This window comes from Pseudomonas sp. ACN8 (genome assembly GCF_002303925.1).
Taxonomy (GTDB): Bacteria; Pseudomonadota; Gammaproteobacteria; order Pseudomonadales; family Pseudomonadaceae; genus Aquipseudomonas.
Genome location: NZ_MRCS01000042.1, coordinates 1 through 56,205, shown reverse-complemented (window position 1 = coordinate 56,205; position 56,205 = coordinate 1). Strand labels below are relative to the sequence as shown.

Genomic DNA, 56,205 nt, shown 5'->3' with positions numbered 1-56,205 from the left:
CCTCGCCTTCAACGTTCAGGATCGTCATTGGCTGGTGTATTGCGCACTCGGTGGCCACCAGCATGCGGATTTGCCAGAGGCGGATTTGCTGACGGGCGTGAGCGTGCTGGACTTTTACTCGCAAGCCGCCTGACACCCCAGATCTCCTGTAGGAGCGAGTCTGCTCGCGATGGACTTGAAGACGCCGCGGGGTATCAGATTCCCGCGTAATCGTTAACGACCATCGCGAGCAGACTCGCTCCTACAGGGGCTCGCATTACTCGCCGAGCACCTGACCCACGGTCGGGTCCTTGAACAGGCGGGTCAATGCATCACTGAGCACATCGCTGACCAGCTTGGTGTTGGTTTCCTGGTTCGGCGCCATACCGAAGCGCTGGTCCAGGGACGCACCATAACGGCCGCTGTAGCGACGGTTGGCGTTCTGCACATCGGAGCGGAAGGTCGCGCCGATGGTCGCTTCGGTCACGTACATGCCTTCTTTAGGCGACTGATACTTCAGCTCGGCCAGGGTCACGGTGATTTGCGGTGCGTTCGCCGCATTGGCGGTCGGGGTGAAACCCAACAGGCGCACGGCAGCTTCGGCCTGAGCCTGCAGTTTCGGCAGGATCTGCGCGCCTTGTACGGTAATCGCGCTGGTCTCCGGGTACAGGCCACCACGGGTGCCGAGCGTTGGCGATGGACGTCCGTCCACCACACGCACCACTACAGGCTGACCGTGGCCGACGGGCGCCAGTTGAGCCGTCAGCTTGGGTTCCGGGCTCAGTTGTTGCGGGCTGTGGGCGCAGCCAACCAGGGTCAAACTGGTCACAGTGATCAAACCGAACAACAGGCGTTGCAACATGCTCTTCTCTCCAGAATCAGGCACAAACAGGCCGGCAGTATAGCGGTGCGCCACTGCGGGGAACCAGCACCGCACAGTGTTTGATGAAATCTCTGACAAACCCTTTGACCATGCGGTTCCTGTCACACAGATGTCACCCCCCTTACACTTGCACGTAATGGCCTACAGGCAACCTTCTGGGCAGTCACCCAAACGGTACTTCGCCATGCGCCATCTGATCTCTCTGTTCGCGCCACGCCCACTGCATCGCTGCTTCGCCCTGCTCGACCGCAACGGCCACTGCCAGGCCTTCAAGCAATGCAGTCTCCAGCCCATGGGCGACGGCTGGGTTGAAATCGAAGAGATCCGCCTGAACTGGCTGAATCAGCCGCTGCCCGCCGGTGTCCGTGTCGTTTCGCAGCAGCACCGACCACGGTCTCGCGCACAGCAACTGCTGACGACCTGACCAAACACCTAATAAAAGTCATTAAACACGACCATTTCCCTGCGTTTCTTAGATACAATCTCCCCCCGATTATAAGGACGTCTCCTGATCGGGCCTCGCAGCATCGTCAATGCGCTTGTATTGACACCCCGCACCGCCCACAGAGAGCCGCCCACACAGATCGAGTGAAGCTGGCGCGCTTGCTGTTTTGTTGAGCAAAACCTCCACTTTTCGCGAATCTGCAGAGCTGTCATTACGCTCGGTCACTGAGCTGTTTGCCCGTTTTGCCTGCCCTGTATCCCACGGCGGCAATCCACCCGGGCACGGTGCCAGGCTGGGACAGCCCTTTTTGAGGTTCACGTCTTCAAAAGAGCGTGAAAAAAACGGGTTTTCACAACTTCACAAGAGTGTGGCGAGCAAATGAATAGTTTTGCGTCTGAACATGCACCATTAGCGTCTACAACAGCCCAACGACACAGGACCGAGTATTCCTCGAACACCGGAGCCTGAAGCCTGTCCGCTACGGATTTGGTTGCACAAACGGATGTATCGACCATAAGTCGAATTGCCTCCCGCGCGCTGAAATGAGTTCATATGGCTCATAGGCCCGGCAGGTAGCGTCCGTCGAAGTTGCGATAAATTGCGAAGATTCGGACATGGCGATCCTGCCATGAGTTCGAGGGGCATCACTGACTCGCCCCGGAACGCCTGGCAGCCATGCCGACAATTTGGTGCTGCAGATTTTGGAGACGCGTTAAATGGCGCATAACGAAGCAGTCGACGTAGTACTGGTTGGGGCCGGCATCATGAGTGCCACCCTTGCAGTACTGCTCAAAGAGCTCGACCCCGCGATCAAGCTGGAAGTCGTCGAGCTGATGGATTCCGGTGCCGCGGAGAGTTCCAACCCGTGGAACAACGCCGGTACCGGTCACGCCGGGCTGTGTGAACTCAACTACACGCCACAGGCCGCCGATGGCACCGTCGACATCAAGAAAGCCGTGCACATCAACACCCAGTTCGAGGTGTCGAAGCAGTTCTGGTCGTATTTGACCAGGAAAGGCACGTTCGGCTCGTGCAAATCGTTTATCAGCCCGGTGCCACACCTGAGTTTCGTACAGGGCGACAGCGGCGTGTCCTTCCTCAAGGAACGCTTCAAGGTGCTGAGCAAGCACCACGCCTTCGCCGACATGGAATACACCGAAGACAAGGCCAAAATGGCCGAGTGGATGCCGCTGATGATGCCTGGCCGCGATCCGGGCGAAACCCTCGCCGCGACCCGCGTGATCAATGGTACCGACGTCAACTTCGGCGCCCTGACCAACCAGTTGCTCAAGCACCTGACCAGCGCACCCGATGCCCAGGTCAAGTACTGCAAGCGCGTGACCGGCCTCAAGCGCAACAACGGCGGCTGGACCGTCAGCATCAAGGACGTCAACAGCGGCAACACCCGTGAAGTCGACGCCAAATTCGTCTTCCTCGGCGCTGGCGGTGCGGCACTGCCGTTGCTGCAGGCTTCGGGCATCGAAGAAAGCAAAGGCTTCGGCGGCTTCCCGATCAGCGGCCAGTGGCTGCGTTGCGACAACCCGGAAGTGGTCAAGCACCACCAGGCCAAGGTCTACAGCCAGGCTGCCGTAGGTTCGCCGCCCATGTCCGTGCCGCACCTGGACACCCGCGTGGTCGAAGGCAAGAAGTCCCTGCTGTTCGGACCTTATGCCGGCTTCACCACCAAGTTCCTCAAGCACGGTTCCTTCATGGACCTGCCAATGTCGGTTCGCGCCGGCAACATCGGCCCGATGCTGTCCGTGGCGAAAAACAACATGGACCTGACCAAGTACCTGGTCAGCGAAGTGATGCAATCGATGGAGCAGCGCCTGGAATCCCTGCGCCGCTTCTACCCTGAGGCGAAAGCCGAAGACTGGCGCCTGGAAGTGGCCGGCCAACGGGTGCAGATCATCAAGAAAGACCCGAAGAAAGGCGGCATCCTGCAATTCGGTACCGAACTGGTCGCGGCCAAGGACGGTTCCCTGGCGGCACTGCTCGGCGCTTCGCCAGGTGCCTCGGTGACCGTTTCGATCATGCTTGAGCTGATCGAAAAATGCTTCCCGGGCAAAACCAAGGGCGAATGGGCCAGCAAACTGGCAGAGATCTTCCCTGCCAGGGAAAAGGTCCTGGAAACCGACGCTGCGCTGTATCGCAAGATCAACACGCAGAACAACGTTGCCCTGGAACTGGTTGAAGCCAGCAGCGAGACCGAAAGCTACGCTTGATTCGGCCTTATGAAAAACGCCCCGTTCTCACTGAGAGCGGGGCGTTTTTTTATGGCTGAAATTTACTCAGCCGCGAGCTTTTTCGATCAGCTCGATGTAATCCGGCGCGTTGCGCTGATCCTGGATCAGTTCAACGAAGGTTTTGCCGTGTTCATCCTTGCCATCAACGTCGTAACCCGCTTCGACGAAGAACGTCAGGAAACGCGCGAAATCGTCAATGCGCAGGCCACGGTAGGCCTTGACCAGTTTGTGCAGGGACGGAGAAGTCGCGTCGACCGGTTCGAAATCGAGGAACAACTTGATCTGCTCATCACCGATCTCGTCACCAATCACTTGTTTTTTATCTTTACGCATTGCCGACTCCAGCTTGCAGACATATCACGGGGCGGGCAGTTTACCCCTGCGCGGGCTCAAGGCTCAACGCGGACGAGTGCTGCCGGTGTGCAGATCGGCCCAGACATGGCCATTGGCGTAGCTGAGAAACTGGCAATACACCGTGTCGTTGCGCAACAAATCGATCACCACCCGGTATTGCGCCAGCGGGTAATAAAGGGTCAGGGTCTTGCTTTTATCGTCGAAGACCGGCTTCTTCAGGCTTTTGCTTTCACCATCGAAGTTGACCAGCACCTGACTGATGGTGGCACCCTTGTTCAGGGATTTGCCCTTGAGCCGAATCATCAGCGGTGAAGTGACCGGAATCGGCTGTTGACTGGATTGACGCTGGCTGCCTACCACCACCGAGTAATCGGTGACCTGCATCAGTTGCTGCTGCTCAGGCTCGCTGTCACGCAGGGTCAGGTCATCGGGCGGCAGGAACTGCGCATGCATGGGCGCCGGCGCGGCGGCCAGGGGCAGGCTGAGGGTCAGCAACAGGGCGGCGCAGCAGCGGATCAAATGGCTCATGACAGGCTCCAGGGGTGAACGCGTCCCCCTGTAGGAGCGAGCATGCTCGCGATGGTCGTCAACGTTAACGCGGAAAACCAGATGCCCCGCGGTGTCCTTGGGCTCATCGCGAGCAAGCTCGCTCCTACAGGGGGGTAGAAGATCAATCGAACTGCGCGCGCATCCACGCCTGATACTCGGCAACACCGGGCTCGCCCTCGCGCGGCGCCCAATGCGCCAGCTCACCCTCACCGACCGGGCGGTAAGGACCGGCCTTGCATTCGAACATCAGGCTGTCGGCCTCCAGCACCACCAAACCGTGGAACACACCGGTTGGCAGGTCCACGCCAACACAGTCGCCACCGGCCTGCAGCACGGTCTTGCTCAGCACCGCACCGGTCTCGTCAAAGATCAACACGCCCAGCCGCCCCTTGAGGACCAACAGGGTTTCGGCCTTGTTGTCGCCCAGATGCCGGTGAGGCGGGACATAGGTGGACGGCTGCAACCCCACTGCCATGCGATGGCAAGCGTCTTCCATCTGATGGAAATTGTGATGCTGGCGCCCACGAGGATTGGCCGCGGCTTTCCCGGCCAGCTCGGCAAACAAGGTCTGATCCAGAAAGCTCGGCACGCTCATGTTCTTACATTCCTTTAACCGCAAAGATCCCGTTAGCATTACGCCAGTAACCTTTGTAGTCCATGCCGTAACCGAAGATGTAGCGGTCGATGCACGGCAGACCGACGAAATCGGCCTTGAGGTCTGGACGGGCCTTGCGATCGTGGTCTTTGTCGATCAGCACGGCAGTGTGCACTTTGCGGGCACCGGCGTGTTTGCAGAAGTCGATGATCGCGCCCAGGGTGTGACCTTCATCAAGGATGTCGTCGATGATCAGCACGTCACGGTCGATGAAGGAAACTTCCGGCTTGGCTTTCCAGAACAGCTCGCCGCCGCTGGTTTCGTTGCGATAACGGGTGGCGTGCAGGTAGGACGCCTCCAGCGGGAACTGCAAATGGGTCAGCAGTTTGCCGGCGAAAATCAGCCCGCCGTTCATCACGCAGAACACCACCGGGTTGCTGTCCGCCAGTTCTTCATTGATGTGTGCACCGACGCGGGCGATGGCCGCCTCGACTTCAGCTTCGGTGTACAGGCAGTCAGCCTCTCGCATGATTTGACGGATATGCTCGAGATCAGCGGACATGGCGCTCTCCAAGGGGGGACGGATTCGGAAAAGCGGGCAAAGGTACGCATCAAGCGAGGCCAGATCAAGCGTTTGTGGACTAACGTACTGTATGTCTATAGGACAACACCCTCGGATAGATTAATCTAGGCCGGTTTTTTTGCCCGCCGCCGGAGCCTTTCCCATGCCCATCCTCGAGATCCGCCACCCGCTGATCCGTCATAAACTTGGCCTGATGCGCCGCGCAGACATCAGCACCAAGAATTTCCGTGAGCTCGCTCAGGAAGTCGGCGCCCTGCTGACCTATGAAGCCACCAAAGACCTGCCGCTGGAATCCTACGATATCGAAGGCTGGTGCGGCACTGTGTCGGTGGAGAAAATCGCCGGCAAGAAGATTACTGTCGTGCCTATCCTGCGTGCCGGCATCGGCATGCTCGAGGGCGTGCTCAGCCTGATCCCGGGCGCCAAAGTCAGCGCCGTGGGCGTGGCCCGCAACGAGGAAACCCTCGAAGCCCACACCTACCTGGAAAAACTGGTCCCGGAGATCGACGAACGCCTGGCCATGATCATCGACCCGATGCTCGCCACCGGCGGCTCGATGGTCGCCACTATCGACCTGCTGAAAAAGGCCGGTTGCAAGGACATCCGCGCCATGGTGCTGGTTGCCGCGCCGGAAGGCATTGCCGTGGTCGAGAAAGCTCACCCGGACGTGACCATCTACACCGCGTCCATTGATCAAAAACTGAACGAACACGGTTACATCATCCCGGGCCTGGGCGATGCTGGCGACAAGATCTTCGGCACCAAGCAGAAGGACGCGTGAGCATGCAGCAAGAGTTCAACGATCCGCTCTGGCGCACGGTGCTGTCCGGCGCACAGATGCTGTTCGTGGCTTTCGGCGCCCTGGTGTTGATGCCGCTGATTACCGGCCTCGACCCGAACGTGGCACTGTTTACCGCAGGCCTGGGGACGATCCTGTTCCAGATCGTCACCGGACGTCAGGTGCCGGTGTTCCTGGCATCGAGCTTTGCCTTTATCACCCCGATCATTCTCGCCAAAGGTCAGTTCGGCCTGGCCGCGACCATGGGCGGCGTGATGGCGGCAGGTTTCGTCTACACCTTCCTCGGCCTCGCGGTGAAGATCAAAGGCACCGGCTTCATCGATCGCCTGCTGCCTCCGGTGGTGATTGGTCCGGTGATCATCTCCATTGGCCTGGCCATGGCGCCGATTGCCGCCAACATGGCCATGGGCAAGGCCGGCGACGGCAGTGAATTGATTCATTACCAGACGGCGATGATGATCTCGATGCCCGCGCTGCTGACCACACTGATCGTCGCGGTATTCGGCAAGGGCATCTTCCGCCTGGTGCCGATCATCTCCGGCGTGCTGGTGGGCTTTGGCATGGCGTTCTACTTCGGCGTGGTCGATACCGCGAAGATTGCGGCGGCGCCGTGGTTCGCCATCCCGCACTTCACCGCGCCGGAATTCAACTGGCAGGCGATTCTGTTCATCGTTCCGGTAGCCCTGGCCCCGGCCATCGAGCACATCGGCGGCGTGATTGCCGTGGGTAGCGTGACCGGTCGCGATTACCTGAAGAAGCCCGGCCTGCACCGTACCCTGCTCGGCGATGGCATTGCCACCACGGCGGCCGGTCTGTTCGGCGGCCCGCCCAACACCACCTACGCCGAAGTGACCGGTGCGGTCATGCTGACCAAGAACTACAACCCGAAGATCATGACCTGGGCAGCGATCTTCGCCATCAGCCTGGCGTTCATCGGCAAGTTCGGCGCACTGCTGCAAAGCATTCCGGTGCCAGTGATGGGCGGGATTCTGTGCCTGTTGTTCGGTTCGATTGCGGCGGTGGGGATGAACACGCTGATCCGCCACAAGATCGATCTGGGCGAGGCGCGCAATCTGGTGATTGTGTCGGTGACTCTGGTATTCGGGATCGGCGGCGTGCTGATCGGCACCGGCACCGGGCCGGACGATTTCGGCCTCAAGGGCATCGCGCTGTGCGCGGTGGTGGCGATTGGCTTGAACCTGATCCTGCCGGGCAATGACAGCTGGAAGCACAAGAAGGCGCAGGAGCCGCTGATCTAACTGCTTGAGATACTTATAGCGCCAGATAGCTATCGCGAGCAGGCTCGCTCCCACAGGGGAATGCATTCCAACCGTGGGAGCGAGCCTGCTCGCGAAGCTTTTAAAGCACCACCGGTGCTCGCTCGCACAACGCACTCAACGCCCGCGCCCAATGCGGGTCATCGTTGAGGCACGGCACCAGCACCAGGTCTTCTCCCCCCGCTGCGCGGAATTGCTCCTTACCGCGATCACCGATTTCTTCCAGTGTTTCGATGCAATCGGCAACGAACGCCGGGCACATCACCAGAACCTTTTTCACGCCGCTCTTGGCCAACTCATCGAGGCGCGCTTCGGTGTAGGGTTCGATCCATTTGGCGCGCCCCAGACGCGACTGGAACGACACCGACCACTTGCCCTCCGGCAGCCCCATGCGCTTGGCAAACTCTGCCGCCGTACGCAGGCACTGGCCGCGATAACAGGTAGCGAGCACCTCCGGCGGTGCCCCGGCGCAGCAATCACCGCCACCCTCGAAGCTGTGACCGGGATTGAGCTTCTTCAGATGCCGTTCCGGCAACCCGTGAAAACTCATCAGCAAGTGATCGAAATCCTGCTGCAAATGCGGCCGGGTCGTGGCCACCAGCGCATCGAGGTATTCCGGTTGGTCGTAGAACGGCTGGAGTACCGCCAACTGCACGTCGAGATTTTTCTCGCGCACCACGCGCCTGGCCTCTTCGATGACCGTAGTCGTGGTGCTGTCGGCGAACTGTGGATATAACGGCGCCAGGGTGATTCGCTTGTGCCCCGCCGCGACCAGGCGCACCAGCATCGACTCAATCGACGGCTCGCCATAACGCATCGCCAGTTCGACCGGGCCGTGCTGCCATTGACGGATCATCGCTTGTTGCAAGCGACGACTGAGCACCACCAGCGGCGAGCCTTCGTCCCACCAGATCGAGGCATAGGCATGGGCCGACTGCTCGGGACGCTTGATCAGGATCAGCGACACCAGCAGCCGTCGAACCGGCCATGGCAGGTCGATCACGTACGGGTCCATCAGAAATTGATTGAGGTAACTGCGCACATCCGCCACCGAGGTGGAGGCAGGTGAACCCAGGTTGACCAGAAGCAACGCGTGATCGGTCATGCAACGTCCTATTTCAAAGGCGACCGGACAGATCGTCCAGAGCCGCGCGCAAATCCGTGAACTTAAAAGTGAAACCAGCCTGTAACAAGCGCACCGGAGTGGCGCGCTGACCGCCCAGCAACAACAGCGACAACTCGCCCAGCCCCACCTTCAATGCGAAGGCCGGCATCGGCATGAACGTCGGGCGATTCAGTACGCTGCCCAGCGCCTCGGCAAACTCGCGGTTGCGCACCGGCTTCGGCGCGCACGCATTATAGGGACCGCCGGCCTCGTTGCGATGCAGAAGAAAATCAATCAGGGCGATTTGATCGTCGATATGAATCCATGGCATCCACTGCCGGCCGTTGCCGATCGGGCCTCCCAGGCCCAGCTTGAACGGCAGTAACAGCCGCGACAAAAAGCCGCCCTCGGCCGATAGAACCAACCCGGTACGGACAAGGATGACGCGAATGCCCAGCGCTTCAGCCCGCTGGGCGGTCTCTTCCCAAGCGATGCATAACTGACTGGCGAAATCATCGATGACCGGTGGCGACTCTTCGGTCAACTCACGTTCGCCACCGTCGCCATACCAACCGACAGCGGAACCGGAGATCAGCACCCGGGGTTTCTGATCGCGGCTTTCCAGCCACGCCAGCAGGGTTTCAGTCAGCGAGATGCGACTGCTCCACAACAGGGCTTTACGTTTGTGCGTCCAGGGCCGGGCGGCAATCGGCGCACCGGCAAGATTGATAATTGCATCGACAGGCTCCTGCCCGAGATCCTCCAGCCGGGCAATTCCACGCACTTGGGCACCACATATTTTCGCGACATTTTCAGGTTGGCGGCTCCAGACTGTCAGACGATGACCCTGGCCCAACCAGTGCCGGCAGAGCTGACGTCCTATCAAACCAGTACCGCCGGTCAGCAATATGTGCATGACTTCTTCCTCGCGTGGCGTTTTACCTTGTCCATTAGTCTATTTTTATAAGCAGGGATCTTTGGTATCGAGCAGGCTCTATGTTTAACAATAGGCCAAGCTATCAAATCAAGAACGCTAAAAGTTATACCATCAAACAATATTGTACAGGTTTTAACCCCGGCGTAGTCTGTACAGAAAGGTAAACGAGGCCCCTATGACTGTACCTATCGCAATCATCGGCACCGGCATTGCCGGACTCTCCGCCGCCCAGGCCCTGACGGCCCTTGGGTATGTGGTTCAACTTTTCGATAAAAGTCGCGGCAGCGGCGGGCGCATGTCGAGCAAGCGCAGCGATGCGGGTGCCCTGGACATGGGCGCGCAATACTTCACCGCCCGCGACCGCCGCTTTGTCACGGAAGTTCAGCGTTGGCAGGCCGAAGGCTGGGTCGCCGAATGGGCGCCGCAGCTGTACACCTACCATGGCGGCCAGCTCAACCTGTCGCCGGACGAGCAGACTCGCTGGGTCGGCACGCCCCGCATGAGCGCCATCACCCGCGCCCTGCTCGGTGACCTCGAAGTGCATTTCGCCTGTCGGATCACCGAGGTCTATCGCGGTGAAGAACACTGGCACCTGCAGGACGCCGAAGGCTTCACCCACGGTCCGTTCAGCCACGTGGTCATCGCCACGCCGGCCCCACAGGCCACGGCTCTGCTGGCATCGGCGCCGAAACTCGCCGGGGCCGCCGCCGGGGTGAAAATGGACCCGACCTGGGCCATCGCTCTGGCGTTCGAAACGCCGCTGGATACGCCCATGGAAGGCTGCTTCGTCCAGGACAGCCCACTCGACTGGCTGGCCCGCAACCGCAGCAAACCCGGGCGCGACAACACCCTCGACACTTGGGTGCTGCACGCCACCAGCGCCTGGAGTCGCCAGCACATCGATTTGTCCAAGGAAGCGGTGATCGAACAGTTACACGGCGCGTTTGCCGAACTGCTGCACGATTCCATGCCCGCGCCGAGCTTCAGCCTCGCCCACCGCTGGCTCTACGCCCGCCCCGCCAGCAGTCACGAATGGGGCACCCTGGCCGATGCCGACCTGGGGCTGTACGCCTGTGGCGACTGGTGCCTGTCCGGACGCGTCGAAGGAGCCTGGCTCAGCGGTCAGGAAGCCGCCCGCCGTTTGCATGCGCACCTGCAGTAAAGAGCATCGATCCGAGTAAATCGCTGCTGTCGTCCTGGCAGCAGCCCGCCAGAAAAGCTATACAAAAATATTGACTTGTATAACTTCGAATCTATGATGAAGTTATCTTGTACAGATCCTAATTTTTGTACAAGTTTAGATTCGAGGTGCTCTGATGCTCCACTCTTCCGCCAAACCGAAAATCGCCATCAGTGCCTGCCTGATGGGGCTCGACGTGCGCTACAACGGTGGGCACAAGGAGTCGCGGCTGTGCAGCCGCACCCTCACTGATTACTTCGATTTCATCCCGGTCTGCCCGGAAGTGGCCATCGGCCTGGGCGTACCCCGTCAACCGATTCGGCTGGTGGGCAGTGCGGATCAACCCGAAGCCGTGGGCAGCCTCGACCACGGGCTAAACGTGACGCAACCGCTGGCCGCCTACGGCCGGGACATGGCAGCGCAACTGGGGGATATTTGCGGCTACATCTTCATGCAAAACTCCCCGTCCTGCGGGCTGGAGCGGGTCAAGGTCTACCACGTCAGCGGCGCACGGGCCGACAGAGACGGGCGCGGGATCTACGCCAGGGCCTTCTGCCTGCGGCACCCGGACCTGCCGGTGGAGGAAGACGGTCGGCTCAACGATCCGGTGCTGCGGGAAAACTTCCTCACCCGTGTGTTCGCCTACAGCGCCTGGCAGCAGCTGCGCCAGGAGGGCATGACCCGGCGCGGTCTCACGGACTTTCACTCGCGCTACAAATACCTGCTGATGGCCCATAACCCGGTGCAATACAAAACGCTGGGTCACCTGTTGGGCAACATGGGTAAAAACGATCCGCGGGAGGTGGGCCCCCGCTATTTCAGCGAACTGATGGTGGCACTGAAAAAATGCGCCACCCGCCGTACTCACGCCAACGTCCTGCAACACCTCAGTGGCTACTTGAAACAGGCCATCAACAGCGAAGACAAGCAGGAAGTGCAGCTCGTGATCAGCCAGTACCGCCTGGGCATCGTGCCGCTGGTGGTGCCGCTGACACTGCTCAAGCATCACTTTCGCCAACACCCCGACCCGTACATCGCACAGCAGATTTACCTGCAACCGCACCCGGAAAACCTCAGCCTGCGAAACGCCATCTGATGAAAAAAGCACTCGACACCAGCGCCCGCGAAGACCTCGGCGATGACTTTAAAAAGGCGTTGGACGAAGGCTGGCTGCCGATCCGTGAAGTGGCGCGGCAAACCGGGGTCAATGCCGTGACCTTGCGCGCCTGGGAGCGACGCTACGGCCTGATCGTGCCGCTACGCACACCCAAGGGCCACCGGTTGTTCTCGGCCGACCACGTACAACGCATCCAGACCATCCTCACCTGGCTCAACCGTGGCGTTGCCGTCAGCCAGGTCAAACCATTGCTCGACACGCCGCAAGCCTTCAGCGAGTCCGTCGACAACGATTGGCACGCCTTGCTGCAAACGTTGCAGCAGGCGGTCAGCCGATTGCAGGAGCGCGCCCTGGATGACGGCGTCAATCAGGCCATGGCGCTATATCCGCCGCGAACCCTGTGCGAGCACTTGCTGATGCCCTTGCTGGCCGCTCTGGAGCAACGCTGGCAAGGCCAGTTCGGAGCGCAGATGGAGCGAGGCTTTTTTTGTGCCTGGTTGCGCAGCAAGTTCGGTGCGCGCATCTACCACAACAATCGTCAGTTGCGCACCGCGCCGATGCTGCTGGTCAACCACTCGGACCGGCCCATGGAGCCGCATCTGTGGCTCACGGCCTGGCTGATCAGCAGCGCGGATTGCCCGGTGGAGGTCTTCGACGGACCGCTGCCTGTCGGAGAATTGGCATTGGCGGTCGAACTTCTGCAACCCCGTGGGGTTCTGCTGTACTCAAGCAAAGCCTTGAACCTGATGCAACTGCCGAAACTATTGAAAGGAATCAGTTGCCCAAAAATGATTGCCGGACCAACGGTATGCATCCACCACGCCGAGTTGTCCGTCAATGTTGCCGAGATCGCTGACTTGTACCTGGCCGAAGATCCGTTGTCGGCACATCAGGCACTCGTTCAGCACCGGCTGATTTAAATGAATAGCGTGGACACCAAAATGCAATTGATCTGGCTGCGCAGTGACTTGCGCCTGCATGACAACACCGCCCTCTCGGCTGCCGCGGCTCGCGGCCCGTGCGTGGCGGTGTATCTGCTGAGTCCGGAACATTGGCTGGAACACGACGATGCGCCCTGCAAAGTGGACTTCTGGCTGCGTAACCTGCGCGAGTTGAGCCGCGAACTGGGTGAACTGAACATTCCCCTGCTGATCCGCCAGGCATCGCGTTGGGATGACGCACCCAGCGTATTGCTGAACCTGTGCCGAGAGTGGCAGGTCGACGCGTTGCACCTTAACGAGGAATACGGCATCCATGAGTCCCGTCGTGATGCAGCGGTTGCCCGGACGCTACAGGCCGAAGGCATCGAAGTTCGCCGCTACCTCGATCAATTGCTGTTCAAGCCCGGGAGCGTGCTGACCCGGACCGGCACTTACTTTCAGGTCTTCAGCCAGTTCCGAAAAGTCTGCTACGAACGACTGCATCACTCGCTGCCCAACCTGGTCCGCGCACCGCACAAACAAGCGCCGCTGAACATTGCCGGCGATACGATCCCCGCAAGTATCGAGGGTTTCGCAACGCCCGATGACAACCTGCGCAGCCTGTGGCCGGCTGGCGAGACCGAAGCCCGGCATCGCCTCGACCATTTTGCCGATGCGCAGATCGATCACTATCAAAGCGAACGCGATTTCCCGGCAAAAACCGGCACCAGTCAGCTTTCGGCCTATCTGGCCGCCGGAGTGATTTCTCCCCGCCAATGCCTGCACGCCGCCTTGAACAACAATCAGGGTGAATTCGAAAGCGGCAAGACCGGCGCCGTCACCTGGATCAACGAACTGCTATGGCGCGAGTTCTACAAACATATCCTGGTGGGCTACCCACGGGTTTCCCGGCACCGCGCGTTTCGTCTGGAAACCGAAGCGCTGGCCTGGCGCAACGCCCCCGAAGAACTGGCCGCCTGGCAACAGGCGCGTACAGGCTTGCCGATCATCGACGCCGCCATGCGCCAACTGCTGGCAACCGGCTGGATGCACAACCGCCTGCGCATGGTGGTGGCGATGTTCCTGACCAAGAACCTGCTGATCGACTGGCGCGAAGGCGAACGCTTTTTCATGCGTCACCTGATCGATGGAGACCTGGCGGCGAACAATGGTGGCTGGCAGTGGAGTTCCTCCACCGGCACCGACTCGGCGCCTTACTTCCGGATTTTCAACCCGCTGAGCCAGTCGGAAAAATTCGACCCCGAAGGCGTATTCATCAAGCAATGGCTGCCGGAACTGGCCGGCTTGAATAAAAAAGACGTGCACAACCCCGCCAATCTCGGCGGCCTTTTCGGTGTTGTGGATTACCCTTCACCGATCGTCGACTTGAGTACTTCCCGTACGCGTGCGTTGATGGCATTCAAAAACCTGCCCTCGCGGCAATACGCCGCCGTTGGGTCATAAATTACCGCCACCGGGATGACTTCGATGCCGGGGCTTTGCATTATGAACATTTACCCGAATTGGGCCGGGCAATTACCCGGCTGAAAAGGAGATTGGGATGAGTCGTACACTCGCACGACGATACTGGCTGACCGGTGCAAGCAGCGGCATCGGTGCTGCCCTGGCCGAAGAAATCCTGAAAACCGGTGCGCACCTGGCCGTCAGTTCGCGCAACGTGGCCCCCCTGAAAGACTTGTCGCTCCGTTACCCGGGGCAAGTGCTTGTGGTTGCCGGAGACCTGACCAACAGCCAGACCGTACGCGAGATCGGCGAGCGGATTGCCGAAGACTGGGGCTCGCTGGACACCGTGATACTCAACGCCGGCACCTGCGAGTACGTGGATGCCAAACAGTTCGATGCGTCGATTGTGGAGCATGTGGTGCGTACCAACCTGCTGGCCAGCAGCTATTGTATCGACGCCGCTGTACCTTTGCTGCGGGCCGGCACCGCACCGCATATGATCGCCATGGCCAGTACGGTGACTTACCTGCCGCTGCCCAAGACAGAAGCCTATGGCACCTCAAAGGCCGGACTGCGTTACCTGTTGGAATCCCTGCGCATCGACCTGGCCCCTGAAGGCATAGAGCTCACAGTGATCAACCCCGGGTTTGTCGAAACGACGCTGACGGCGAAGAACGAGTTTTCCATGCCCTTGAGCTGGCCGGTGGAGAAAGCTGCTCGGCACATCTTCGAAAAACTCAAGGAGCGCCCGCTGGAAATCGCTTTCCCGGCAGCGTTCATGGCCACCCTCTGGCCACTCGCCAAATGGCCGGACCAAGTGAAACTGGAGATCGGCAAACCCATGGTGCGCGGCCAGCCACCGATCAAGGATCAACCCTGAAAATCTCCATTATCGGTAGCGGCATCCGGGACGTTCCGATACTTGAGCGTCCGTCAGACCTTTCACACAGCACCCGGTGACTGCCTTACACTGCGCGCCATGAAAACCATCCCCCATACGCAAATCGCGGAACCCGCGGTCACCTGCTCGACCTGCGCAGCCTGCTGCTGCCAGCTCGAAGTCATGCTGATCACCGATACGGGTGTGCCTGAACGGTTCATCGATACCGATGACTGGGGCGGGGAAGTGATGCTGCGCCTGGATGACGGCTGGTGTGCCGCACTGGATCGCAACACGATGATGTGCACCATCTACGAAAAACGCCCACTGATCTGCCGGGAGTTCGAAATGGGCGCACCGGAGTGCATCGACGAACGCCAGGGGATTTCGACGGCGTATCGCTGAACGGGAAAACAACACAGCTCCTGTAGGAGCGAGCCTGCTCGCGATTGCGGACTGTCAGCCAACTAAGCTGGCAACTGACACACCGTCATCGCGAGCAGGCTCGCTCCTACAGGGGGATGCAATTACAACGGCAACGTGTAATGCAGCGAATAGCTTTCTACACCGTCGTTGGAACTGGCGAGCCCGGCGTTGGAATAGTGCGTCGCGCGGACCCCGACTTCGTGGCCGCCATTGAAGCGCAGACCAAAACCGAACCGGTCTTCAAACTGGAAAGAACTGCCCAGGTTGTTGTCTTCGATTCGCGTATTGGAGAACGCCGCCACACCAATGCCTGCTTCAACGTAGGGCTTGACGTTCTGGCCGGCAAACTCGTAAACGAATACCGGGGAGAAAGACAGGCTGTTATTGCTGGAGGTCTTGTCGCCTTCCCAGTAGGTGTAGGCGCCGCTCCAGTAACCGGTCAGACGACCCACGTCACTCTGCCACCAGCTCTGGTCCCAATCGAATTGCATGCCCAGTCGATACGTCATGGTCGAATCGCTGGTCTGACCAACCGCGAACTCCACACCTGCCGCCTGCGCGGTAAACGTGTGCCCCATCAGTGCGGCCGCAATCGCGGCCAAGCAGAATAGTCGCTTCACTTGAAACTTCCTTTTGTGAACGATTTCGTATGGTTTTTTTGTTGCCAAACCCTGCAAAACTATAGAAGTCAGCGATTTATCAGAAGTTCACCCGACTCTTCGTATTCCCCCCGGACAGCCTTCTACCTGTTGAAGCTTCGCACAACACCAGAGGTATTCCACAGTATCGGCAAGATATTTCTGAAATGTAGCGGATCAGCGCTGGTCCAGAACTGCGCTTCACGGACCGGGCCCTCGGCGAGCAGCTCGCCTTCGGCCAGCAGACGTTGAAGTTGCCGTGCGACGGCGGCACCGGTGTCGATCAGGCTGATGTCATCGGGGATCATCTGCCGCAGCAACGGCTTGAGAAAGGGGTAATGGGTACAGCCGAGAATCAGGGTGTCCGCGCCGGCGGCCAGCAGTGGCCGAACATACCCGGCCAACAGCTGGCGCAACTCGGAGCTGCCCAGGTCGCCGCTTTCAATCAGCTCCACCAGCCCGGGACAGGGCTGGGTGATCACTTTTACGTCCGTGGCGAAGCGGTCGAGCAATGCGGCGAACTTGGCGCTCTGCAAGGTACCGGTGGTGGCCAGCACCCCTACCACGCCAGAGCGGGTTGCGGCGGCGGCCGGCTTGACTGCCGGCTCCATGCCGACGATAGGCCATTCTGGATAGTCGCGACGCAAGTCGGCGACACCGGCCACCGTCGCCGTGTTACACGCCAGCACCAGGGCTTTGGCGCCCTGTTGCCGAAAGAAGTCGGCCATCACGCTGCAACGGTGCTGGATAAATTCCGGAGTTTTTTCGCCGTAGGGAATATTCCCACAGTCGGCGACATACAACAGAGACTCATTGGGTAGCAATCGCTGGATCTCGGCCAGTACCGAGAGCCCGCCGACACCGGAGTCGAACACGCCAATCGGCGCTTCACGCATGTTTCGACCCACAGACGCTGCAACCCGGATCGCGCTTGACCCGCAATTCACGGAAGCGCGTGCCCAAGGCATCGATCAACAACAGCCGCCCCACCAGCGGCTCGCCGAATCCGGCCAGCAACTTCAGTGCTTCGAGCGCTTGCAGACTGCCGACCAGCCCCACCAGCGGACCGACCACACCGGCCTCGCTACAGGTCAATTCGGCTTCACTGCCGTGCCCGTATAAACAGTGGTAGCAAGGACTCTCCGGCCGACGCGGGTCGAACACCGACAGTTGCCCTTCGAGGCGAATCGCCGCGCCGCTGACCAGCGGTTTGCCGGCCAACACGCACGCGGCATTGACTGCTTCACGGGTGGAAAAGTTGTCAGAACAGTCGAGGACCAGATCCACCTCGGCCACCACGGCGGCCAGGGAATCTTCATCCAGCGCCGCGCGATGGGCGATCAGTTGAATCTCGGGATTGATCGCGCTCAGACGCTTGATTGCCGAATCGACCTTGGTCATGCCGACGCTGTCGGTGTCGTGAATGATCTGGCGTTGCAAGTTGGTCAGGTCGACCGTGTCGAAGTCCGCCAGGTGCAACTCGCCAACGCCGGCTGCCGCCAGATACAGCGCCACTGGCGCGCCAAGGCCGCCAAGACCGACGATCAATACGCGGCTTTCCTTGAGCCGCAACTGGCCGTCGATATCGATGTGTTGCAGCAGAATCTGCCGGCTGTAACGCAGCAACTCCTGATCATTCAGCACGGCAGGCGCCCCAGACTGATGCGTTGGTGACCGCCCAGATCGGTGCGGCTGTGGACTTCTTCAAACCCCCGGGTCAGCAGCAAATCGCGGACCGCCTCGGCCTGATCATAGCCGTGTTCGAGCATCAGCCACCCACCCGCCTCCAGATGATCCGGCGCCTGGGCGACGATCAAGCGCAGATCGTCGAGCCCGTCGACACCCGCCACCAGGGCGCTGGCCGGTTCGAAGCGCACATCGCCCTCGACCAGATGCGGATCGGCCGCTGCGATGTAGGGCGGATTGCTGATGATCAATTGAAAACGCTGGCCTTCCAGGGCGCTGAACCAATGGCTGCTCAGCACGGTGGCGTTGTTCAGGTGCAGACGCTGGCGATTGCGCTCGGCCAGAGCCACGGCTTCCAGCACGCGATCCACGGCAGTGACGTTCCAGGCCGGACGCTCGCTGGCCAGGGCCAGAGCGATGGCGCCGCTGCCGGTGCCAAGGTCGAGCACTTTGGCGGGAGTGGCCGGCAACAGTTCCAGCGCGGCTTCCACCAGCAGCTCGGTGTCCGGGCGCGGGATCAACGTATGCGGCGCCACTTCCAGGTCCAGCTTCCAGAAGCCCTGCTGGCCGAGGATATAGGCCACCGGCTCACCGCCGCGGCGGCGCTGCAAATATTCGGCGAACGTCAGTGCCGCTTCACTCGGCACGATGCGCTCCGGCCAGGTGTGCAGGAAACTGCGGGACTTGCCCAAGGCCGCCGCCAGCAGCAGTTCAGCATCCAGACGCGCTGTCGGCGAGTCAGGTAAATCGGCGGCGCGCAACAAACTGGCAATGATCGTCATTTACTCACCTATCGCGGCCAGTTGATCGGCCTGGTACTCGGCCAGCAACGGCTCGATCACCGCCTCGACGCCGCCGGCGAGAATCTCGTCGAGGGAATACAAGGTCAGGTTGACCCGGTGGTCGGTGACCCGGCCCTGGGCAAAATTATAGGTGCGGATGCGCTCGGAACGGTCGCCGGAGCCGACCAGCAACTTGCGCTCGCTGGCGATGGCGTTGGCTGCGGCGCTGGTCTGCTGATCGTTCAGCTTGGCCGACAACCAGGACATCGCCCGGGCGCGGTTCTTGTGCTGCGAACGCTCTTCCTGGCACTCGACCACGATGCCGGACGGCAAGTGCGTGATACGGATCGCCGAGTCGGTCTTGTTGACGTGCTGGCCACCGGCGCCGGAGGAGCGATAGGTGTCGACGCGCAGGTCGGCCGGGTTGATCTCGATGGCTTCCTGTTCGTCCGGCTCGGGCAGTACCGCCACGGTGCAGGCCGAGGTGTGGATGCGGCCCTGGGACTCGGTCGCCGGAACCCGCTGCACACGGTGCGCGCCGGATTCGAACTTCAGCTTGCCGTAGACGTTGTCACCCTCGACCCGGGCAATCACCTCTTTATAGCCGCCGTGTTCACCCTCGTTTTCCGAGAGGATCTCCACCCGCCAGCCACGACGCTCGGCGTAACGCGAATACATGCGGAACAGGTCGCCGGAGAAGATCGCCGCTTCGTCACCGCCGGTACCGGCACGGATCTCGAGGAACACGTTGCGTCCGTCGTTCGGGTCCTTGGGCAGCAGCATGCGTTGCAGATCGGCTTCGAGCGTGACCAGGCGTTCCTTGGCCTCGCGGACTTCTTCCACGGCCATTTCACGCATGTCCGGGTCGCTGTCCTTGAGCAGTGCCTGGGCGCCTTCGAGGTCGTCCTGCACTTTCAGCAGTTCTTTATAGGCGCCCACGATCGGTTCAACTTCCGCGTACTCCTTGGAATAGGTGCGGAACTTGTTCTGATCGGAAATGACCTCGCCGTCGCCCAGCAGGGCAGTCAATTCCTCGAAACGGTCCTGGAGGATATCCAGCTTATTGAGCAGTGACGCTTTCATTGCGGTTTTTTATCCGAAAAGCTATCCGATGAGCCCTCACCGAGGGCAAAGAGTTCCTGGGCCATCGCCAGCGCATCCAGGCGACCTTCGGCAGAGAGCTTTTTCAACTGCACGCTCGGTGCGTGCAACAGTTTGTTGGTCAGCCCGCGGGCCAGTTGCACCAGCACCTCTTCGGCACTGCTGCCGTTGGCCAGCATGCGCTGGGCCTTTTGCAATTCCTCGTCACGCAGGCGTTCGCTCTGTTGACGATAGGCCTTGAGCACGTCCACCGCCGCCAACTCGCGCAGGCGGACCATGAAATCTTCGGCGCCGACCGAGACCATCTCTTCGGCGGCCTGGGCTGCGCCCTGACGACTCTTGAGGTTCTCGGCAACCACTTCGTGGAGATCGTCGACGCTATACAGGTAAACGTCGTCCAGCTCGCCGACTTCCGGCTCGATGTCTCGCGGAACAGCGATATCCACCATGAAGATCGGTTTGTGCTTGCGCAGTTTCAAGGCGCTTTCCACCGCACCCTTGCCCAGGATCGGCAACTGGCTGGCGGTGGAACTGATGACGATATCGCTGCGCACCAGTTCTGCCGGAATATCCGACAACAACACCGCATGGGCACCGAACTGTTCGGCCAGGATGCTCGCGCGCTCCAGGGTACGGTTGGCGACGACGATGCGCTTTACACCCAGGTCATGCAGATGGCGGGCGACCAGGGTGATGGTCTCGCCGGCGCCGATCAACAAGGCCTGGCTGCGTTGCAGGTCGCTGAAAATCTGTTTGGCCAGGCTCACCGCGGCAAACGCCACCGACACCGGGTTCTCGCCGATGGCCGTGTCGGTGCGCACCTGCTTGGCCGCATTGAACGTGGCCTGGAACAAGCGCCCGAGCAATGGCCCGATAGTCCCGGCCTCGCGGGCCACGGCATAGGCGGATTTCATCTGGCCGAGAATCTGCGGTTCGCCCAACACCAGCGAGTCGAGCCCGGAAGCCACCCGCATCATGTGACGAACTGCCGCATCATCTTCATGCACATAGGCGCTTTCGCGCAGCTCGTCGTAGCTCAAATGATGATATTCGGCCAGCCAGCGCAGCACGATCTCCGCCGACAGGTGATCCTGTTCTATATAGAGTTCACTGCGATTGCAGGTGGAGAGGATCGCAGCTTCGCGGCTGTCGGTGAGTCGGCAGAGCTGCTGCAAGGCCTCAACCAGCTGCTCAGGGGTAAAAGCCACGCGCTCGCGGACGTCTACTGAAGCAGTCTTGTGGTTAATACCGAGTGCAAGGAAGGCCATTCAAAGTCGCTGATTGTGACGTGAAGCCGGTAATTGTCCTACTTCGACGGAATCAGAACAACTATTCGATATCTATTGCGCCATCAGGCGCTGCCGCGGGTTGCGAGCAGTTCTCGTTTACACGACCATCAGGGTGATCCGGATCGGGTTGGCAGGTAAATTGCCGGGCCGGTTATGTTTGGCCGAAAGCTTGTGTCATGATGATCCGACCGCAGGTTAGTCGTCCTCTTCCTATATGAATAGATCCTCCGCGTTGCTCCTCGCTCTTGTCTTCCTCAGCGGCTGCCAGGCCTTGGCACCCGTTTCGTCGGACGGCGCGCCGCCGGTTGAAGACAGCACCCCGGCCCCTGAAAAGCCCAAGGTCTACAGCTCATTCAGCGAGGAAACCATCTATAGCCTGTTGAGCGCCGAACTGGCTGGCCAGCGCAATCGTTTCGACATTGCCCTGGACAACTATGTGACCCAGGCCATCAATACTCAGGATCCGGGCATCTCCGAGCGGGCATTTCGTATCGCCGAATATCTGGGCGCCGATCAGGCAGCCCTGGATACCGCGCTGATCTGGGCCAGGAACGCCCCCGACGACCTCGAAGCGCAACGCGCCGCCGCCGTGCAACTGGCTCGCGCCGGGCGTTATGACGACTCCATGGTTTATATGGAGAAAGTCCTGCAAGGCAAGGGCGACACCCATTTCGACTTCCTTGCGCTGTCCGCGGCCGACACCGACCAGGACACCCGCAATGGCTTGATGCAAAGCTTCGATCGTTTGTTGCAGCGTCATCCGGACAACAGCCAGCTGATTTTCGGCAAGGCCTTGCTGATGCAACAGGACGGCGACGCCAAAGGCGCGTTGAAGCTACTGGAAGACAATCCGCCGGAGGACGGCGAAATCGCGCCGATCCTGCTGCGCGCGCGGCTGTTGCAAACCCTGAATCGCGGTGACGAGGCCTTGCCGCTGCTGCAAAAAAGCATCAAGAAATACCCGGACGACAAGCGCCTGCGCCTGACTTACGCGCGGATGCTGGTTGAACAGGACCGCATGGACGACGCCAAGGCCGAGTTTTCGAGCCTGGTCCAGCAATACCCGGAAGACGACGAACTGCGTTATTCCCTGGCACTGGTCTGCCTGGAAGCCAAGGCCTGGAACGAGGCCAAGGGTTATCTTGAAGACCTGATCGCCCGCGAAAGCCACGTCGACTCGGCGCACCTGAACCTCGGCCGCATCGCCGAAGAACAGAACGACCCGCAAGGCGCGCTGATCGAGTACGCCAAGGTTGGCCCGGGCAGCGACTACCTGCCGGCGCAATTGCGTCAGGCCGACATCCTGATCGACAACGGCAGGACCGCCGAAGCCCAACGCAAACTGGCGGCAGAGCGCGACGAGCAACCGGATTACGCGATCCAGTTGTACCTCATCGAAGCCGAAACCCTGTCCGCCAACAATCAGGGCGACAAGGCCTGGAACGTTCTGCAACAAGCCTTGCAGCAATATCCGGACGATTTGAACCTGCTCTACACCCGCGCCATGCAGGCGGAAAAACGCAATGACCTGGCGCAGATGGAAAAAGACCTGCGCACGATCATCAAGCGCGACCCGGACAACGCCATGGCATTGAACGCCCTCGGCTACACCCTGTCCGACCGCACCACGCGCTACGCCGAAGCCAAGGCCCTCATAGAACAGGCGCACCAGATCAGTCCGGAAGACCCGGCGGTACTCGACAGCCTTGGCTGGGTGAATTACCGCCTGGGCAATCTCGACGAAGCCGAGCGCCTGCTGCGCCAGGCCCTGGAACGCTTCCCCGACCAGGAAGTCGCCGCTCACCTGGGCGAAGTCCTGTGGGCCAATGGCAAACAGCGCGAAGCGAAACAAGTCTGGGGCAAGTTCCTCAAGGAACAGCCTGACAGCCCGACCTTGCGCGGCACCATCAAACGCCTGACCGGATCAGAGACTCTTTAAGATTATGTTTTTGCGCCATTTCATCGTTTTCAGTTTTATCGCCCTGCTCGCCGGTTGCGCAGGCCTGGGTCCCCGCGAATCGGTCGTGGGTCATGGCAACGCCACCCAATGGCGTGAGCACAAACAGCAGCTTGCGGGCCTTGATGGCTGGCAGATCGACGGCAAAATCGGCATTCGCGCACCGAAAGATTCGGGCAGCGGCACGCTGTTCTGGTTGCAGCGCCAGGATTACTACGACATTCGCCTGTCCGGACCACTGGGCCGCGGCGCGGCTCGCCTTACCGGACGTCCGGGCAAGGTGTCGCTGGAAGTCGCCAACCAGGGGCGCTACGACGCGCCGAACCCGGAAGTGCTGCTCGAAGAACAGCTGGGCTGGAAATTGCCGGTGTCCAACCTGGCCTGGTGGGTGCGCGGGCTCCCGGCTCCGGACAGCAAAAGCCGCCTGACCCTGGACGGCGACAGTCGTTTGGCCAGTCTCGAACAGGACGGTTGGCAGGTCGAATACACCGAATATACCCAACTGAACGGTTACTGGCTGCCCGAACGGATCAAACTGCATGGCACCGACCTGGATGTCACGCTGGTGATCAAGACTTGGCAACCGCGCAAATTGGGGCAGTGAAATGCCAGACAATCGCCTGACGCTGCCCTCGCCGGCCAAACTCAATTTGATGCTGCACATTCTGGGTCGCCGTGAAGACGGCTACCACGAACTGCAAACGATGTTTCAGTTTCTCGATTACGGCGACGAAATCACCTATGCCCTGCGCGACGACGGTGTCATTCAATTGCACACCGAATTCCCGGGCGTCCCCCACGACAGTAACCTGATCGTCAAGGCCGCCAGAAAACTTCAGGAGCAATCCGCTTGCTCGCTGGGCGTCGATATCTGGATCGAAAAGATCCTGCCCATGGGTGGTGGCATCGGTGGCGGCAGCTCGAATGCGGCAACGACATTGCTGGGTTTGAACCATCTGTGGCAATTGGGCTGGGATGAGGATCGCCTGGCCGGGCTGGGGTTGACGCTGGGCGCAGACGTCCCGGTTTTCGTACGTGGCCACGCGGCTTTCGCCGAGGGCGTGGGGGAGAAACTGACACCTGTCGACCCGGAAGAACCGTGGTATCTGGTGCTGGTGCCGCAAGTCTCTGTAAGTACGGCAGAAATTTTTTCAGATCCGTTGTTGACACGTAACACTCCTCCCATTAAAGTGCGCCCCGTTCCCAAGGGAAACAGTCGAAATGACTGCTTGCCGGTGGTAACAAGGCGTTATCCAGAGGTACGTAACGCTTTGAATTTGTTAGGTAAATTTACCGAAGCAAAACTCACCGGAACTGGAAGTTGTGTGTTTGGGGGCTTCCCAAGCAAAGCTGAAGCTGATAAAGTCTCGGCCCTTCTTACAGAGACCCTTACAGGGTTTGTAGCAAAAGGAAGCAACGTTTCGATGTTGCATCGCAAGCTGCAAAGTCTGCTCTAAAGGAACCGATTACTGGGTAATCGTTGCAACAGATACAGGGGCGTCGCCAAGCGGTAAGGCAGCAGGTTTTGATCCTGCCATGCGTTGGTTCGAATCCAGCCGCCCCTGCCATTTTCCTATACTCATCCAGGTTACCCTCAGCCTTCAGGTACTGCGCGTGTCCAAGATGATGGTCTTTACGGGGAACGCTAACCCCGATCTGGCTCGGCGTGTCGTACGTCAGCTGCATATCCCTCTCGGTGACATCTCTGTCGGTAAATTTTCCGACGGCGAAATTACCGCCGAGATCAATGAAAACGTCCGCGGTAAAGACGTCTTCATTATTCAGCCGACTTGCGCTCCGACCAACGATAACCTGATGGAACTGGTAGTGATGGCTGATGCCTTCCGCCGCTCCTCGGCTACTCGTATCACTGCTGTTATTCCTTACTTTGGTTATGCCCGTCAGGATCGCCGTCCGCGTTCCGCACGTGTGGCTATCAGCGCGAAAGTCGTCGCTGACATGCTTACCGTAGTCGGCATCGACCGTGTTCTCACGGTTGATCTGCATGCTGACCAAATCCAGGGTTTCTTCGATATTCCGGTAGATAACATCTACGGCTCCCCGGTTCTGGTGGATGACATCGAAGATCAGCGCTTCGAAAACCTGATGATCGTGTCCCCGGACATTGGCGGCGTCGTGCGTGCACGTGCAGTTGCCAAATCCCTGGGCGTGGATCTCGGGATCATCGACAAACGCCGTGAGAAAGCCAATCACTCTGAAGTGATGCATATCATCGGTGATGTCGAAGGGCGTACCTGTATTCTGGTCGATGACATGGTCGATACCGCCGGCACCCTGTGCCACGCGGCCAAGGCCCTGAAAGAGCATGGCGCTGCCAAGGTTTTCGCCTACTGCACACACCCTGTGCTGTCGGGTCGGGCGATCGAAAACATCGAAAATTCCATGCTGGACGAACTGGTGGTGACTAACACCATCCCGTTGTCCGCTGCTGCACAAGCCTGCTCGCGTATCCGTCAACTGGATATCGCGCCGGTAGTTGCCGAGGCGGTTCGCCGCATCAGCAATGAAGAATCGATCAGTGCGATGTTCCGCTAAGGGCCCTGCCCTTCTCGAAATGTCTCGTTGACGAAAAGCGCCCCGCCCCGGCATTCCTGTCGGGGCGGGGCTTTTTTGCCCATATCGCCTTTAGCGCTGGTCGCAAACGCTGGGGCGAATGTGGTTATTTTGGAGATACAACATGAACGATTTTACCCTGAATGCTGAAGTGCGTTCCGACCTGGGGAAAGGTGCGAGCCGCCGCCTGCGTCGTCTCGCCGCCCTGGTTCCAGCTGTAGTTTACGGTGGCGAAAAAGCCCCTGAATCCATCAGCATGCTGGCCAAAGAAGTTGCCAAACTGCTCGAAAACGAAGCGGCTTACAGCCACATCATCGAGCTGAACATTGGTGGCACCAAGCAGAACGTCGTGATCAAAGCCCTGCAACGTCACCCGGCCAAAGGCCACGTGATGCACGCTGACTTCGTACGCGTAGTCGCTGGCCAGAAACTGACCGCTATCGTTCCAGTGCACTTCATCAACGAAGAAGCACCGACCAAGAAAGGCGGCGAAATCTCGCACGTTGTTGCCGAGATCGAAGTTTCCTGCCTGCCGAAAGATCTGCCTGAGTTCATCGAAGTCGACCTGGCTAACGCTGAAATCGGTTCGATCATTCACCTGTCGGACCTCAAGGCTCCTAAAGGCGTTGAGTTCGTGGCCCTGGCACACGGCGATGACAAGGCTGTTGCCAACGTCCACGCTCCACGTGTTGCTCCAGAAGCTGCAGAAGGCGCTGCAGAGTAATATTACTCTGTACGCCGGAGTGACCGGAAACATCGCGGACTAGAGCATAGCGAGAAAGCGGGCGAGAACGCGGAGTTTACATCATGGTAAATGAGCTATTTTCGTCCACTTTCGCCGCTCTCCCTGATTGCGGCGATGTTATCCACCACTCCAAGGAAGGGCCCCTATCGTGACTGCCATCAAACTGATCGTTGGCCTGGGAAATCCAGGCGCTGAATACGAACAGACCCGGCATAACGCAGGGGCCCTTTTTGTTGAGCGCATCGCGAACGCACAAGGCGTGAACCTTGTGGCGGACCGCAAATATTTCGGCCTGACCGGGCGCTATTCGCATCAGGGTCAGGATGTTCGTCTGCTGATTCCCACCACGTACATGAACCGCAGCGGCCAGGCCGTAGCGGCACTCGCCGGGTTCTTCCGCATCAAGCCTGAAGAAATCCTCGTGGCGCACGACGAACTCGACCTGCCACCGGGCGTTGCCAAACTCAAACAGGGCGGCGGCCATGGCGGTCACAACGGGTTGCGCGACATCATCGCGCAACTGGGCAATCAGAATACCTTCTACCGCTTGCGGCTTGGCATTGGCCACCCGGGCGTTGCCAGTATGGTTTCAAATTTCGTCCTGAGTCGTGCGCCACGCGCCGAACAGGAAAAACTCGATGCCAGCATCGACTTTGCCCTCGGCGTGCTGCCGGATATCCTCGCCGGGGAATGGAACCGCGCGATGAAAAACCTGCACAGCCAGAAGGCCTGACTTTTACCCGAGGGGAAACACCATGGGATTCAATTGCGGCATCGTCGGCCTGCCTAACGTCGGCAAGTCCACCCTGTTCAACGCCCTGACCAAATCCGGTATCGCGGCCGAAAACTTCCCCTTCTGCACCATCGAGCCGAACAGCGGTATCGTGCCGATGCCGGATCCGCGTCTGGATGCCCTGGCGGTCATCGTCAATCCAAAGCGCATCCTGCCGACCACCATGGAATTCGTCGACATCGCGGGCCTGGTTGCCGGCGCGTCGAAAGGTGAAGGCCTGGGCAACAAGTTTTTGGCCAACATCCGTGAAACCGATGCCATCGCCCACGTGGTCCGCTGCTTCGAAGACGAGAACGTGATTCACGTCTCCAACAGCGTCGACCCGAAACGCGACATCGAAATCATCGACCTGGAACTGATCTTCGCCGACCTCGACAGCTGCGAGAAGCAACTGCAGAAAGTCGCGCGCAACGCCAAGGGCGGTGACAAGGACGCAGTGGTCCAGAAAGGCCTGCTGGAGCAGCTGATCGCTCACTTCACCGAAGGCAAGCCGGCGCGCACTCTGATGAAGAACATGGGCGCCGACGAAAAAGCGGTGATCAAGGGCTTCCACCTGCTGACCACCAAGCCGGTCATGTACATCGCCAACGTCGCAGAAGACGGTTTCGAGAACAACCCGCTGCTGGACATCGTCAAAGCCATCGCCGAAGAAGAAGGCGCTGTGGTTGTACCGGTGTGCAACAAGATCGAAGCGGAAATCGCCGAGCTCGATGACGGCGAAGAGAAAGACATGTTCCTCGAAGCTCTGGGCCTCGAAGAGCCTGGCCTGAACCGCGTGATCCGCGCCGGCTATGAAATGCTGCACCTGCAGACCTACTTCACCGCCGGTGTCGAAGAAGTCCGCGCCTGGACCGTGCGCGTCGGTGCCACCGCACCACAAGCCGCTGGCGTGATCCACACCGACTTCGAAAAAGGCTTCATCCGCGCCGAAGTGATCGCCTACAACGACTTCATCCAGTACAAGGGCGAAGCCGGTACCAAGGAAGCCGGTAAATGGCGCCTGGAAGGCAAGGACTACATCGTCAAAGACGGCGACGTGATGCACTTCCGCTTCAACGTGTAAACCACACCGCCCAAAAAAAAGCCGCGTTTGATACGCGGCTTTTTTGTGCCTGAGATTTTCACCGTTCAACTGTAGGAGCGAGCAGGCTCACTCCTACACTGGGAAATGTGTTGGATCAGGACTTCTTCGTACGCGGCAGGAAGATCGCCAACACCCCGAACAACGGCAGGAACGAACACAGGTAGTACACATATTCGATGCCGTGTGTGTCCGCCAGATGCCCGAGCAACGCCGCGCCAATCCCGCCAAAGCCGAACATCAGACCGAAGAACACCCCGGCGATCATCCCGACATTGCCTGGCACCAGTTCCTGGGCATACACAACGATGGCCGAGAATGCCGAGGCGAGGATGAAGCCGATGACTACGCTGAGGATGCTGGTCCAGAACAGGTCGACATGGGGTAGCAGCAATGTGAAGGGTGCAACGCCGAGGATCGAGAACCAGATCACCGCCTTGCGCCCGATCCTGTCGCCGATCGGTCCGCCAAAGAATGTCCCCGCCGCGACCGCGCCCAGAAACAGGAACAGGTGCAACTGCGAACTGGCCACCGACAGGTCGAACTTCTCGATCAGGTAGAAGGTGAAGTAGCTGGTGAGGCTCGACATGTAGAAATACTTGGAGAACACCAGCAACCCGAGCACCACCAGCGCACTGATGACTCGGCCCTTGGACAGGCCGTGAGTCGCCGCCTGGCCTTGCTTGAGCTTGAACAGGTTCAAGTGGTTGGCGTACCAGCGGCTGATCCGATAAAGCACGAACAGCGCAAACACCGCGAACAGGCCGAACCAGGCCACGTGCCCTTGACCGTAGGGAATGATGATCGCCGCCGCCAGCAACGGGCCGAATGCCGAGCCTGCGTTACCGCCGACCTGGAAGGTTGATTGCGCCAGCCCGAAGCGCCCGCCCGAAGCCAGGCGCGCCACGCGGGACGCTTCCGGGTGGAAGGTCGATGAACCGATGCCGATCAGCCCCGCCGCCAACAGGATTAGCGGGAAACTGGCGACCACCGACATCATCAGAATGCCGACGAGGGTGCAGACCGTCCCCGCCGGCAACAACCACGGCTTGGGATGGCGGTCGGTGTAGTAACCGACCCACGGCTGCAGCAGCGAGGCCGTCAATTGGAACGTCAGAGTGATCAGGCCGACCTGGGTGAAGGTCAGGCCATAGTTGGCCTTGAGCATCGGATAGATCGACGGCAGCACCGACTGGATCAGGTCGTTGATCAAATGCGCCAGCGCTACCGCGCCAATGATGCGCATCACCAGGGGACTGCTTTGGGGCGTAGCGGACGCCGGCACTGAGCCGATCTGGGTGTTGCTGATAGCCATGGGAGTTTCCAAACCACAGGACGTACAAACGTGCAGGTGCGTCAATGTGCCATTTTTCAGTGCGACAACGCCATCCCCTTAGCCTGCTAACGACTTCGATTTTCATCGCCACATCCTTGATGGCGCAAAGCCATGGTCTGAATCTTGCCTTCCTTGTCGGCTTGAACGCGGCTTCCTTACAAAGGAGACCGACAATGGGAAGTTTCGCTACAGAGTCGGCCTACAGAGCGGACAAGGGTGAACTTTCGAGGCCTTTTTAGAGGGCACGAGTCGGGGGGGCGACAACCTCCGACGCACGCCAAGAGTGCGTGGTGTCCAGAGGAGTCTTGGGGCATGCAGGCTTTTTTATCACCGGGGATCGGGCTGCTGGGGCGTTTTGGCTTCGCACGTAAATTCCAGCTGTTGTTTCTGCTGTTTATCCTGCCGCTGGCCGGCAGCCTGTGGATGATCGGCCAGGACTATCGCGACAAACTCAACCTGATCGCCGGCGAACGCGCCGGGGTGCGGCAACTGCTGGCGCTCGATGCGCTGGATGACCTGCTCGCCGCCCAGCGCGATCGCGCCGCCCGATGGCGCGCCACGGAAACCAATCGCCAGCCAACGCCGGCCACACTCGCCGCGATGGCCGCCTTCGATGCGGTTCAACCCGCCGTCAGCCAGGCCACTGCCGAACTGGGCAATGCCTTGCAAAAAGAAAACGTCGAGGGCGAAACCCTGACGCGCTACCAGGCCCTGCAAACCGCCCTCGGTGGCCTCGACTCAAAAAGCCTGAGCAATGTCGGCTGGTGGCCGGACGGCTATGATCGCTTCACCAACGCCTTGAGCGCCCTGCAAGCCTTGCGCGAGCAGATCGCCATGGACAATCGCCTGACGCTGGCGCCGTGGCTGGAAACCTACTTGCTGACGCAGATCTCCACCCAGCATGCGCCAGACCTGATCGAACGGGTCGGTCGGCTCGCGGCGGTGGGTCAGGCGTCGGTAGTGTCCGGGCAGTTTACCCTGCAAAGCCGTCTGCAACTGCGCGACTTGCGCAGCCGCATCGGCGATGCGCGCGAGCAGCTGGTGAAAACCGCAGGCCTGCTCGAAGCGCGTCTGCCCAGCGCCCTGCAAACCTGGGCCGGGCAATACCATGCCAGCCTCAAGCGCCTCGATGCAGGCCTGAAGGTGCTGGATGACGGCGTGTTCGGCGGCAGCATCAACCTCAAGCCGGAGGACTTCGAACGCAGTCTCGATGCCCTGCTCTCCGACCTCGCCTCGTTGCGCCAGCAGTCGCTGGTGTCGCTGGATCAACGCCTGGATTACTACCACGACTCAGCGATCCGCCAGTTCATTGTGGTGGCCGCCGTGTTGGGCTGCCTGCTGTTGGCCGCGCTGTATCTGTTCATCTGTTTGCAGGCTTCGATCCGCCGCAGCGCCAGCGGCATCACGGTGCTGGCCGAGGCCTTGCGCGATGGCAACCTGAGCCTGCAAGTGCCGGTTCAAGGCCGGGACGAGCTGGCAGTCATCAGTACCGCGCTGAACGTCGCCGTGGTGCAACTGCGCACCAGCCTGCAAGGGGTGGATCACGAAACCCTGCAACTGAGCAACGCGGTAAAAGCCCTCAACCATCACTCCAGCGACGCCCTGGGCGAAGTCGAAGCCCAGCAGTTGCAGATCAGCCAGATTGCCGCGGCGGCGACGCAACTGGCCGCCACCTCACAAGGGGTGGCCCACAGTTGCGAACAGGCGTCCGGCAGCGCCCAGCACACCCGGCGCATTGCCGCCGACAGCAGCCGTGACAGCCAGCGCACCACCGCGAGCATCCAGCAACTCAATCAACGCCTGAACGAGACCGCTGCGGCGCTGGGCCGGGTCAGTGAACAAGGGCAGCAGATTCAACTGGTGGTCGACACCATTCGCGGCGTCGCCGAGCAGACCAACCTGTTGGCACTCAACGCCGCCATTGAGGCAGCTCGAGCGGGCGAGCAAGGGCGTGGCTTTGCGGTGGTCGCCGATGAGGTGCGCAGCCTGTCGCAACGCACGCAATCGTCGACCGCACAGATTGCCGGCACGGTCGACAGCCTGCGCAACACCGTGAATGAGGCCGTCAGCCTGATGCAAGTCGCGTGCAGTCAGGCAGAGTCCGATGCACAAGCGGTCACCGGTCTCGGTGAACGGCTTGGGGAAATCGCCAGCGCGGTGCAGAGCGTCACCGATACCCTGGCGCAAATCGCCACGGCGGTGGAGGAACAGGCCAGTACCGCCGATGAAGTCAGCGGCAATATCCAGCAGGTCGATCAAGCGGCGGTGCGCTTGCTCGAAGGAGCCCGCGCAGTGAACCAGGCCGCGGACACCCTGAGCCACGGCAGCAAGGCCCTCAGCGACAACACCGGGCGTTTCCGTTTGAGTTGAGTCCGTCAGGACTTCTCAGGCGCGGATCACCGCCTCCGGGAAGTCCTGCTCCAGTTCGCTCTTGAGCCAGTCGATAAACCACGTCACGTCCGCCGAGAGCTCGGCGGACGGCGTCAGCACCCGATGGCTTTCCAGCTTCACTTGCGCGCCCACCACCCGCACCAGCTTGCCGCTATGGAGTTCTTCGCGCACCAGCACTTCGTTAGCCAGCGCAATGCCCTGCCCGCTTTCGACCAGGCCGACTTCGCTATCCTGCAATTGGCCCACGCATACGAACAGGCCAGCCGCTGGTTCCAGCGCTGCCCTTCACCGCTGCTCGGAAGGCTCGAATTTGCTAAAGAATTGATAAACGGTTGAAAGCGCAGAGAAATATTTTAGATTTGTGCTTGACGCATCCTCGTTACCGGTGAATAATGCGCGCCACTTGGCTACATAGCTCAGTTGGTTAGAGCATAGCATTCATAATGCTGGGGTCCGGGGTTCAAGTCCCTGTGTAGCCACCAAGTACTAAAAACGGCTTACCGCAAGGTAGGCCGTTTTTTTATGCCTGTAGGAACGAGCTTGCTCGCGATGGTCGTTAACGATAACGCGTGTTTACAGGTTAAACGCGGCGCTCTTGAGTCCATCGCGAGCAAGCTCGCTCCTACACCTACACCGTCGGCAATGCAGACAACGCCCGCTCCCAGATCTGCCACGTCCGTAACCAGACCATCGCCTGCCAATCGCTGTCGGCGGGATAGAATTGCTCCAGCAGATTCAGCTTGATCCCGCGCCCTGTTGCGTCATTCGGGTTGCCGTGCAGATGCAGCCAGTGATCATCGCGCAGATGACGGTGAACCTCCGGCCCCGGATAAGTCCCGCACTCAATGACAAACGGCATCAGCCGCACCTGCGGCAGCGCATCGATCAATGCCTGCGAGGTGTAGCCGGTGGCCGTTGCCGCCACGCCGGTTTCGCTCAGGGTGTCGGCACCGGTTTGCAGGCTGTAGAGCCACGGGCCATAAATCGCCTGCGCGTCCGCCAGCGCCGGGTAGGCAGACTCGGTGATGGTCAACAACATCGGATGACCGTACTCGCCAGCGCCCGTGTGCAAGTCGAAACACATGGCGACCTCGGCATGGGCCACGTGCGTTTGCACGATCCTGTGCAGCGTGAGGTTCGACCAGCTCGGCGCCAGCCCGCCGAAAAACAGGCCGTCGGGATGAGCATGCTGACCGCCCTCGACAATCGACATGACTGCCGGCCAGCCGTGCAGGCGAATCTGTTCGTCGAGCAAGGCATCGGCACGATCACGCTGCGGACCGTGCAACTGCGGGCAGGCATAGATTTCATGCAAGGCGTTGTAGGCCTGGTTGTCTGGCAGCGGTCGCTGGAAATCCAGGTGATTGCGGTTCAGGTCGATGTTGTCTTCATTGACCCGGCGCAACCACGCCATGCCCCAGGGGTTGATGGCATGGATCATGACCACGGCGACCTCCGCCGGCAGGGAGCGCTTGCCCAACTCCTGCAGCCATTTGATCTGGCAGCCCGAGCCATAGAAGCCTTCGACCCCGTGAGTGCCGCTCAACGCGATCAGCAGCCGCTTGGCGCCCGGCTCACCCAGCACCGCCACATCGGTACTCAGAGGCTCGCCGAGCGGCCCTTTGAGCGGGTGTGGATACTCCGTCAGCGTTGCGCCTGCCGTGGTGGCTGCGGCCCGGAACTGTTCACGCTGGGAGCGATAGCTGGACTGGGTGGGGAACTCGGTTTGCATATCTGCCTCTTGTTGATTTTCCGGCCTGCCTGTTGGCCACGACCCTACAGAAAATCCCGCCATTGATGAAGGACAAAAACATCGGTGCCGCAGGCCCCGGTTTGCTTCCCTCCCGGTCGGCCGATAAAGTCGGCTGATCGTAGATCCAACGGACGGAGTACCCCACGTGTTCTCAACCTTTTCATTGCGCCGCTATCGCCTGCCCGCCCTGGCTCTGCTCGCCAGCGCCTTGACCCTTACCGCGTGCAACAACGCATCGGTGCCGACGCTGCCACTCGCACCGGAAAGCGCTTCCGGTTTCCGCACCGACCTGCAAACTCAACACGCCGAGAAATACATGGCCGCGGCGGCCAACCCGTTGGCGGCCGAAGCCGGGCGGACGATGTTGCGCCGGGGTGGCTCAGCCATCGATGCCGCGATTGCGATGCAAGCGGTGTTGACGCTGGTCGAGCCACAGTCTTCGGGCATCGGTGGCGGCGCATTGATCGTACTCTGGGATGGCAAGGCCGTGCGCACCTACGACGGGCGTGAAACCGCCCCGGCCGGCGCCACCGAGAAGCTTTTCCTGCAAGCCAACGGACAGCCGATGGCGTTCACCCAGGCGCAGATTGGCGGCCGCTCGGTGGGCACGCCCGGCGTATTGCGCGCCCTGGAGCTGGCCCATCAAAAACACGGACGCCTGCCCTGGGCGCAGCTGTTTGAACCGGCCATCCGGCTCGCCGAGCAAGGCTTCGCCATTTCGCCACGCCTGCACCAGTTGATCGCCGCGGATTCGTCCATGCCACGCTCAGCGGAAATGATGGCTTACTTTCGCAATGCCGATGGCAGCCCGAAAGCCATCGGTACAAACCTGAAGAACCCGGCATTGGCCGCCGTGTTCAAACGCATCGCCCATGAAGGCCCGGATGCCCTGTACAAAGGCCCGGTCGCCGAGGAAATCGCGGCCAAAGTGCAAGGCCACGCCAACCCCGGCAGCCTGTCCCTGACCGATCTCGCCAACTACCAGGCCAAGGAGCGCGCGCCGCTGTGCACCGACTACAAGCACTGGCAAGTCTGCGGCATGCCGCCGCCATCGTCGGGGGGAATCGCCGTGGCGCAGATCCTCGGCACGTTGCAAGCCCTTGAGACTCGCGACAAGCGTCTGGCGCTGGCACCGCTGAAACCTGTCAAGACCACGACCCCGGCCGGCATCGAACCCGCCCCGCAAGCCGTACACCTGATCTCTGAAGCCGAACGCCTGGCCTACGCCGACCGCGCTCAGTACGTCGCCGATACCGACTTCGTGCCCGTGCCGGTCAAGGGCCTGGTCGACCCGACCTACCTCGCCAACCGCGCAGCCCTGATTGGCGAACGCAGCATGGGCACGGCCAAACCCGGCACTCCGCCGGGCATCCGGGTGGCCTATGCGCCGGACCGTTCGCCGCTGCGGATTTCCACCTCGCAAGTGGTGGCCGTCGATGATGCAGGCGGTGCCGTGTCGATGACCACCACCATCGAGTCGGCGTTCGGCTCGCACATCATGGTTCAGGGTTTCATGCTCAACAACGAGATGACCGACTTCTCGTTCATCCCCGAGGAAAACGGGCAAAAAGTCGCCAACCGCGTCGAACCCGGCAAACGCCCGCGCTCCTCCATGGCCCCGACCCTGATCTTCGACCGCCAGAGCGGCGAATTCCTCGCCACCGTCGGCTCTCCCGGCGGCTCGCAAATCATCGAATACGTGGCCAAATCCACCATCGGCCTGCTCGACTGGAACCTTGATGCACAGGCGGCCATCAACCTGCCCAACTTCGGCAGCCGCAACGGGCCGACCGAACTGGAACAGGGACAGTTCAGCCCGACGCTGATTCAGGCGCTGAAAGACAAAGGGCACAGCGTGAGCGAGATCGACATGACCAGCGGGACCCAGGCGATTGTTCGGGTCAAGGACGCCCAAGGCAAAGCGTCGCTGACAGGCGGGGCCGATCCGCGGCGTGAGGGGCAAGCGCTGGGGGATTGAGTCGTACGCGGGGATGGGAAAGGGCTTACCGGTGGGTAGGCCCTTTTTATTGGTAAAGCATCCAGGTCGCCTCGATCCCGCTGCTTTTTCCTACCCGCAAACAATTGAGTCCTGGTTAGAATTTCCGCGCCGTGTACCTAAAATTTATCGGCACTCACAAGCAGTACGACACGGTCGACGCTGATAACGTCGAAATGGAGTAACCCATGAACATTCATCCGATTCACACCGAAGAGGATTACCGCGCCGCTCTCAAGAGTGTCTCTGCACTGTTTGAGAATGAACCAGAAATTGGCACTCCCGAGGGAGATTACTTTGACATCATGATTACGCTGATCGAGTCGTATGAGTCGAAGCACTTCCCGGTCGACTTACCCAATCCTATCGATGCGATCAAGTTCAGAATGGAGCAGTCCGGGTTGTCCGCCGCCGATCTTGCGCCCGCCATCGGCCGCACAAATCGTGTTTATGAAGTACTCAATGGCAAGCGAGCGTTGACGCTTCCGATGATATGGAAACTGCACGAGCTGTTCGGGATACCCGCCCAGAGCCTGATCAAACCGGTCAAGCACGCTTGATCAGGGTCGGCTCTTGTAATCATACCCACCGATAATACGGACGATACAGAACTCCGCTTATCGACTGATCTTCAACCCCTGCCGAACCTGGTGCTTTTCCAGCGCCAGCTCGATCAGTCGCGTCACCAGTTCGCTATAGGTCATGCCAGTGGCCTGCCACAGTTTCGGGTACATGCTGATGCGGGTGAAGCCGGGCAGTGAGTTGATTTCGTTGATCAGCACTTCGCCGCTGTCGGTCAGGAACACATCGACACGGGCCAGGCCGGAGCAGCCCAGTACCTGAAACGCTTCGACGGCCAGGGCGCGAATACGCTCGCTGGCCTCGACGCTGATTTTGGCCGGCACCACCACTTCAGCAGCCGTGTCATCGATGTATTTGCTGTCGTAGGAATAGAACCCGCTGCGCACCACGATCTCGCCGCAACCACTGGCGATGGCGTCTTCATTGCCGAGCACCGCGCATTCAATCTCACGGCCGCTGACGGCGGATTCGACCAACACCTTGGTATCGAAACTCAAGGCCAGCTCCACTGCTGCGGTGTATTCGGCCTCGTCGGCGACCTTGCTAACGCCCACGGAGGAGCCCTGGTTTGCCGGTTTGACGAACAGCGGCAAACCGAGCCGGGACTGAACCTCGGCAAACCCGGTGCGGGTCGCCGTGGCGCGGGTCAACGTCACGAACGGCGTCACGGCCAGGCCGGCATCGCGCAGCAGGCGCTTGCTGATGTCCTTGTCCATGCACACGGCCGAGCCGAGCACATCGGAGCCGACAAACGGCAGATCGGCCATGCGCAGCAGACCTTGCAGGCAACCGTCTTCTCCGAGGGTGCCGTGGACAATCGGGAAGATCACATCAACGTGACCGAGCATTTCCTGGCTGGAGGTTTCCACCAGTTGCTGGCTGGCCTTGCCCGGCACCACGGCCAGTTCGCGGTTGGACTGGTTGAGGGCGATCAGCGCCGGGTTTTCCTGGTTCAGCAAAAAGTTGGAAGGGTCGTTGAGGTGCCAGTGGCCTTGTTTGTCGATGCCGATCAGCACCGGTTCGAAGCGTGAACGATCCAGCGCATCGACGATGTTTTTCGCCGACTGCAACGACACCTCATGCTCGGCCGAACGGCCGCCAAAGATTATCCCTACACGCAGTTTTTTCATCGCCCGGCCTCTTGGTGAATGTGCTTACAACTTGAATAGTCGAAACCTTACGGCTGCAAGGTCTTGCCGTCCACCGGCTCGCCAATGGTCAGGAAGTGCCCGCCCGCCACGTGGTGCAAGGTGCGCAAGGCATCTTGCCCTTCGAAGTGCCAGCGCCCTTCGCTGAACACGCGTTCGTCAGCCTGGGCGGCAATCACTTCGGCCAGGAACAGATCGTACTGCTGGTGATTGTTCGGCTCCGGCAACAGGCGACATTCCAGCCAGGCCACGCAGCCTTCGAGCATCGGCGCATCGACCGATTCGCCAATGAAGGTCTGCAAGTCGTAGGTTTCGAACTTGTCGCGCCCCTGGCCCCGGGTCAACTCCAGGCCGGAGGTCGAACCGACGGTTTGCACAATGTCGGCCTGGGCGGCGCAAGGAACGTTCAGCACAAAAGTACCCGAGGCTTCCAGCAACTGGCGAGTCCAGGTGGACTTGTCCAGCACCACGGCAATTTTCGGTGGTTCGAAATCCAGCGGCATGGCCCAGGCTGCCGCCATGATATTGCGCTGGCCACCGTGGGCTGCGCTGACCAGCACGGTCGGGCCATGATTGAGCAGACGATAGGCCTTGGACAATGGAACCGGACGGCGGTGGGAAACGCTCATGGAAGTCTGCTCCTGAGGGAAAAGAGCCGATTGTAACGGGATAAAACACGCTGAAATGAAAAGATCGCCGATGGCGATCCTTTCATTCGGCGGGCAGAACGCTGGGCTCAACTCACCAACTGGTTGGCAAACTGCCCCACCGCATTGACCACTTTCTGCGCGCCGTCCTGGATCTCGACAATCACCGTCCCCGCTTCCGCCGCCAGTGCCAGGCCCTGCTCGGCCTGAAGCTTGCCGTCGGTCATCAGGGCCACGGCGTTGCGCGCCATGTCCTGGTTCTGCCGCACCACGAGGACAATTTCGTCGGTAGCCTGGCTGGTGCGCGACGCCAGTTGCCGGACTTCATCGGCCACCACGGCGAAACCCCGACCCTGCTCGCCCGCACGCGCCGCTTCGATGGCCGCATTGAGCGCCAGCAGGTTGGTCTGTTCGGCAATGCCGCTAATGGTTTTGACGATGGTACCGATCACCAGCGATTGCTCGTTCAGAGCTTCGATGCCATCACCGGCGGTTTGCATATGCCTGGCCAGGTCACGCATTACGTCCACGGCCTGGGTCACAACGGCGTTTCCGCGCTGGGCGCTTTGGTCGGTTTGCTGCGAGGTGCTGTAGGCAATGTTGGCGGCCTCGGCGACGGCTTGTTCCTGATTGACTTGATCGGTAATCACCGTGGCGAACTTCACCACCTTGTACAGCTTGTTGTTGGCATCGGCCACCGGGTTGTAGGACGCCTCCAGCCAGACCGTACGACCATGGCTGTCGACACGTTTGAAACGGTCGGCCACGTACTCGCCCGCGTTCAGACGACGCCAGAAGTTCTGATACTCGGCGCTGTTGTACTCCTCCGGCAGGCAGAAGGTGCGGTGATGCTTGCCCTTGATCTGCGCCAGGCTGTAACCCATGCCACCGAGGAAGCGGTCGTTGGCGGTCAGCACGTTGCCATTGAGGTCGAATTCGATCACCGCCGTGGAGCGCACCAGCGCACCGATAAGGTTCTCGTGTTCGCGGGAGGCCTCGATGGTGCGAGTCAGATCACTGGAGATAATCGAGAAATGCCTGATCTTGCCGTCTGTCGAGCGCACGGGTTGGACGATCGAGCGCAACCAGGCTTCCTGGCCCGTGCCGCGCAACAGGCGCACAGCGCCGGCGAAGTGCTCACCACGAATCAGCGCGTTTTTGAAACGTTGCTGGAATTCGTCGTGTTTGACGTGATCCGGGACGATCTCTTCGATATGCCGGCCAATCAGCTCGTTGCTCTTGTAGTGCATTTCGCCAAGGAAGTTCTGGTTGACCGATTGCACCCGCCCGTCCATATCGAGGGTGAGCACCAGCATCTCGCTTTCCAGGCTTTCCTTCACTTGCTGGAGGCTGGAGAGTTCTTCACGAAGAGCTGACAGCTCCTGCTTCAAGCGTTTATTGAACATGGGAAAGCACCGACGGACAGGGGTAGAAAGCGATATGCAGCCTAACCATCGGCCTTGGAAACATTTACTTAAGCGTGTTTCAGGTTTGTCCTACAAAAATAGTTGTGATGCGCACAATCAATGCGCGCCAGCAGTGGAACAGCCTGCGATTCTCGGCATCCGCGCACCGAAATAAGCCGCGCTGCCCACGCCCACCGCCCCCATCACCGCACTGAACATCACGCAGATCCATGGACTCCACGGCATCAGACCGATCAACAGCAGCGGTGTGACACTCGCCCATACGGCGTAGGCAATGTTGTAGGTGAACGAGATGCCCGAGACGCGAATCCGCGCCGGGAACAGGCCGACCATGACCGATGGCACCGCGCCGACCACCCCACAGGACAGCCCTGCCACGGCGTAGGCCAGGCCGATCCAGTCGCCGCCCATGATCAGGCAGGCATACAGCACGCCGATGCCCAGCGGCAGCAGCAGGCTATAGAGCATCACCGTGCGCCAGGCGCCGATGCGGTCGACCAGCAGCCCGGCGAGCACGCAGCCGATGTTCAGGAACACGATGCCCAGTGCACTCAAGGCGAAGGTATAGCTGGCGGTCATGCCAAAGGTTTTCTGCATCATGGTCGGGGTGATGACCACGAACACCACCACGGCCGAAGTCAGCACGCAGGTGAGAATCATCGCCGGCAAAATGGCCAGGCGATGCTCGCGCAAGACCGTGCGCAGCGGCAGTTCGCCGGCCGCCTCGCGTTGCGCCTGCATGGCCATGAACACCGGGGTTTCGCTGAGCCAACGACGCAGCCAGACGCCAATCACCCCAAACACACCGCCCAGCAGGAAGGGGTAACGCCAGGCGTAATCGAGGATTTCCGTTGGACTGAACGCCTGCGCCAGAAAGGTCGCGGTCAATGCGCCGATCAAATAACCGAAGGTCAGCCCCGCCTGCAAGAAACCCAGGGCATAGCCGCGATGGGCGATGGGTGCGTGCTCGGCGACGAATACCCAGGCACTGGGCACCTCACCGCCCACCGCCGCGCCCTGGAGGATGCGCAGTGCCAACAGCAACAAGGGTGCGAAATAGCCGATTTGCGCGTAGGTCGGCATGATCCCGATCAGCAGGCAGGGCAATGCCATCATCAGGATGCTCAGGCTGAAGACCTTCTTGCGCCCCAGACGGTCGGCGAAGTGCGCCATCAGGATGCCGCCCAGCGGTCGCGCCAGGTAACCGGTGGCGAAAATTCCGAAGCTTTGCAGCAGGCGCAGCCACTCGGGCATTTCCGGCGGGAAGAACAGCTGGCTGAGGGTCAGGGCGAAAAACACGAAAATGATGAAGTCGTAGATTTCCAGCGCCCCGCCGAGCGCGGCGAGCCCAAGGGTCTTGTAGTCCGAGCGGCTGAACGGCGCCGGGCGCGAATCGGTGTTGGCAGTCATGAGAAGAACTCTGGCACAGGCAAAAACCAAGGCGCCCATGGTCTACGCAAACGCATCGGCGGACAACCCGTTAGACCAAAGTCCCATGGCCACGAAACAGCCCCGCAAAAAACCTCGGTTTGAATTAATGTTGGCGTCTGTCCAGACGGGCGGTTACTGCCCCGAAGACCAAAACAAACATAAAAATCCGAGGTACCCCCCGTGGCCGTTGATATCGAAGATAGCCGCTCCGCCCGCTTTGCCCTGCGCTGCTCAAGTTTTGCCGAACGTTGGTTCCCCGACTCCTGGGTGTTTGCTGCCCTGGCGGTGATTGTCGTGGCGTTGGCCACCATGGCGATGGGTGCCAAGCCCACCGATGCCGCGATGGCGTTCGGCGATGGTTTCTGGAGCCTGATCCCCTTCACCATGCAGATGGCCTTCGTGGTGATCGGCGGTTATGTGGTCGCCAGTTCGCCGCCGGCGGTGAAGTTGATTGACCGTCTGGCCAAACTGCCGAAGAACGGCCGCTCCGCGGTGGCCTGGGTCGCACTGATCTCGATGGTCGCCTCGTTGCTGAACTGGGGCCTGTCCCTGGTGTTCGGTGGTTTGCTGGTGCGCGCCCTCGCCCGCCGCACCGATCTGAAAATGGACTATCGCGCCGCCGGTGCCGCCGCCTATCTGGGGCTTGGCGCGGTGTGGGCCTTGGGCCTGTCGTCGTCGGCAGCACAATTGCAGGCCAATCCGGCGAGCCTGCCGCCGTCGATTCTGTCGATCACCGGGGTGATTCCATTCACTCAGACGATCTTTCTCTGGCAGTCCGGCGTGATGTTGCTGGCCTTGATCGTCATCTCGCTGATCATTGCCTACGCCACGGCCCCTGGTCCGAACTCGGCGCGTGATGCCAAGGCCTGCGGCGTCGATCCGAGTTTCAACCTGCCGCCGCTGCAACCGCGCACCCGTCCCGGCGAATGGCTGGAATACAGCCCGCTGCTGATGATCCTGCTGGTGCTGCTGGCTGGTGGCTGGCTGTTCCACGAGTTCTCGACCAAGCCGGCCATCAGCGCGATTTCCGGGCTGAACACCTACAACTTCCTGTTCATCATGCTCGGCGCGCTGCTGCACTGGCGTCCGCGCAGCTTTCTGGACGCCGTGTCCCGCGCGGTGCCGACCACCACCGGCGTGTTGATCCAGTTCCCGCTGTACGGCTCGATCGCCGCTCTGATGACCACGGTCAAGGGCGCCGATGCGCAGACCCTGGCGCACCACATCTCGACCTTTTTCGTCAGCATTGCCTCCCACGACACCTATGCCCTGCTGATGGGCGTGTACTCGGCGATCCTCGGCTTCTTCATTCCGTCCGGCGGCGGCAAGTGGATCATCGAAGCGCCGTACGTGATGCAGGTGGCCAATGACCTGAACTATCACCTGGGCTGGGCGGTACAGATCTACAACGCCGCCGAAGCCTTGCCGAACCTGATCAACCCGTTCTACATGCTGCCGTTGCTGGGCGTACTGGGCTTGAAGGCGCGGGACCTGATCGGCTTCTCGTTCGTGCAGTTGCTGGTGCACACGCCACTGGTGCTAGTGTTGTTGTGGGCACTGGGGACGACGCTGGCGTATTTACCGCCGGTAATGCCGTAACCAAAAAAAGGGCCGGTATTGATATCGGCCCTTTTTGTTTCGCCCTGTCTGTTTCAATATCCGCTGGTCTTATACGCTGAAAAGGATCTGAGCATGTTCAAACTCGCGGCACTCACCCTCGCAGCCCTCACCCTGAGCACTACCGTCCACGCCGATGTCAATTTGAAGCTGGGCACTACCGAACGTGTTACCCGCCTCTTCGCCTACCCCAACAACTGCAACGTGATCTGCTTTCGCAACTGGACGCTCGAGCAAACCGTCGAGCATTACCTGACCCAAAGCGTGCAGCGTGATGGCTACACCGAGGCGAAGGTTCTGATCAAGACCGATAACAATCAGCTTTATGCCGAAATCAGCGGCGTACCCGCCGGTTATGAAAAGCCCCTGGCCGCGCTGCTCGACGCCGGTGACCTGGCCTATAACGGCGCCAGCAAACTGAATGCCGATGGCAAGTGGGCGTACAGTTGGTATCTGTTCCTGCCGTTGGGTATGGCCCTGGAAAACCGCAAAAGCGTCGAACTGCTGCACTTCCCGCCAGACTATTCGCTGACCCAGGCCCAGGATTACCTGAGGTCCGCCACCACGGATCGCTGGGCCACGCTGCTGACTGTCAACGGCATCCCGGCCGGGCAGACGCCGGGCTACCAGACGATCATCGACATCGCCCCGATTGCCGCGCCGTCCAACGCGGGCAAGGACCTCGAAGGCGTCTACGACTACTTCAAGGATTACCAGACCACCATGGTCAAGGAAGTCAGCCTGAGCGCCAGCGGCGCAGCGCTGCCGATGGTCGCCTTCGGCGCGCCGGTACGTAACTGGATCAAAGAGCAATACGGGCAGACGGTGAACGTGTTGAGTCTGGCCCTGATCACCCCGGACAACGGCGTGAAAGTCCCCGTGTTGGGCTCCAACCACCCGAGCTACATTTGGTATGCCGCCGATCCGGCAAGCTATACCGGCAGTGACGCCCAGGCCAAGGCCGATGCCGCAGGCCTGAAAGTCATGGGCCAGGACTTGAGTGCTGCGTGCTGGCAGGCCGCCATGGGCCGCCAACCGGACAGCAATCCGGACGTTGAGCTCAATACCTGCAGACAAACCTGGCAAGTGGCCCAGAAAGAAAAAACCTGCGAACTGTTCTACACCTCGATCCGTAACCTGTCGCCCCAACAGGCTGTGGGTAAATGCGCGACAGCTTCGATCGTGTCCCAGCTCAAACAACTCAAGGCCCCGGCGCCAACCACGGCAAAACCTGCTCCGCCGTTGTAATCCGATGAACGGCGGTCAAATCTGTCACTTATGACAGTAGACCGCCCGTAGTATCTGCGAGAGGCTTGAGCTGAACTCATGTGCCGCTGTGCTGACAGGAACGTCGGCACAAGGAAGTCGCAGCACTCAGCAGACAGGGATCGTTATGAAAGCTCACGCCCCTCAACGAAAACGCCCGCAACCGCCGCAAGGTGTTTACCCCTTTTCGGAGCTGCCCGTTCACCTGGGATTTCCGTCCCTGGCCGACTTCGAGATCATTGAAAACGCCAAGGGCGAAGCCACGGCTGTTGCCGCACGGCGCGAGTTCCCGCGAATCACCCGTCTTTGCCGGGCGTCGGGGCACTTGCTGCCCTATCGCTGCCGGCATACCCGTCAACTCGCCCCGGGTGTGCACGTCTACGACCCGCGCTTCTGCGGACTGTTGCGACACTCCTGCGACCCCAATGTCTTTCTCGACTTGAGCGAGTTGTGGTTATGGACGCTGAAGGACATCGGCCAGGGTGACTGGCTGACCATGGACTTCGCCGCCAGCGAAGACAAACTGCAACGCCAGTTCGCCTGCCAGTGCGGCTCATACGAGTGCCGAGGCTGGATCACCGGCTACGATGAGGAGCCGAACGCCGACGGCCAGCTGTTTTTGCAACAGTGGCGTCGGCGAAGTCGGTATTGAAGGGTTTCACAGAGGTTCGAACGGACGCAGGCGGTACTGCGGCGGCAGTTGCTCGAAACCGCTGATGGTCGCGTTCAGGCTCTTCCAGCGACCATCCTTGATGCCGTAGATGCAGCCGTGGATCGACAGGCTCTGCCCACGGTGCCAGGCGTTTTGCACAATGCTGGTGTGCCCGACGTTGGCTACCTGCTGGATCACGTTGAGTTCGCAGAGGCGGTCGACGCGCTCTTCTTCGGTGGCGTATTTGGCCAGTTCTTCGCGTTTTTCATAATAGAGATCGCGAATCGAACGCAGCCATCCGTCGATCAGGCCGAACTGGCGATCCTGCATCGAAGCCCGCACACCGCCACAGCCATAGTGGCCGGTGACCAGAATGTGTTTGACCTTGAGTACATCGACGGCGTACTGAATCACCGACAGGCAGTTGAGGTCGGTGTGCAGCACGACATTGGCCACATTACGGTGTACGAACAGATCGCCCGGCAGCATGCCGACGATCTCGTTGGCCGGTACACGGGCGTCGGAACAACCGATCCACAGGAACTCAGGGGTCTGTTGGCGAGCCAGCTTGGCGAAGAAGTCAGGATCTTCCTCCTTGATCGCAGCGGCCCAACGCTCGTTGTTATCAATCAGATCTTGTAATTCGTTCATGCTTTGAAGCCTCAAGAATGATGCGCATCTTTGACTGACAACCGTCTGTCGGGGTCACGCGCGAAATGCAGATGCTCTCCTGATCCGGAACACGGGGCTCCATGCCGGTGGAATTCTCGGTAGCCAAGTAGGTCAACCGTAGTAAGGCCTACAGTATGAGGAATTACCATGAATGATTCACGACGTCCGTACGATGCGGCGCAACCGGAACCCGTCGATGACAACGAAGACCGCATGGGCTCGGTGCGCGAGCTGGACTTCGATGAAGAAGTGCCCGGCGCCAGAATCGGTGACGAACTGCCGGAAAGGGAGCGCGAGCAACTGATGCCTCGTCGGCGCGGACGTGAAGCGGGCCTGACCGGTGACCATCAACCGACCGACGACGACCTGAGCCCGGAAACCCTGATCCGTGAAGACGGCGCCCGGGATGCCCATGAAGCGGGCAATGATAGCCGCGCCGATTGGGACCTGAGCATCGTCGATGAGGACGATATTGGCGGAGGCGATGGTCTGGATGAGGCTGAACTGGCGCGGCGCGATCCTCTCGACAAAAAGCGTTGATTTTCAGTGTCTGAAAGATCGCCATCGTCGGATCGCCGCCCGGAGCAGGCTCGCTCCCACAGGTTTTATGTACGACACAAATCGCTGTGGGAGCGAGCCTGCTCGCGAAGCTTTTGAGGTTCAATCCACCAAAGTACAGGCCATGACCACCGCATCTTCGCGCCCGCCCACCGCCGGGTAGTAATCCCGACGCCGTCCGATCTCGTTGAAACCGTAACGCTCATACAGCTTGAACGCCGCGGTATTGCTGTCGCGCACTTCCAGGAAGCACTCCCGGGCGTCGGCCTTGTAAGCGATCGACATCAAATGCTCAAGCAAGGTCAGCCCCAGGCCGCGGCCCTGGTTTTCCGGCTTGACCGTGATGTTCAGCAGGTGCGCCTCGTCGAGGATGATCTGCACCACACCGTGGCCGACCTGCTGCTGACCTTCGAACATCAGCCAGATCTGATACTTGCCCAGGCCATCGAGGAAAATCCCGCGGGTCCAGGGGTGGCTGTAGGCCGCGTATTCGATTTTCAGTACGGTTTCCAGGTCCGCCTCGGTCATCGGGCGAAACGATACAGCGTCACTCATTCGATTCTTTCCAGCGCGCCATCAGCCGACGCATGGCTTGCCAGAGATCAGCCTTACGCTGTGGCTCTTCCATTAATAATTCCAGGCCCGGCACTGCCCAGGCCGAGCCCAGGCCTTCGATCTGCAACTCGCGATTGAACGCCTCGGCATCCGCCTCGCCGGCAAATCGCACCGCAGGCAGGCCGATCAGCCACAAGCAGGCGCAGGGCGTTTCTTCCATGCGCACCGAGAGAAAACCTTGCACGAAGTCGCGGGCCGCTTCCGGGCCCTGATCCATCGTGCCACGCACCAACAGCGGCCAACGCACCGGCTCACCGACGATCTGCGGGCTGTCCGGCAGACCGGCGGCGCGCAGCATGTCCTTGAGCAGCAGGTAGGCCGGATCGCGAGTCTGGAAGGATTCGCCTGTGGGTAACTCCACCAGCAGCAGGCAACGCCCGGCCCGCAGCAATTGCAGGGCGAAACGCGGCGGCGGCACGACCGGCGCCTTGACCACGACCGGAGCCTCTTCGGCCTCTTCCACCGGTTTGGCCCCGGTGCGCGTGCTCGCCAACGATGGTCGCGGTACTTCGATCTTCGCCCGCTCGGCCGGCTTGACCACAGGCGCCACGGGCGCCTGAGCCACAACAGCGGGCACGACAGGCGCGACTACCACCGGCTCGGGGATCTCCAGCAGCTCGGGCCGCGACGGCGCGGCAAAGGGCAATTCGGTGCGCGGCAGCCAGTTGACCACCTGCATGGCGGCCAGATAAGCGCGACGACGGGACTCGATAAGCAAAGGTCGGCCACTTGTGGATAACTAAAGTGCGCTGATTCTACCGCCGTTCGCTCAAGATCGCCCGCAGTTGATCGATGCACTTTACCGAAAAGAAGGCGACAGTCCGTCCCGGGATTGAATCGCATTGCCCCCGATGCAGTACAATCGCGGCTTTTAATCGCCAACCAGCCGGCCATTCCGATGATCGAACCCAAGCGCGTCTTGCGCGCCCTCGCTGAACACTGGGCACTTCTGGAGCCACTGTGCGAGCACTTCGACCAAGGCACACTGAGCCTGAACGAACTGCGCACGCAACTGGCCGCCCAGCAACTCGACAGTACGCCGCAGGACATCACCAGCCTGCTGGATGTGTGGATTCGCCTCGATATCCTGGTTCCCGTGGCCAAAAGCCCGAACCGTTTCGAGCTCAACGCGCAGATTCACGACTTCCTCGCCTACCTGCGTCGTGAACACCGCCTGGGCCTGTGCCTGGAAATCGAAGCCTACCTGCGTCACCTCGAGCGCCTGGCCGGTTATATCCAGGACGCGTTCGATATTCGCGACGGCAATGACCTGGCCCGCCAGTTGCGCCTGCTCGACATGCGCGTGCGTGACGTGCTGAAAAAACTCGATAACGACGAACAGGCCCTGGTGGCCGTCGCCGAACGGGCGAAAACCAGCGACCGGCAGATTCCGTTGCGCCAGCGTTACGCTGAAGTGCTGGCGACCTGGGACGAATACGTCGAGCCGATGATTGATCTGGTGAACGCCGACGGCGCCTTCGAACAAGGCGTGCGCAAGGTCGAAACCGTACTGCTGAAGATGCTCAGCGAACAGCAGCGTCTCGGCCACCTGGTCGACGACGACATGCTGCTGCGCACCCACGCGCGCATCCTCGAAATGCAGACCAGCGCCCAACTGACCCTGCGTCACGCCCGCGAGCTGCTGCTGCCGCTGCGTGAAGAAGCTCGCCGGCACAACGCCGTGACCCGTGGCGCCGCATTGGCCTTGTCGATGATCCGCCGCAAGGGCATCGACGCCGTGCCACAGGCGGCGATGCCGATGTTCACCCGTCCGCAGAGTACCTTCCTCGGCAGCGCCAGCCAGGTCGAAGCCTACGTCTACGCCTTGGCCCGCTTCGAGCCCAAACCTGCACGCTTCCCCAAGGCGCACAAGACCCAGAAAGGCGAAGCGCCACGAGCGCCACGCACCGTTCGGGAAATGCTCGAACGCTGCGAAGACGCCCTGCCGATGCCGGACCTGATGACCTGGCTGCTGGAGCAGGAGCCGGACGGCGCCACCGACGAATTGCTGTACTGGTTCTCGCGCCTGTCGCGGGAGAAACGCTTCAAGCGCGAGCGTCTGGAACGTCGCCAATACCATACTCACGAGCACCAGGTCAGCCTGCGCTCCTTCGCCCTGCTCTCGGTCAGTAACACCGCCGCCGAGGATTCTGCGAGCACTCCTTATGCATCTTGATCTATCCGAACTGTCCCATCTGGCACCGATCTTTCGCGAGCTGTTCAAGGGTTATCACGTCAGCCGCCGCGATCCGGAGCTGTACGCACAGTTGTCGAACTTTCAGGACCAATACCGCACGCTGTTCAAGGCCCTGGGCTTTGAACTGGTCTGCGATACCCGCGGTTTCTACTACTTCGTACCAGACCTCGCGGCGGCGGCGGTGAACAAGACCGCCCAGCGTCTGGCGCTGTTCACCTTCATCCTCGTCGAGCACCTGGCCGACCAGGGCCGCGACCCGATCTCCGTGCTCGATGGCGGCAGCCTCGGCCGCGATGAGCTGCCGTCGTTGCTGGAAAAGTACCGCGACCTGTTCATCCAGGCCGAAGTGCAGACCCAGGACGAGTTGGAAGAAAAGATCATGCGCCGCATGACGCAACTCGGTTTCGCCAGCGAAGAAAACGGTGTCTACCGCTTCCTGCCGCCAATGCACCGCTTCCTTGATGTGTGCCTGTCGGTGCAACAGGACCGCGACCTGGCCGCCAGCCTGCACAGCGTCCTGCCGTTGCCGGTGCCGGTACTGATCGACGAAGACAGCGACGAAAAACTGCTGCAGACCGACGATCCGCTCGACCTCGCAGAATTTGAAGACGAAAGCGAAGAAGACGCCCTGGCCCGCGCCATCGCCGAAGAACAGGAGCTCGACGCATGAGCAAGGAACGTTACGGCATCCGCCGCTTTGCCCTTTTGAACACCGCCGGCTACAGCCTCGGCCTGTTTCCGCTGGAAGAGCCGCTGTCGGTATACGGCGCGAACAACCTCGGTAAATCCGCCTCGATCAACGCCTTGCAGTTCCCGATCCTGGCGCGCATGTCGGACATGAGTTTCGGCAAGTACAGCCTGGAACAATCCCGGCGCTTCTACTTCGCCTCGGACACCAGTTACATCCTGGTGGAAGTGAACCTGCCCCACGGCCCCCACGTGATCGGTGTGGTCGGCCGCGGCCCGGGTGGCGGCTTCGGTCATCAGTTCTTTGCCTATGCCGGCAAACTGGACCTGGCCCACTACCAGAAAAACGACACCTGCCTGCGCCAGAAAGAACTGTTCACCAACCTTGAGCGCGAAGGCCTGAAAGCCTACGAACTCAAGCCGGACGAATTGCGCCGTTTGCTGGTCGGTGGTCACACCTCGATCCCGCTGGACCTGACGCTGATTCCATTGCGTTCCACCAGCGAGCAGAGCCTGAAGACCTTCCGCGCCCTGTTCATCAACCTGCTGCACATGCGCGAAATCACCGCGGCCAAGCTCAAGCAGCTGTTCCTCGATGCCTTCGAGCACAGCCTGCGGTCCGGCAGCGTCGATTACATTGCCGCGTGCGAAGAGGCGTTCCGCGATGTACGACGCATGGAGCAAGACTACAACTCGCTGGTCGCCGCCGGCCCGCTGGTCGAAGCTCTGGCCAACGGTGTGAAACAACGCGACATCCTGCGCGGCAAGCTGCACCGGATCTCGCCCCTGCTCGATTCGCTGCTGGGCACCTGGTCGGACTACGCCAGTGCGCGCAAGGAAGAGCTGACCATTCAGGCCGAGCACTACCGCAACGAACAGGACGCCCTGCAAAACGATCAGCGTGGTGGCACGCAGGAACTGATGCGCCTGGAGCGGGAAATCACCGGCATCCAGCGTTGGCTCGGCGAATTGTCGGTGCTCAAGCATCGCTTTGCCCTGGTCGATGACGTCAAGGTGCTGGAGCAACAGCTGCTCGCCGCCAAGGACGCCCATGACGAACTGGCCGGTGCATTGGCCCAGTCCCGTCAGTTCAGCGCCGAAGATCTGGAAGAGCGTCTGCGCGATCTGGAAAAACGCCTGAAGTCGGTCAGGCAGCAACTCGATCACGCCGACAACAACAGCTACGCCCGTCTGCGCGAAGAATTCTCGCAGCAGGACGTCGAGCGCCTGATGCGCCTGTTCAACAGCGCCCTGTTCAGTCTGCCGCTTGGCGAACACGGTATCACCCTCGACGAGAACGGCGACTGGGTGAAGTCCGTGGAACTGATCCTCGACGGCTTCAAAGGCGAACGCTTCGAAGTGCCGGGCCTGTCCATCGACATCTCCCACATCGAGCCGCCAGCGTTGCAGGCCCTGGCTGACCGCGCGGCGTTGCGCGACCAGAAGGAACGCCTGGACAAAGAACTCAAGCAACTGAAGACCCAGCAGGCCGTGGCCGCCGACCGCGCCGCGAGCAAGACCCAGACCGAAGCGCTGTACCAGCAAGTGCTGGATGCGCAGAAAGCCCTGGAAGACTTCCGCCGCGCGCAAACCCTGAGCGCCGAGGAAGGCGACAAACTGGAACAGTTGGCGCAGATGGAAGCCGCTCAGGACGAATTGAAGCGTTCCAGCGATGCCTTCACCGAGCGCGTCCAGCAACTGTCGGCCAAGCTGCAACTGGTCGGCCGCCAGATCGGCGACATGGAAGCCAAGCAACGCACTCTCGACGACGCCCTGCGCCGCCGTCAGTTGTTGCCGACAGACCTGCCATTCGGCACGCCGTTCATGGACCCGATCGACGATTCCATGGACAACCTGCTGCCGCTGCTCAATGACTATCAGGACAGCTGGCAAGGCCTGCTGCGCGCCGATGGTCAGATCGAAGCGCTGTACGCTCAGGTGCGCCTCAAGGGCGTGGCCAAGTTCGACAGCGAAGACGATATGGAGCGCCGCCTGTCACTGCTGATCAATGCGTACGCGCACCGCACCGATGAAGCCCTGACGCTGGGCAAGGCCCGTCGTGCAGCCGTGACCGACATCGCCCGGACCTTGCGCAACATCCGCAGCGACTACGACAGCCTCGAACACCAGCTGGCACTGTTCAACCGAGAGATCAACAAACGTCAGGTCTCCAACCTGCAAAGCTTCCGCATCGTGCTCGCGCCGAACAAGGAAGCGCTCAAGCACATCGACCAGATCATCCACAGCGCCGGTCAGTACGAAGAAGGCGAAACCCTGTCGGTCTTCGACCTCAGCCAAAGCGCCGAGCAGGACAACAAAAACGAAGAGGCCAAGGAATACCTGGCACGGCTGGTGGCGGCCAACCACAACCAGCTCGGCCTCAAGGACCTGTTCGAACTGGCGTTCGAGATCACCAAGGTCAACGGCCAACCGGTGATCCACACCGACATCGACGGCGCCGCTTCCAACGGCACCACCATGACCATCAAAGCGCTGACCAACATGTACTTGTTGCTGCACTTGATGGACCGTGACCAGGCCGGTCGTGTGCGCCTGCCGTACTACCTCGACGAAGCGGCGGACATCGATGAGAAGAACCAGGCCGCCTTGCTGGAAACCAGCCTGCAACTGGGCTTCGTGCCGATCCTGGCCAGCGTGAAGCCGCAGGTCTGCGCCAGTGTCGCCATCGACCTGGAAGGCGGCAGCGGCCCGGCCGGCATCTACATCGATGAGGCGGACTGGAAGTACATCCGTCGTCACGATCAGGTGAAGGCGACGGTCAACGAACAAGCGGATGAACCGGAGCTGGATGCGGTCTGAGGCTTGAATCGAAGGTAATGAAAAAGGCCGCGGTCCATTGGATCGCGGCCTTTTTTATCAACTTGTTTTTAGCCTTTCAGTGCGTTTGAAGGCCCCTTCGCGAGCAGGCTCCCACTTTAGATCGGCGTAAACGCAATCCATTGTGGGAGCGAGCCTGCTCGCGAAGACGGCAGCACAAGCACCATCAAACTATTTGCCGAGCGAAATCTTCGGCGCCCAGCCCAGCCATTCCTCTTCGAACTTGTCGAACAGCGCGAACGTCTGCTCGGGTCGCGCCGGGCTGCCCATGCGATCGCCGTCCGGCGTGGCAAAGGCGACACCGCCCTGAATCATCGTTTCCAGGGATTCAGTGCGCACCGTTGCACCTTTGAACAGACCGACATCGAAGTCGAAACCGCTGGTGTTCCAGAACCTTGTACCGCTGCGTACCAGTGGCGCGTACTTCGGCTCGATCAGGATATGGATCAGGACGCGATCAGCGGTCTGGCCCAGCTCATAACCGGTCACCTTGCCCACGGTGATTTCACGATACGTCACTGGCACGCCGGCCTTGAGCGAACCACGACGGGCCGCGCTCAACACCAGACTCAATCCCGCTTCCTGCTTTGCAGTTTCGGGAGCTGCGGCCAAAGCGACAAAGTTCTTCTGCGGTCCCAGGTTCTTCGGCGCCGGTTGCACCTCGATGTATTGCCCGGTCACCAGGGTTTCGAGGTTGGACGTCTTGATCAGGCCCAGCTCAGGCTTGACCACCCAGAACTGACTGCCGACCCGGGCGATGCGCTCCGGCACTTCGGTAATCCGCGCGGTCAGCAGCACCGATTGCAGATCGTCACTCAGGTCAACGTCCTCGATCTTGCCGACATCCAGGCCCTTGAAGCGAATCGGCGTACCCGTGCGCAAACCATCGGCGCGGTCGACCTTGATGGTGATCACCTCGCCCTTTTGCGTGGCGTCGTCACGGCTGGCGAACAAGCGGAAACGCGGAATACGTTTCTGTAGCGGCGCCTTGGCTTCCGGTGTTTCAAACGCAATACCACCGGCCATCAAGCTTTGCAGCGATTCACTTTTGACTTGAACCCCACCGGTCAGTCCGCCCGTGAGCGTGATCCCGCTGGCATTCCAGAAGCGCGTCGAGGCGTTGACCAGATCCTCGTATTCCTTCTCAATGTGCACACCGATGATCAACTGCTTTTTGGTGCGCGAGAACTGATAGCTCTGTACCGAACCGACCTTGACCTGCTTGTAGAGAACCGGGCTGCCGACTTCCAGCGAACCGAGATTTTCCGTGAACAACACCAGGTGCAGGCCGGGTGCACGCAGATCCAGCGGCGGCGCCTTGGCCCGTGCCGCAAACTCCCGTTGTGGTGCCGAACCCTTGTCGCCAGGCCGCACAGCGATGTAGTTGCCTTTGACCAACGCTTCGAGGCCGGTAATACCCGCCAGGGAAATAGACGGTTTGACCACCCAGAACTGTGTGCCCTCGACCAGATAATCCTCGGCCAGCGGATCCATCGTCAATTCGGCGGTGGCGCCGGACAGATCTGGATCGACCTTCAGCGCCTTGAGATTGCCGACCTGAATGCCTTTGTACATCACCGGCGTACGTCCAGCCTGCAAGCCTTCGAAGTCGCTGAGTTTGACCTTGACCCGGATACCGGCCGCCGCTGCATCGAAGTCTTCATACAGCCTGAATGGCAGGCTCGGGTCGGTAGGCGGGCTGTCCTTGCGGTTTTCCGGGGTGGCAAACGCAATACCACCGGCGACAATGCTGGCCAGGGATTCACTGCGAACCTTCACACCCGACAGATTAGCGTCGATGCTGATGCCACTGGCGTTCCAGAAACGCGTGTGTTTGCGCACCAGCTTGGCGTAGGTCGGCTCAATGAAGACCTTGAGCTCGACGGTGCTCTGGTCCTCGGACAACACATAGCTTTTGATCTGGCCCACTTTGATCTGTTTGTAGAACACCGGACTGCCACGGTTCAGCGAGCCCAGGCGGTCGGCCTTGATGGTCAAGTGCAGACCGGGCTGGGCATCGGAGAGCGGCGGTTCCTCGGCCAGGGCCTTGAACTTGCGCACGGGCTCGCCTTCCCCCGGGCTGATGGCGACATAGTTGCCTGAAACCAGCGTCTCAAGACCGGTAATCCCTGCCAGCGTCACGCTCGGCTTGACCAGCCAGAAACGTGTGCTGGTTCGCAAGTATTGCTCAACGTCCTTGTTCATTTCGATGCTGGCGATCACGCCTTTGGAGCTGCCTTCGTCATCGAGCTTGAGGCTTTTGACCTTGCCGACCGACATGCCTTTATAGACAACTTCGGTCTTGTTGGCCTGAATGCCCTCGCCGCTCTCAAATCGTACCTGAATCTGGATACCGGTCTCGCTATAGGCACGCCAGCCGAGCCAGCCGCCGATGATCAAGGCGATCAGGGGCAACACCCAAATGGCAGACCAGTTCGAAGCCGGTCGGGTTTTCGCTACAGGCAAATCAGTCATGGTCGTCGTCCGACTCCGTGTTATCCCAAATCAGTCGGGGATCAAAAGTTACCGCGGCAAGCATCGTCAGAATCACCACCGTGGCGAAAGCGATGGCGCCAAGATTGGCTTCGATGCTGGCAAGCCGTCCAAAATTCACGACCGCCACGAGGATGGCGATCACAAAGATATCGAGCATCGACCAGCGGCCGATGAATTCAATGAAACGGTACATCCAGATGCGCTGGCGAGCCGAAAGGGGCTGACGGCGCTGCACGGAAAACAGCAGCAGGGCGATGCCCACCAGCTTGAAGGTGGGCACCAGGATACTGGCGATAAACACCACGGCCGCTATGGGGAACATGCCGTAGTGCACCAACTCGATCACTCCCGCCATGATCGTGCTGGGCGCACCTTTGCCCAGGGAGTTCACGGTCATGATCGGCAACAAGTTGGCCGGTATGTAAAGAATGGCGGCGGTAATCAGCAATGCCCAGGTGCGCACCAGGCTATTCGGGCTGCGGGCATGCACCAGCGCACCGCAGCGCGTACAGACTTGCTCATCGGTATCAGCTTCCTGTCTGTTCAATTCATGACATTCCTTGCAAATCAGAATGCCTGCATCAATCGCCCGCATGCGCATCTTCTCCTGATAACGCTTGCCAGATCTGGTGAGGCGACATTACGACCTCCAGCCAGACTTGAATCAGCAACAAACCAATGAAGCACGCCAGGCCGAGGCCTACGGTGATGGCTGCCATATCTGCCAGTTTTACGATCGCCACCAGTACGCCCATGAAGTAAACCTCGAGCATCCCCCATTCGCGTATATGGTGATAAATGCGATAGAGCAACAAGCCGTAGCTGCGTCCGACATCGAAACGGATACTCAACAATACGGCCAGTTGGCACAGCAGTTTGAGCAGCGGGATCCCCATGCTGCACAGGAACACAATCACTGAAACGCTTTGCATGCCCGTGTCAAAAAGGGCGACAACGCCGCTCCAGACCGTGTCTTGCGAAGATTGGCCGAGTAGATGGAGCTGCATGATGGGTAAAAAGTTCGCCGGAATAAACAACAACAAGGCGGCGATGACCAGGGCAAGACTGCGCTGTACGACGTTGTACCGATTGGCATAAAGCTCGTAGCCACAGCGCGGGCACAGGGCTTTTTCGCCATGGGCGAGTTCTGGTTTACGCATGAGCAAGTCGCACTCATGACAGGCAACCAGATTTTCTAGTGGTAATTCTGACAGCCCTTGGGCGTCAACCGGCTCCGGCATAAGCGCTCTGACTCTGAAAAAGTTGGACCTATTCTAGTGTCCCGGGACAAAAATAACTGCGCCAATTTGTGCTTGATTGATCGTGCTTTTTTCTACGCCAAAAACAAAACCCCTACCTGCATACGCAGATAGGGGTTTCGGAATTTAATCTTGACGATGACCTACTCTCACATGGGGAAACCCCACACTACCATCGGCGATGCATCGTTTCACTGCTGAGTTCGGGATGGGATCAGGTGGTTCCAACGCTCTATGGTCGTCAAGAAATTC

At 60.3% G+C, this 56,205-nt stretch carries 52 protein-coding genes, 2 tRNA genes, 1 rRNA gene and 5 pseudogenes (1 of these 60 only partly in view); 32 read left to right on the top strand and 28 right to left on the bottom strand.

Annotated features, from left to right (window positions below):
- Positions 1-133, top strand: partial view of a hypothetical protein gene (locus BSF44_RS22025; RefSeq protein WP_033052291.1) — the 3' portion only. It extends 74 nt beyond the left edge of the window; only the last 133 of its 207 coding nucleotides appear in the window; its start codon lies beyond the left edge, outside the window; the stop codon is at positions 131-133.
- 123 nt (positions 134-256) lie between these two features.
- On the opposite strand, the gene BSF44_RS22020 is transcribed toward BSF44_RS22025, so the two are convergent.
- Positions 257-841 carry a YajG family lipoprotein gene (locus BSF44_RS22020; protein ID WP_057713333.1) on the bottom strand — a complete coding sequence of 195 codons (585 nt, stop codon included), beginning with the start codon at positions 839-841 and terminating at the stop codon, positions 257-259.
- 205 nt (positions 842-1,046) lie between these two features.
- Here BSF44_RS22020 and BSF44_RS22015 point away from each other — a divergent pair, with 205 nt between their 5' ends.
- Both BSF44_RS22015 and mqo read left to right on the top strand, forming a co-directional pair.
- On the top strand, positions 1,047-1,286 hold the full coding sequence (locus tag BSF44_RS22015; RefSeq protein WP_095945291.1) for a hypothetical protein: 240 nt from the start codon (positions 1,047-1,049) through the stop codon (positions 1,284-1,286).
- Positions 1,287-2,023: 737 nt separating this feature from the next.
- On the top strand, positions 2,024-3,532 hold the full coding sequence (mqo, locus tag BSF44_RS22010) for a malate dehydrogenase (quinone) (protein ID WP_095945290.1): 1,509 nt from the start codon (positions 2,024-2,026) through the stop codon (positions 3,530-3,532).
- Between the two features lie 66 nt (positions 3,533-3,598).
- On the opposite strand, the gene BSF44_RS22005 is transcribed toward mqo, so the two are convergent.
- The 4 genes from BSF44_RS22005 to BSF44_RS21990 form a co-directional block, all read right to left on the bottom strand.
- Complete coding sequence (locus BSF44_RS22005; RefSeq protein ID WP_095945289.1) at positions 3,599-3,886, bottom strand: PA4642 family protein; 288 nt, start codon at positions 3,884-3,886, stop codon at positions 3,599-3,601.
- A gap of 63 nt (positions 3,887-3,949) precedes the next feature.
- The gene (locus BSF44_RS22000; RefSeq protein WP_095945288.1) at positions 3,950-4,435 is read right to left on the bottom strand and encodes a hypothetical protein; all 486 of its coding nucleotides are present in this window, start codon (positions 4,433-4,435) and stop codon (positions 3,950-3,952) included.
- A gap of 142 nt (positions 4,436-4,577) precedes the next feature.
- Complete coding sequence (locus BSF44_RS21995; protein ID WP_008045994.1) at positions 4,578-5,051, bottom strand: WbuC family cupin fold metalloprotein; 474 nt, start codon at positions 5,049-5,051, stop codon at positions 4,578-4,580.
- A 4-nt stretch (positions 5,052-5,055) separates the two neighbouring features.
- Positions 5,056-5,613 carry a hypoxanthine-guanine phosphoribosyltransferase gene (locus tag BSF44_RS21990; RefSeq protein ID WP_056853257.1) on the bottom strand — a complete coding sequence of 186 codons (558 nt, stop codon included), beginning with the start codon at positions 5,611-5,613 and terminating at the stop codon, positions 5,056-5,058.
- A gap of 163 nt (positions 5,614-5,776) precedes the next feature.
- Between BSF44_RS21990 and upp the strand changes: the two genes are divergently transcribed.
- Positions 5,777-6,415 (top strand): uracil phosphoribosyltransferase, encoded by a 639-nt coding sequence (gene upp / locus BSF44_RS21985; protein WP_008045998.1) that lies wholly within the window; start codon positions 5,777-5,779, stop codon positions 6,413-6,415.
- Positions 6,416-6,417: 2 nt separating this feature from the next.
- Entirely contained in the window at positions 6,418-7,692 is a 1,275-nt protein-coding gene (locus tag BSF44_RS21980; protein WP_095945287.1) for a uracil-xanthine permease family protein, read from the top strand.
- A gap of 100 nt (positions 7,693-7,792) precedes the next feature.
- On the opposite strand, the gene hemH is transcribed toward BSF44_RS21980, so the two are convergent.
- Positions 7,793-8,815 (bottom strand): ferrochelatase, encoded by a 1,023-nt coding sequence (hemH, locus tag BSF44_RS21975; RefSeq protein WP_095945286.1) that lies wholly within the window; start codon positions 8,813-8,815, stop codon positions 7,793-7,795.
- 13 nt (positions 8,816-8,828) lie between these two features.
- On the bottom strand, positions 8,829-9,731 hold the full coding sequence (locus BSF44_RS21970) for a TIGR01777 family oxidoreductase (RefSeq protein ID WP_095945285.1): 903 nt from the start codon (positions 9,729-9,731) through the stop codon (positions 8,829-8,831).
- A 196-nt stretch (positions 9,732-9,927) separates the two neighbouring features.
- Here BSF44_RS21970 and BSF44_RS21965 point away from each other — a divergent pair, with 196 nt between their 5' ends.
- The 7 genes and pseudogenes from BSF44_RS21965 to BSF44_RS21935 all read left to right on the top strand — a co-directional run bounded on the left by BSF44_RS21965 (position 9,928) and on the right by BSF44_RS21935 (position 15,718).
- On the top strand, positions 9,928-10,914 hold the full coding sequence (locus BSF44_RS21965) for an NAD(P)/FAD-dependent oxidoreductase (protein WP_095945284.1): 987 nt from the start codon (positions 9,928-9,930) through the stop codon (positions 10,912-10,914).
- A gap of 154 nt (positions 10,915-11,068) precedes the next feature.
- Positions 11,069-12,028, top strand: a complete 960-nt coding sequence (locus BSF44_RS21960; protein ID WP_095945283.1) for a DUF523 and DUF1722 domain-containing protein — start codon at positions 11,069-11,071, stop codon at positions 12,026-12,028.
- Complete coding sequence (locus BSF44_RS21955) at positions 12,028-12,969, top strand: MerR family transcriptional regulator (RefSeq protein ID WP_095945282.1); 942 nt, start codon at positions 12,028-12,030, stop codon at positions 12,967-12,969. Before BSF44_RS21960 ends, BSF44_RS21955 begins: the two co-directional genes overlap by 1 nt.
- A 21-nt stretch (positions 12,970-12,990) precedes the next feature.
- Positions 12,991-14,433 (top strand): deoxyribodipyrimidine photo-lyase, encoded by a 1,443-nt coding sequence (phrB, locus tag BSF44_RS21950; protein WP_095945294.1) that lies wholly within the window; start codon positions 12,991-12,993, stop codon positions 14,431-14,433.
- A 2-nt stretch (positions 14,434-14,435) separates the two neighbouring features.
- Positions 14,436-14,534, top strand: a pseudogene (locus tag BSF44_RS21945) (nuclear transport factor 2 family protein); the annotation flags it as partial.
- On the top strand, positions 14,531-15,313 hold the full coding sequence (locus tag BSF44_RS21940; protein WP_095945281.1) for an SDR family oxidoreductase: 783 nt from the start codon (positions 14,531-14,533) through the stop codon (positions 15,311-15,313). The pseudogene BSF44_RS21945 and the gene BSF44_RS21940, both read left to right, overlap by 4 nt.
- Before the next feature lie 99 nt (positions 15,314-15,412).
- Complete coding sequence (locus tag BSF44_RS21935) at positions 15,413-15,718, top strand: YkgJ family cysteine cluster protein (protein ID WP_007981864.1); 306 nt, start codon at positions 15,413-15,415, stop codon at positions 15,716-15,718.
- 122 nt (positions 15,719-15,840) lie between these two features.
- Here the strand turns inward: BSF44_RS21935 and BSF44_RS21930 are convergent, their stop codons facing one another.
- The 6 genes from BSF44_RS21930 to hemA form a co-directional block, all read right to left on the bottom strand.
- Positions 15,841-16,359 (bottom strand): acyloxyacyl hydrolase, encoded by a 519-nt coding sequence (locus BSF44_RS21930; protein ID WP_095945280.1) that lies wholly within the window; start codon positions 16,357-16,359, stop codon positions 15,841-15,843.
- Between the two features lie 122 nt (positions 16,360-16,481).
- Entirely contained in the window at positions 16,482-17,273 is a 792-nt protein-coding gene (gene murI, locus BSF44_RS21925; RefSeq protein WP_095945279.1) for a glutamate racemase, read from the bottom strand.
- Complete coding sequence (locus BSF44_RS21920) at positions 17,266-18,021, bottom strand: molybdopterin-synthase adenylyltransferase MoeB (protein WP_095945278.1); 756 nt, start codon at positions 18,019-18,021, stop codon at positions 17,266-17,268. Before BSF44_RS21920 ends, murI begins: the two co-directional genes overlap by 8 nt.
- Positions 18,015-18,845, bottom strand: coding sequence for a peptide chain release factor N(5)-glutamine methyltransferase (gene prmC / locus BSF44_RS21915; RefSeq protein WP_095945277.1), 831 nt, complete (start codon positions 18,843-18,845; stop codon positions 18,015-18,017). The genes BSF44_RS21920 and prmC overlap by 7 nt, the downstream gene beginning before the upstream one ends.
- The gene (gene prfA, locus BSF44_RS21910; RefSeq protein WP_095945276.1) at positions 18,846-19,928 is read right to left on the bottom strand and encodes a peptide chain release factor 1; all 1,083 of its coding nucleotides are present in this window, start codon (positions 19,926-19,928) and stop codon (positions 18,846-18,848) included.
- Positions 19,925-21,214, bottom strand: a complete 1,290-nt coding sequence (hemA, locus tag BSF44_RS21905; RefSeq protein WP_095945275.1) for a glutamyl-tRNA reductase — start codon at positions 21,212-21,214, stop codon at positions 19,925-19,927. Before hemA ends, prfA begins: the two co-directional genes overlap by 4 nt.
- Positions 21,215-21,449: 235 nt before the next feature.
- Between hemA and BSF44_RS21900 the strand changes: the two genes are divergently transcribed.
- The 8 genes from BSF44_RS21900 (at position 21,450) to ychF (ending at position 28,367) form a co-directional block, all read left to right on the top strand.
- Positions 21,450-23,174: a tetratricopeptide repeat protein gene (locus BSF44_RS21900; RefSeq protein WP_095945274.1), complete on the top strand. Its 1,725-nt coding sequence runs from the start codon at positions 21,450-21,452 to the stop codon at positions 23,172-23,174.
- Positions 23,175-23,178: 4 nt separating this feature from the next.
- Entirely contained in the window at positions 23,179-23,796 is a 618-nt protein-coding gene (lolB, locus tag BSF44_RS21895) for a lipoprotein insertase outer membrane protein LolB (RefSeq protein WP_095945273.1), read from the top strand.
- A gap of 1 nt (position 23,797) precedes the next feature.
- Positions 23,798-24,649 (top strand): 4-(cytidine 5'-diphospho)-2-C-methyl-D-erythritol kinase, encoded by an 852-nt coding sequence (gene ispE / locus BSF44_RS21890; protein ID WP_095945272.1) that lies wholly within the window; start codon positions 23,798-23,800, stop codon positions 24,647-24,649.
- A 36-nt stretch (positions 24,650-24,685) separates the two neighbouring features.
- Positions 24,686-24,760, top strand: a tRNA-Gln gene (locus tag BSF44_RS21885).
- A gap of 46 nt (positions 24,761-24,806) precedes the next feature.
- On the top strand, positions 24,807-25,748 hold the full coding sequence (locus BSF44_RS21880) for a ribose-phosphate pyrophosphokinase (RefSeq protein WP_003208392.1): 942 nt from the start codon (positions 24,807-24,809) through the stop codon (positions 25,746-25,748).
- A 142-nt stretch (positions 25,749-25,890) separates the two neighbouring features.
- Positions 25,891-26,490 (top strand): 50S ribosomal protein L25/general stress protein Ctc, encoded by a 600-nt coding sequence (locus tag BSF44_RS21875; RefSeq protein ID WP_095945271.1) that lies wholly within the window; start codon positions 25,891-25,893, stop codon positions 26,488-26,490.
- A gap of 169 nt (positions 26,491-26,659) precedes the next feature.
- Positions 26,660-27,244 (top strand): aminoacyl-tRNA hydrolase, encoded by a 585-nt coding sequence (gene pth / locus BSF44_RS21870; protein WP_095945270.1) that lies wholly within the window; start codon positions 26,660-26,662, stop codon positions 27,242-27,244.
- A 22-nt stretch (positions 27,245-27,266) separates the two neighbouring features.
- A complete protein-coding gene (ychF, locus tag BSF44_RS21865; RefSeq protein WP_095945269.1) occupies positions 27,267-28,367 on the top strand; it encodes a redox-regulated ATPase YchF in 1,101 nt (366 codons plus the stop codon).
- 115 nt (positions 28,368-28,482) lie between these two features.
- Here ychF and BSF44_RS21860 read toward each other — a convergent pair whose 3' ends face one another.
- The gene (locus BSF44_RS21860; RefSeq protein ID WP_095945268.1) at positions 28,483-29,700 is read right to left on the bottom strand and encodes an MFS transporter; all 1,218 of its coding nucleotides are present in this window, start codon (positions 29,698-29,700) and stop codon (positions 28,483-28,485) included.
- A gap of 333 nt (positions 29,701-30,033) precedes the next feature.
- On the opposite strand from BSF44_RS21860, the gene BSF44_RS21855 reads away from it, so the two are divergent.
- The gene (locus tag BSF44_RS21855; RefSeq protein ID WP_095945267.1) at positions 30,034-32,091 is read left to right on the top strand and encodes a methyl-accepting chemotaxis protein; all 2,058 of its coding nucleotides are present in this window, start codon (positions 30,034-30,036) and stop codon (positions 32,089-32,091) included.
- 15 nt (positions 32,092-32,106) lie between these two features.
- On the opposite strand, the pseudogene BSF44_RS21850 reads toward BSF44_RS21855, so the two are convergent.
- Positions 32,107-32,325: pseudogene (locus tag BSF44_RS21850) on the bottom strand (LysR substrate-binding domain-containing protein); the annotation flags it as partial.
- Here BSF44_RS21850 and BSF44_RS30810 point away from each other — a divergent pair.
- Both BSF44_RS30810 and BSF44_RS21845 read left to right on the top strand, forming a co-directional pair.
- Positions 32,326-32,448: pseudogene (locus BSF44_RS30810) on the top strand (hypothetical protein); the annotation flags it as partial. It abuts the pseudogene before it with no gap.
- A 69-nt stretch (positions 32,449-32,517) separates the two neighbouring features.
- Positions 32,518-32,594 (top strand) — tRNA-Met (locus tag BSF44_RS21845).
- A 146-nt stretch (positions 32,595-32,740) separates the two neighbouring features.
- Here the strand turns inward: BSF44_RS21845 and BSF44_RS21835 are convergent.
- Entirely contained in the window at positions 32,741-33,844 is a 1,104-nt protein-coding gene (locus BSF44_RS21835) for a DUF2817 domain-containing protein (protein WP_095945266.1), read from the bottom strand.
- Between the two features lie 166 nt (positions 33,845-34,010).
- Here BSF44_RS21835 and ggt point away from each other — a divergent pair, with 166 nt between their 5' ends.
- Together ggt and BSF44_RS21825 are read left to right on the top strand one after the other, a co-directional pair.
- Positions 34,011-35,843 (top strand): gamma-glutamyltransferase, encoded by a 1,833-nt coding sequence (gene ggt, locus BSF44_RS21830; RefSeq protein ID WP_095945265.1) that lies wholly within the window; start codon positions 34,011-34,013, stop codon positions 35,841-35,843.
- 206 nt (positions 35,844-36,049) lie between these two features.
- On the top strand, positions 36,050-36,421 hold the full coding sequence (locus BSF44_RS21825) for a type II toxin-antitoxin system HigA family antitoxin (protein ID WP_095945264.1): 372 nt from the start codon (positions 36,050-36,052) through the stop codon (positions 36,419-36,421).
- 57 nt (positions 36,422-36,478) lie between these two features.
- On the opposite strand, the gene ddlA is transcribed toward BSF44_RS21825, so the two are convergent.
- The 5 genes and pseudogenes from ddlA to BSF44_RS21805 all read right to left on the bottom strand — a co-directional run bounded on the left by ddlA (position 36,479) and on the right by BSF44_RS21805 (position 41,075).
- Positions 36,479-37,573: a D-alanine--D-alanine ligase gene (gene ddlA / locus BSF44_RS21820; RefSeq protein WP_095945263.1), complete on the bottom strand. Its 1,095-nt coding sequence runs from the start codon at positions 37,571-37,573 to the stop codon at positions 36,479-36,481.
- Positions 37,574-37,620: 47 nt separating this feature from the next.
- Positions 37,621-38,220, bottom strand: a complete 600-nt coding sequence (locus tag BSF44_RS21815; RefSeq protein WP_095945262.1) for a flavin reductase family protein — start codon at positions 38,218-38,220, stop codon at positions 37,621-37,623.
- A gap of 107 nt (positions 38,221-38,327) precedes the next feature.
- Positions 38,328-38,765 (bottom strand): annotated as a pseudogene (locus BSF44_RS31175) (methyl-accepting chemotaxis protein); the annotation flags it as partial.
- A gap of 150 nt (positions 38,766-38,915) precedes the next feature.
- Positions 38,916-39,533: pseudogene (locus tag BSF44_RS31170) on the bottom strand (PAS domain-containing protein); the annotation flags it as partial.
- Between the two features lie 228 nt (positions 39,534-39,761).
- The gene (locus tag BSF44_RS21805) at positions 39,762-41,075 is read right to left on the bottom strand and encodes an MFS transporter (protein WP_095945260.1); all 1,314 of its coding nucleotides are present in this window, start codon (positions 41,073-41,075) and stop codon (positions 39,762-39,764) included.
- A gap of 201 nt (positions 41,076-41,276) precedes the next feature.
- Here BSF44_RS21805 and BSF44_RS21800 point away from each other — a divergent pair, with 201 nt between their 5' ends.
- The 3 genes from BSF44_RS21800 (at position 41,277) to BSF44_RS21790 (ending at position 44,631) form a co-directional block, all read left to right on the top strand.
- Positions 41,277-42,695, top strand: coding sequence for a short-chain fatty acid transporter (locus BSF44_RS21800; protein WP_095945259.1), 1,419 nt, complete (start codon positions 41,277-41,279; stop codon positions 42,693-42,695).
- A 93-nt stretch (positions 42,696-42,788) separates the two neighbouring features.
- On the top strand, positions 42,789-43,961 hold the full coding sequence (locus tag BSF44_RS21795; RefSeq protein ID WP_095945258.1) for a hypothetical protein: 1,173 nt from the start codon (positions 42,789-42,791) through the stop codon (positions 43,959-43,961).
- A gap of 145 nt (positions 43,962-44,106) precedes the next feature.
- Complete coding sequence (locus BSF44_RS21790) at positions 44,107-44,631, top strand: lysine methyltransferase (protein WP_095945257.1); 525 nt, start codon at positions 44,107-44,109, stop codon at positions 44,629-44,631.
- A 6-nt stretch (positions 44,632-44,637) separates the two neighbouring features.
- On the opposite strand, the gene can is transcribed toward BSF44_RS21790, so the two are convergent.
- A complete protein-coding gene (gene can, locus BSF44_RS21785) occupies positions 44,638-45,282 on the bottom strand; it encodes a carbonate dehydratase (protein WP_008046121.1) in 645 nt (214 codons plus the stop codon).
- A 168-nt stretch (positions 45,283-45,450) separates the two neighbouring features.
- Here can and BSF44_RS21780 point away from each other — a divergent pair, with 168 nt between their 5' ends.
- Positions 45,451-45,843, top strand: coding sequence for a serine kinase/phosphatase (locus tag BSF44_RS21780; protein WP_095945256.1), 393 nt, complete (start codon positions 45,451-45,453; stop codon positions 45,841-45,843).
- A gap of 120 nt (positions 45,844-45,963) precedes the next feature.
- Here BSF44_RS21780 and rimI read toward each other — a convergent pair whose 3' ends face one another.
- Complete coding sequence (gene rimI, locus BSF44_RS21775) at positions 45,964-46,416, bottom strand: ribosomal protein S18-alanine N-acetyltransferase (protein ID WP_007978046.1); 453 nt, start codon at positions 46,414-46,416, stop codon at positions 45,964-45,966.
- Positions 46,409-47,155 carry an energy transducer TonB gene (locus tag BSF44_RS21770; RefSeq protein ID WP_095945255.1) on the bottom strand — a complete coding sequence of 249 codons (747 nt, stop codon included), beginning with the start codon at positions 47,153-47,155 and terminating at the stop codon, positions 46,409-46,411. Before BSF44_RS21770 ends, rimI begins: the two co-directional genes overlap by 8 nt.
- A 219-nt stretch (positions 47,156-47,374) precedes the next feature.
- Between BSF44_RS21770 and mksB the strand changes: the two genes are divergently transcribed.
- The 3 genes from mksB to mksF are packed head-to-tail and all read left to right on the top strand — an operon-like array spanning position 47,375 to position 52,180.
- On the top strand, positions 47,375-48,652 hold the full coding sequence (gene mksB / locus BSF44_RS21765) for an Mks condensin complex protein MksB (protein ID WP_172435383.1): 1,278 nt from the start codon (positions 47,375-47,377) through the stop codon (positions 48,650-48,652).
- Positions 48,642-49,343: an Mks condensin complex protein MksE gene (mksE, locus tag BSF44_RS21760; RefSeq protein ID WP_095945253.1), complete on the top strand. Its 702-nt coding sequence runs from the start codon at positions 48,642-48,644 to the stop codon at positions 49,341-49,343. Before mksB ends, mksE begins: the two co-directional genes overlap by 11 nt.
- A complete protein-coding gene (gene mksF, locus BSF44_RS21755; RefSeq protein WP_095945252.1) occupies positions 49,340-52,180 on the top strand; it encodes an Mks condensin complex protein MksF in 2,841 nt (946 codons plus the stop codon). Before mksE ends, mksF begins: the two co-directional genes overlap by 4 nt.
- A 189-nt stretch (positions 52,181-52,369) precedes the next feature.
- On the opposite strand, the gene BSF44_RS21750 is transcribed toward mksF, so the two are convergent.
- The 4 genes from BSF44_RS21750 to rrf all read right to left on the bottom strand — a co-directional run bounded on the left by BSF44_RS21750 (position 52,370) and on the right by rrf (position 56,199).
- Positions 52,370-54,673 carry an intermembrane transport protein PqiB gene (locus tag BSF44_RS21750; RefSeq protein ID WP_095945251.1) on the bottom strand — a complete coding sequence of 768 codons (2,304 nt, stop codon included), beginning with the start codon at positions 54,671-54,673 and terminating at the stop codon, positions 52,370-52,372.
- Positions 54,666-55,289, bottom strand: coding sequence for a paraquat-inducible protein A (locus tag BSF44_RS21745; RefSeq protein WP_095945250.1), 624 nt, complete (start codon positions 55,287-55,289; stop codon positions 54,666-54,668). The genes BSF44_RS21750 and BSF44_RS21745 overlap by 8 nt, the downstream gene beginning before the upstream one ends.
- Complete coding sequence (locus tag BSF44_RS21740) at positions 55,276-55,935, bottom strand: paraquat-inducible protein A (RefSeq protein WP_095945249.1); 660 nt, start codon at positions 55,933-55,935, stop codon at positions 55,276-55,278. The genes BSF44_RS21745 and BSF44_RS21740 overlap by 14 nt, the downstream gene beginning before the upstream one ends.
- A 148-nt stretch (positions 55,936-56,083) precedes the next feature.
- Positions 56,084-56,199, bottom strand: a 5S ribosomal RNA gene (rrf, locus tag BSF44_RS21735).
- Positions 56,200-56,205: the final 6 nt, after the last annotated feature.

What these genes read in the sequence shown, in the direction of transcription:
- BSF44_RS21900 (WP_095945274.1), top strand. Translation starts at nt 21,450, where the DNA reads ATGAATAGATCCTCCGCGTTGCTCCTCGCTCTTGTCTTCCTCAGCGGC.
- BSF44_RS21770 (WP_095945255.1), bottom strand. Translation starts at nt 47,155, where the DNA reads ATGCAGGTGGTCAACTGGCTGCCGCGCACCGAATTGCCCTTTGCCGCG.
- BSF44_RS21750 (WP_095945251.1), bottom strand. Translation starts at nt 54,673, where the DNA reads ATGACTGATTTGCCTGTAGCGAAAACCCGACCGGCTTCGAACTGGTCT.
- BSF44_RS21970 (WP_095945285.1), bottom strand. Translation starts at nt 9,731, where the DNA reads ATGCACATATTGCTGACCGGCGGTACTGGTTTGATAGGACGTCAGCTC.
- BSF44_RS21825 (WP_095945264.1), top strand. Translation starts at nt 36,050, where the DNA reads ATGAACATTCATCCGATTCACACCGAAGAGGATTACCGCGCCGCTCTC.
- can (WP_008046121.1), bottom strand. Translation starts at nt 45,282, where the DNA reads ATGAACGAATTACAAGATCTGATTGATAACAACGAGCGTTGGGCCGCT.
- BSF44_RS21745 (WP_095945250.1), bottom strand. Translation starts at nt 55,289, where the DNA reads ATGCGGGCGATTGATGCAGGCATTCTGATTTGCAAGGAATGTCATGAA.
- BSF44_RS21815 (WP_095945262.1), bottom strand. Translation starts at nt 38,220, where the DNA reads ATGAGCGTTTCCCACCGCCGTCCGGTTCCATTGTCCAAGGCCTATCGT.
- hemA (WP_095945275.1), bottom strand. Translation starts at nt 21,214, where the DNA reads ATGGCCTTCCTTGCACTCGGTATTAACCACAAGACTGCTTCAGTAGAC.
- BSF44_RS21955 (WP_095945282.1), top strand. Translation starts at nt 12,028, where the DNA reads ATGAAAAAAGCACTCGACACCAGCGCCCGCGAAGACCTCGGCGATGAC.
- BSF44_RS21960 (WP_095945283.1), top strand. Translation starts at nt 11,069, where the DNA reads ATGCTCCACTCTTCCGCCAAACCGAAAATCGCCATCAGTGCCTGCCTG.
- BSF44_RS22005 (WP_095945289.1), bottom strand. Translation starts at nt 3,886, where the DNA reads ATGCGTAAAGATAAAAAACAAGTGATTGGTGACGAGATCGGTGATGAG.
- BSF44_RS21805 (WP_095945260.1), bottom strand. Translation starts at nt 41,075, where the DNA reads ATGACTGCCAACACCGATTCGCGCCCGGCGCCGTTCAGCCGCTCGGAC.
- BSF44_RS21980 (WP_095945287.1), top strand. Translation starts at nt 6,418, where the DNA reads ATGCAGCAAGAGTTCAACGATCCGCTCTGGCGCACGGTGCTGTCCGGC.
- phrB (WP_095945294.1), top strand. Translation starts at nt 12,991, where the DNA reads ATGCAATTGATCTGGCTGCGCAGTGACTTGCGCCTGCATGACAACACC.
- hemH (WP_095945286.1), bottom strand. Translation starts at nt 8,815, where the DNA reads ATGACCGATCACGCGTTGCTTCTGGTCAACCTGGGTTCACCTGCCTCC.
- mksE (WP_095945253.1), top strand. Translation starts at nt 48,642, where the DNA reads ATGCATCTTGATCTATCCGAACTGTCCCATCTGGCACCGATCTTTCGC.
- BSF44_RS21855 (WP_095945267.1), top strand. Translation starts at nt 30,034, where the DNA reads ATGCAGGCTTTTTTATCACCGGGGATCGGGCTGCTGGGGCGTTTTGGC.
- lolB (WP_095945273.1), top strand. Translation starts at nt 23,179, where the DNA reads ATGTTTTTGCGCCATTTCATCGTTTTCAGTTTTATCGCCCTGCTCGCC.
- BSF44_RS22000 (WP_095945288.1), bottom strand. Translation starts at nt 4,435, where the DNA reads ATGAGCCATTTGATCCGCTGCTGCGCCGCCCTGTTGCTGACCCTCAGC.
- mqo (WP_095945290.1), top strand. Translation starts at nt 2,024, where the DNA reads ATGGCGCATAACGAAGCAGTCGACGTAGTACTGGTTGGGGCCGGCATC.
- upp (WP_008045998.1), top strand. Translation starts at nt 5,777, where the DNA reads ATGCCCATCCTCGAGATCCGCCACCCGCTGATCCGTCATAAACTTGGC.
- rimI (WP_007978046.1), bottom strand. Translation starts at nt 46,416, where the DNA reads ATGAGTGACGCTGTATCGTTTCGCCCGATGACCGAGGCGGACCTGGAA.
- prmC (WP_095945277.1), bottom strand. Translation starts at nt 18,845, where the DNA reads ATGACGATCATTGCCAGTTTGTTGCGCGCCGCCGATTTACCTGACTCG.
- mksB (WP_172435383.1), top strand. Translation starts at nt 47,375, where the DNA reads ATGATCGAACCCAAGCGCGTCTTGCGCGCCCTCGCTGAACACTGGGCA.
- BSF44_RS21990 (WP_056853257.1), bottom strand. Translation starts at nt 5,613, where the DNA reads ATGTCCGCTGATCTCGAGCATATCCGTCAAATCATGCGAGAGGCTGAC.
- BSF44_RS21740 (WP_095945249.1), bottom strand. Translation starts at nt 55,935, where the DNA reads ATGCCGGAGCCGGTTGACGCCCAAGGGCTGTCAGAATTACCACTAGAA.
- ychF (WP_095945269.1), top strand. Translation starts at nt 27,267, where the DNA reads ATGGGATTCAATTGCGGCATCGTCGGCCTGCCTAACGTCGGCAAGTCC.
- BSF44_RS21835 (WP_095945266.1), bottom strand. Translation starts at nt 33,844, where the DNA reads ATGCAAACCGAGTTCCCCACCCAGTCCAGCTATCGCTCCCAGCGTGAA.
- BSF44_RS21995 (WP_008045994.1), bottom strand. Translation starts at nt 5,051, where the DNA reads ATGAGCGTGCCGAGCTTTCTGGATCAGACCTTGTTTGCCGAGCTGGCC.
- mksF (WP_095945252.1), top strand. Translation starts at nt 49,340, where the DNA reads ATGAGCAAGGAACGTTACGGCATCCGCCGCTTTGCCCTTTTGAACACC.
- BSF44_RS21940 (WP_095945281.1), top strand. Translation starts at nt 14,531, where the DNA reads ATGAGTCGTACACTCGCACGACGATACTGGCTGACCGGTGCAAGCAGC.
- BSF44_RS21780 (WP_095945256.1), top strand. Translation starts at nt 45,451, where the DNA reads ATGAATGATTCACGACGTCCGTACGATGCGGCGCAACCGGAACCCGTC.
- BSF44_RS21935 (WP_007981864.1), top strand. Translation starts at nt 15,413, where the DNA reads ATGAAAACCATCCCCCATACGCAAATCGCGGAACCCGCGGTCACCTGC.
- BSF44_RS22015 (WP_095945291.1), top strand. Translation starts at nt 1,047, where the DNA reads ATGCGCCATCTGATCTCTCTGTTCGCGCCACGCCCACTGCATCGCTGC.
- ddlA (WP_095945263.1), bottom strand. Translation starts at nt 37,573, where the DNA reads ATGAAAAAACTGCGTGTAGGGATAATCTTTGGCGGCCGTTCGGCCGAG.
- BSF44_RS21965 (WP_095945284.1), top strand. Translation starts at nt 9,928, where the DNA reads ATGACTGTACCTATCGCAATCATCGGCACCGGCATTGCCGGACTCTCC.
- BSF44_RS21790 (WP_095945257.1), top strand. Translation starts at nt 44,107, where the DNA reads ATGAAAGCTCACGCCCCTCAACGAAAACGCCCGCAACCGCCGCAAGGT.
- BSF44_RS22020 (WP_057713333.1), bottom strand. Translation starts at nt 841, where the DNA reads ATGTTGCAACGCCTGTTGTTCGGTTTGATCACTGTGACCAGTTTGACC.
- murI (WP_095945279.1), bottom strand. Translation starts at nt 17,273, where the DNA reads ATGCGTGAAGCGCCGATTGGCGTGTTCGACTCCGGTGTCGGCGGGCTC.
- ispE (WP_095945272.1), top strand. Translation starts at nt 23,798, where the DNA reads ATGCCAGACAATCGCCTGACGCTGCCCTCGCCGGCCAAACTCAATTTG.
- BSF44_RS21875 (WP_095945271.1), top strand. Translation starts at nt 25,891, where the DNA reads ATGAACGATTTTACCCTGAATGCTGAAGTGCGTTCCGACCTGGGGAAA.
- BSF44_RS21860 (WP_095945268.1), bottom strand. Translation starts at nt 29,700, where the DNA reads ATGGCTATCAGCAACACCCAGATCGGCTCAGTGCCGGCGTCCGCTACG.
- prfA (WP_095945276.1), bottom strand. Translation starts at nt 19,928, where the DNA reads ATGAAAGCGTCACTGCTCAATAAGCTGGATATCCTCCAGGACCGTTTC.
- BSF44_RS21795 (WP_095945258.1), top strand. Translation starts at nt 42,789, where the DNA reads ATGTTCAAACTCGCGGCACTCACCCTCGCAGCCCTCACCCTGAGCACT.